The 57671-nt window shown below is 43.5% G+C and carries 58 protein-coding genes and 1 pseudogene (2 of these 59 running past the window's edge); 21 read left to right on the forward strand and 38 right to left on the reverse strand.

Annotation, left to right across the window (positions count from 1 at the left end; translation table 11 throughout):
• The 3 genes in view from GMES_RS05470 to GMES_RS05480 are tightly spaced (each overlapping or abutting the next) and all read left to right on the forward strand, a layout consistent with a single transcriptional unit that may run on beyond the window.
• Positions 1–1657, forward strand: the 3' portion of a protein-coding gene (locus GMES_RS05470) for a hypothetical protein (RefSeq protein WP_006991596.1). It extends 914 nt beyond the left edge of the window; the window shows 1657 of its 2571 coding nt (coding positions 915–2571); its start codon lies off the left edge, out of view; its stop codon occupies positions 1655–1657.
• Positions 1654–1845: a hypothetical protein gene (locus tag GMES_RS05475; protein ID WP_006991597.1), complete on the forward strand. Its 192-nt coding sequence runs from the start codon at positions 1654–1656 to the stop codon at positions 1843–1845. Before GMES_RS05470 ends, GMES_RS05475 begins: the two co-directional genes overlap by 4 nt.
• The gene (locus tag GMES_RS05480) at positions 1842–2141 is read left to right on the forward strand and encodes a hypothetical protein (RefSeq protein ID WP_006991598.1); all 300 of its coding nucleotides are present in this window, start codon (positions 1842–1844) and stop codon (positions 2139–2141) included. Before GMES_RS05475 ends, GMES_RS05480 begins: the two co-directional genes overlap by 4 nt.
• Positions 2142–2253: 112 nt before the next feature.
• On the opposite strand, the gene GMES_RS05485 is transcribed toward GMES_RS05480, so the two are convergent.
• From GMES_RS05485 to GMES_RS05510, 6 genes are all read right to left on the reverse strand, one after another.
• Positions 2254–2697 (reverse strand): PA2169 family four-helix-bundle protein, encoded by a 444-nt coding sequence (locus tag GMES_RS05485; RefSeq protein ID WP_006991599.1) that lies wholly within the window; start codon positions 2695–2697, stop codon positions 2254–2256.
• Between the two features lie 467 nt (positions 2698–3164).
• Complete coding sequence (locus tag GMES_RS05490; RefSeq protein WP_006991600.1) at positions 3165–4205, reverse strand: mechanosensitive ion channel family protein; 1041 nt, start codon at positions 4203–4205, stop codon at positions 3165–3167.
• Between the two features lie 99 nt (positions 4206–4304).
• Complete coding sequence (locus GMES_RS05495) at positions 4305–4850, reverse strand: CC0125/CC1285 family lipoprotein (protein WP_006991601.1); 546 nt, start codon at positions 4848–4850, stop codon at positions 4305–4307.
• A gap of 383 nt (positions 4851–5233) precedes the next feature.
• Entirely contained in the window at positions 5234–6856 is a 1623-nt protein-coding gene (locus GMES_RS05500) for a diacylglycerol kinase family protein (protein WP_006991602.1), read from the reverse strand.
• Between the two features lie 251 nt (positions 6857–7107).
• Positions 7108–7641 carry a peroxiredoxin-like family protein gene (locus tag GMES_RS05505; RefSeq protein ID WP_006991604.1) on the reverse strand — a complete coding sequence of 178 codons (534 nt, stop codon included), beginning with the start codon at positions 7639–7641 and terminating at the stop codon, positions 7108–7110.
• 69 nt (positions 7642–7710) lie between these two features.
• The gene (locus GMES_RS05510) at positions 7711–8151 is read right to left on the reverse strand and encodes a hemerythrin domain-containing protein (RefSeq protein ID WP_006991605.1); all 441 of its coding nucleotides are present in this window, start codon (positions 8149–8151) and stop codon (positions 7711–7713) included.
• Between the two features lie 404 nt (positions 8152–8555).
• Here GMES_RS05510 and GMES_RS05515 point away from each other — a divergent pair, with 404 nt between their 5' ends.
• Complete coding sequence (locus tag GMES_RS05515; RefSeq protein WP_006991607.1) at positions 8556–8951, forward strand: DUF2177 family protein; 396 nt, start codon at positions 8556–8558, stop codon at positions 8949–8951.
• Positions 8952–9038: 87 nt separating this feature from the next.
• On the opposite strand, the gene GMES_RS05520 is transcribed toward GMES_RS05515, so the two are convergent.
• From GMES_RS05520 to GMES_RS05530, 3 genes are all read right to left on the reverse strand, one after another.
• Positions 9039–9962, reverse strand: coding sequence for a formate/nitrite transporter family protein (locus tag GMES_RS05520; RefSeq protein WP_006991608.1), 924 nt, complete (start codon positions 9960–9962; stop codon positions 9039–9041).
• A gap of 13 nt (positions 9963–9975) precedes the next feature.
• Complete coding sequence (locus GMES_RS05525; RefSeq protein WP_006991609.1) at positions 9976–10548, reverse strand: YqaA family protein; 573 nt, start codon at positions 10546–10548, stop codon at positions 9976–9978.
• A 375-nt stretch (positions 10549–10923) separates the two neighbouring features.
• Positions 10924–11181 (reverse strand): hypothetical protein, encoded by a 258-nt coding sequence (locus GMES_RS05530; RefSeq protein ID WP_006991610.1) that lies wholly within the window; start codon positions 11179–11181, stop codon positions 10924–10926.
• A gap of 167 nt (positions 11182–11348) precedes the next feature.
• Here GMES_RS05530 and rarD point away from each other — a divergent pair, with 167 nt between their 5' ends.
• On the forward strand, positions 11349–12251 hold the full coding sequence (rarD, locus tag GMES_RS05535) for an EamA family transporter RarD (protein WP_006991611.1): 903 nt from the start codon (positions 11349–11351) through the stop codon (positions 12249–12251).
• Positions 12252–12289: 38 nt separating this feature from the next.
• Here rarD and GMES_RS05540 read toward each other — a convergent pair whose 3' ends face one another.
• Complete coding sequence (locus GMES_RS05540) at positions 12290–13546, reverse strand: GGDEF domain-containing response regulator (protein ID WP_006991612.1); 1257 nt, start codon at positions 13544–13546, stop codon at positions 12290–12292.
• An 89-nt stretch (positions 13547–13635) separates the two neighbouring features.
• Positions 13636–15810: a DNA helicase II gene (gene uvrD, locus GMES_RS05545; RefSeq protein WP_006991613.1), complete on the reverse strand. Its 2175-nt coding sequence runs from the start codon at positions 15808–15810 to the stop codon at positions 13636–13638.
• Between the two features lie 148 nt (positions 15811–15958).
• On the opposite strand from uvrD, the gene cysE reads away from it, so the two are divergent.
• Positions 15959–16738 (forward strand): serine O-acetyltransferase, encoded by a 780-nt coding sequence (gene cysE, locus GMES_RS05550; protein ID WP_006991614.1) that lies wholly within the window; start codon positions 15959–15961, stop codon positions 16736–16738.
• Positions 16739–16798: 60 nt separating this feature from the next.
• Here the strand turns inward: cysE and GMES_RS05555 are convergent, their stop codons facing one another.
• From GMES_RS05555 to GMES_RS05585, 8 genes are all read right to left on the reverse strand, one after another.
• Positions 16799–17515: an HAD-IA family hydrolase gene (locus GMES_RS05555; protein ID WP_006991615.1), complete on the reverse strand. Its 717-nt coding sequence runs from the start codon at positions 17513–17515 to the stop codon at positions 16799–16801.
• 102 nt (positions 17516–17617) lie between these two features.
• Positions 17618–18514: a tyrosine recombinase XerC gene (locus tag GMES_RS05560; protein ID WP_006991616.1), complete on the reverse strand. Its 897-nt coding sequence runs from the start codon at positions 18512–18514 to the stop codon at positions 17618–17620.
• A 15-nt stretch (positions 18515–18529) separates the two neighbouring features.
• Positions 18530–19228, reverse strand: a complete 699-nt coding sequence (locus GMES_RS05565) for a DUF484 family protein (RefSeq protein WP_006991617.1) — start codon at positions 19226–19228, stop codon at positions 18530–18532.
• Positions 19225–20055: a diaminopimelate epimerase gene (gene dapF / locus GMES_RS05570; protein WP_006991618.1), complete on the reverse strand. Its 831-nt coding sequence runs from the start codon at positions 20053–20055 to the stop codon at positions 19225–19227. Before dapF ends, GMES_RS05565 begins: the two co-directional genes overlap by 4 nt.
• 198 nt (positions 20056–20253) lie before the next feature.
• Positions 20254–21501, reverse strand: coding sequence for a diaminopimelate decarboxylase (gene lysA, locus GMES_RS05575; protein ID WP_006991619.1), 1248 nt, complete (start codon positions 21499–21501; stop codon positions 20254–20256).
• Position 21502: 1 nt separating this feature from the next.
• A complete protein-coding gene (gene lptM / locus GMES_RS22575) occupies positions 21503–21673 on the reverse strand; it encodes an LPS translocon maturation chaperone LptM (RefSeq protein WP_006991620.1) in 171 nt (56 codons plus the stop codon).
• A gap of 163 nt (positions 21674–21836) precedes the next feature.
• On the reverse strand, positions 21837–22913 hold the full coding sequence (locus tag GMES_RS05580) for an MJ1255/VC2487 family glycosyltransferase (RefSeq protein ID WP_006991621.1): 1077 nt from the start codon (positions 22911–22913) through the stop codon (positions 21837–21839).
• A 101-nt stretch (positions 22914–23014) separates the two neighbouring features.
• The gene (locus tag GMES_RS05585; RefSeq protein WP_006991622.1) at positions 23015–23524 is read right to left on the reverse strand and encodes a phosphatase PAP2 family protein; all 510 of its coding nucleotides are present in this window, start codon (positions 23522–23524) and stop codon (positions 23015–23017) included.
• Between the two features lie 206 nt (positions 23525–23730).
• Here GMES_RS05585 and rraA point away from each other — a divergent pair, with 206 nt between their 5' ends.
• The gene (gene rraA / locus GMES_RS05590) at positions 23731–24216 is read left to right on the forward strand and encodes a ribonuclease E activity regulator RraA (RefSeq protein ID WP_006991623.1); all 486 of its coding nucleotides are present in this window, start codon (positions 23731–23733) and stop codon (positions 24214–24216) included.
• 104 nt (positions 24217–24320) lie between these two features.
• Here rraA and GMES_RS05595 read toward each other — a convergent pair whose 3' ends face one another.
• From GMES_RS05595 to GMES_RS05610, 4 genes are all read right to left on the reverse strand, one after another.
• Positions 24321–24728: an ExbD/TolR family protein gene (locus GMES_RS05595; RefSeq protein ID WP_006991624.1), complete on the reverse strand. Its 408-nt coding sequence runs from the start codon at positions 24726–24728 to the stop codon at positions 24321–24323.
• Between the two features lie 396 nt (positions 24729–25124).
• Entirely contained in the window at positions 25125–25925 is an 801-nt protein-coding gene (locus GMES_RS05600) for a CLCA_X family protein (protein ID WP_006991625.1), read from the reverse strand.
• Complete coding sequence (fldB, locus tag GMES_RS05605; protein ID WP_006991626.1) at positions 25922–26470, reverse strand: flavodoxin FldB; 549 nt, start codon at positions 26468–26470, stop codon at positions 25922–25924. The genes GMES_RS05600 and fldB overlap by 4 nt, the downstream gene beginning before the upstream one ends.
• 113 nt (positions 26471–26583) lie before the next feature.
• A complete protein-coding gene (locus tag GMES_RS05610) occupies positions 26584–27045 on the reverse strand; it encodes a nuclear transport factor 2 family protein (RefSeq protein WP_006991627.1) in 462 nt (153 codons plus the stop codon).
• Between the two features lie 303 nt (positions 27046–27348).
• On the opposite strand from GMES_RS05610, the gene GMES_RS05615 reads away from it, so the two are divergent.
• Both GMES_RS05615 and GMES_RS05620 read left to right on the forward strand, forming a co-directional pair.
• Positions 27349–30504 (forward strand): beta-galactosidase, LacZ type, encoded by a 3156-nt coding sequence (locus tag GMES_RS05615; protein ID WP_006991628.1) that lies wholly within the window; start codon positions 27349–27351, stop codon positions 30502–30504.
• A gap of 125 nt (positions 30505–30629) precedes the next feature.
• Positions 30630–31802: a YjiK family protein gene (locus tag GMES_RS05620; protein WP_006991629.1), complete on the forward strand. Its 1173-nt coding sequence runs from the start codon at positions 30630–30632 to the stop codon at positions 31800–31802.
• On the opposite strand, the gene msrA is transcribed toward GMES_RS05620, so the two are convergent.
• Complete coding sequence (msrA, locus tag GMES_RS05625; protein WP_006991630.1) at positions 31799–32341, reverse strand: peptide-methionine (S)-S-oxide reductase MsrA; 543 nt, start codon at positions 32339–32341, stop codon at positions 31799–31801. The two genes, GMES_RS05620 and msrA, sit on opposite strands and share 4 nt — an antisense overlap.
• 166 nt (positions 32342–32507) lie before the next feature.
• Here msrA and GMES_RS05630 point away from each other — a divergent pair, with 166 nt between their 5' ends.
• The 3 genes from GMES_RS05630 to GMES_RS05640 all read left to right on the forward strand — a co-directional run bounded on the left by GMES_RS05630 (position 32508) and on the right by GMES_RS05640 (position 35253).
• Complete coding sequence (locus GMES_RS05630; protein WP_006991631.1) at positions 32508–32933, forward strand: thiol-disulfide oxidoreductase DCC family protein; 426 nt, start codon at positions 32508–32510, stop codon at positions 32931–32933.
• Positions 32930–33691 carry an SDR family NAD(P)-dependent oxidoreductase gene (locus GMES_RS05635; RefSeq protein WP_006991632.1) on the forward strand — a complete coding sequence of 254 codons (762 nt, stop codon included), beginning with the start codon at positions 32930–32932 and terminating at the stop codon, positions 33689–33691. The genes GMES_RS05630 and GMES_RS05635 overlap by 4 nt, the downstream gene beginning before the upstream one ends.
• Positions 33692–33831: 140 nt before the next feature.
• On the forward strand, positions 33832–35253 hold the full coding sequence (locus tag GMES_RS05640) for a sodium-dependent transporter (RefSeq protein ID WP_006991633.1): 1422 nt from the start codon (positions 33832–33834) through the stop codon (positions 35251–35253).
• A 68-nt stretch (positions 35254–35321) separates the two neighbouring features.
• Here GMES_RS05640 and GMES_RS05645 read toward each other — a convergent pair whose 3' ends face one another.
• On the reverse strand, positions 35322–36173 hold the full coding sequence (locus tag GMES_RS05645) for a sugar nucleotide-binding protein (protein WP_006991634.1): 852 nt from the start codon (positions 36171–36173) through the stop codon (positions 35322–35324).
• 87 nt (positions 36174–36260) lie between these two features.
• Positions 36261–37040, reverse strand: coding sequence for a DUF2884 family protein (locus GMES_RS05650; protein ID WP_006991635.1), 780 nt, complete (start codon positions 37038–37040; stop codon positions 36261–36263).
• A 283-nt stretch (positions 37041–37323) separates the two neighbouring features.
• Here GMES_RS05650 and GMES_RS05655 point away from each other — a divergent pair, with 283 nt between their 5' ends.
• A complete protein-coding gene (locus GMES_RS05655) occupies positions 37324–37524 on the forward strand; it encodes a hypothetical protein (RefSeq protein ID WP_006991636.1) in 201 nt (66 codons plus the stop codon).
• Positions 37525–37560: 36 nt separating this feature from the next.
• Here the strand turns inward: GMES_RS05655 and GMES_RS05660 are convergent, their stop codons facing one another.
• The 5 genes from GMES_RS05660 to GMES_RS05680 all read right to left on the reverse strand — a co-directional run bounded on the left by GMES_RS05660 (position 37561) and on the right by GMES_RS05680 (position 42052).
• Positions 37561–38805: a mechanosensitive ion channel family protein gene (locus tag GMES_RS05660; RefSeq protein WP_006991637.1), complete on the reverse strand. Its 1245-nt coding sequence runs from the start codon at positions 38803–38805 to the stop codon at positions 37561–37563.
• Positions 38806–39702, reverse strand: a complete 897-nt coding sequence (locus GMES_RS05665) for a 1-acylglycerol-3-phosphate O-acyltransferase, YihG family (RefSeq protein WP_083879582.1) — start codon at positions 39700–39702, stop codon at positions 38806–38808. It lies immediately after the preceding gene.
• Positions 39703–39705: 3 nt separating this feature from the next.
• On the reverse strand, positions 39706–40608 hold the full coding sequence (locus tag GMES_RS05670) for a 1-acylglycerol-3-phosphate O-acyltransferase, YihG family (protein ID WP_006991640.1): 903 nt from the start codon (positions 40606–40608) through the stop codon (positions 39706–39708).
• 112 nt (positions 40609–40720) lie between these two features.
• Entirely contained in the window at positions 40721–41296 is a 576-nt protein-coding gene (locus GMES_RS05675; protein WP_006991641.1) for an HNH endonuclease, read from the reverse strand.
• Positions 41297–41479: 183 nt separating this feature from the next.
• A complete protein-coding gene (locus tag GMES_RS05680; RefSeq protein ID WP_006991642.1) occupies positions 41480–42052 on the reverse strand; it encodes a pyridoxamine 5'-phosphate oxidase family protein in 573 nt (190 codons plus the stop codon).
• A gap of 288 nt (positions 42053–42340) precedes the next feature.
• Between GMES_RS05680 and GMES_RS05685 the strand changes: the two genes are divergently transcribed.
• Positions 42341–42886 carry a carboxymuconolactone decarboxylase family protein gene (locus GMES_RS05685; RefSeq protein WP_006991643.1) on the forward strand — a complete coding sequence of 182 codons (546 nt, stop codon included), beginning with the start codon at positions 42341–42343 and terminating at the stop codon, positions 42884–42886.
• 430 nt (positions 42887–43316) lie between these two features.
• Here the strand turns inward: GMES_RS05685 and GMES_RS05690 are convergent, their stop codons facing one another.
• The 4 genes from GMES_RS05690 to GMES_RS22790 all read right to left on the reverse strand — a co-directional run bounded on the left by GMES_RS05690 (position 43317) and on the right by GMES_RS22790 (position 46590).
• Complete coding sequence (locus GMES_RS05690) at positions 43317–44276, reverse strand: MBL fold metallo-hydrolase (RefSeq protein WP_006991644.1); 960 nt, start codon at positions 44274–44276, stop codon at positions 43317–43319.
• A gap of 29 nt (positions 44277–44305) precedes the next feature.
• Positions 44306–45580: a hypothetical protein gene (locus GMES_RS05695; RefSeq protein ID WP_006991645.1), complete on the reverse strand. Its 1275-nt coding sequence runs from the start codon at positions 45578–45580 to the stop codon at positions 44306–44308.
• Between the two features lie 214 nt (positions 45581–45794).
• Complete coding sequence (locus tag GMES_RS05700; RefSeq protein ID WP_006991646.1) at positions 45795–46079, reverse strand: pyocin activator PrtN family protein; 285 nt, start codon at positions 46077–46079, stop codon at positions 45795–45797.
• Positions 46080–46089: 10 nt separating this feature from the next.
• Complete coding sequence (locus GMES_RS22790; protein WP_226990254.1) at positions 46090–46590, reverse strand: pyocin activator PrtN family protein; 501 nt, start codon at positions 46588–46590, stop codon at positions 46090–46092.
• Positions 46591–46717: 127 nt separating this feature from the next.
• Here GMES_RS22790 and GMES_RS05710 point away from each other — a divergent pair, with 127 nt between their 5' ends.
• The 3 genes from GMES_RS05710 to GMES_RS05720 all read left to right on the forward strand — a co-directional run bounded on the left by GMES_RS05710 (position 46718) and on the right by GMES_RS05720 (position 48169).
• Positions 46718–47182: a hypothetical protein gene (locus GMES_RS05710; RefSeq protein ID WP_006991648.1), complete on the forward strand. Its 465-nt coding sequence runs from the start codon at positions 46718–46720 to the stop codon at positions 47180–47182.
• A 184-nt stretch (positions 47183–47366) separates the two neighbouring features.
• Positions 47367–47702, forward strand: coding sequence for a hypothetical protein (locus tag GMES_RS05715; RefSeq protein ID WP_006991649.1), 336 nt, complete (start codon positions 47367–47369; stop codon positions 47700–47702).
• A gap of 59 nt (positions 47703–47761) precedes the next feature.
• Positions 47762–48169, forward strand: a complete 408-nt coding sequence (locus GMES_RS05720; protein ID WP_006991650.1) for a hypothetical protein — start codon at positions 47762–47764, stop codon at positions 48167–48169.
• A 120-nt stretch (positions 48170–48289) separates the two neighbouring features.
• Here GMES_RS05720 and GMES_RS05725 read toward each other — a convergent pair whose 3' ends face one another.
• Complete coding sequence (locus GMES_RS05725) at positions 48290–48733, reverse strand: hypothetical protein (protein WP_006991651.1); 444 nt, start codon at positions 48731–48733, stop codon at positions 48290–48292.
• Between the two features lie 707 nt (positions 48734–49440).
• Here GMES_RS05725 and GMES_RS05730 point away from each other — a divergent pair.
• Positions 49441–49938, forward strand: coding sequence for a hypothetical protein (locus GMES_RS05730; RefSeq protein WP_226990255.1), 498 nt, complete (start codon positions 49441–49443; stop codon positions 49936–49938).
• A 155-nt stretch (positions 49939–50093) separates the two neighbouring features.
• On the opposite strand, the gene GMES_RS05735 is transcribed toward GMES_RS05730, so the two are convergent.
• Both GMES_RS05735 and GMES_RS05740 read right to left on the reverse strand, forming a co-directional pair.
• On the reverse strand, positions 50094–50621 hold the full coding sequence (locus GMES_RS05735) for a hypothetical protein (RefSeq protein WP_006991654.1): 528 nt from the start codon (positions 50619–50621) through the stop codon (positions 50094–50096).
• A gap of 289 nt (positions 50622–50910) precedes the next feature.
• Positions 50911–51789 (reverse strand): hypothetical protein, encoded by an 879-nt coding sequence (locus GMES_RS05740; RefSeq protein WP_006991655.1) that lies wholly within the window; start codon positions 51787–51789, stop codon positions 50911–50913.
• 1375 nt (positions 51790–53164) lie between these two features.
• On the opposite strand from GMES_RS05740, the pseudogene hsdR reads away from it, so the two are divergent.
• The 3 genes and pseudogenes from hsdR to GMES_RS05760 form a co-directional block, all read left to right on the forward strand.
• Positions 53165–55545: pseudogene (gene hsdR, locus GMES_RS05750) on the forward strand (EcoAI/FtnUII family type I restriction enzme subunit R).
• A 161-nt stretch (positions 55546–55706) separates the two neighbouring features.
• Positions 55707–57173, forward strand: a complete 1467-nt coding sequence (locus GMES_RS05755; protein ID WP_006991658.1) for an N-6 DNA methylase — start codon at positions 55707–55709, stop codon at positions 57171–57173.
• Positions 57173–57671, forward strand: the 5' end (the start) of a protein-coding gene (locus GMES_RS05760) for a restriction endonuclease subunit S (protein ID WP_006991659.1). 1262 nt of this gene lie beyond the right edge of the window; the window shows 499 of its 1761 coding nt (coding positions 1–499); its start codon is at positions 57173–57175; the stop codon falls past the right edge of the window. The genes GMES_RS05755 and GMES_RS05760 overlap by 1 nt, the downstream gene beginning before the upstream one ends.

Consider the following 57671-nt stretch of genomic DNA (forward strand, 5'->3'; position numbering starts at 1 on the left):
GCGCGATAAGTACCAAAGCTCCAAGTGTGACCGAGAGTGCCGCCAGTTTTATAAAGCTGAGTTTGCTAAGTATCTGACTAACTTGACGTTTGAGTCTGGTGAGCGGTTCGGGGTTTACCTTACTGCAGATGACGCGAATTTAACCAAATTGCTCAAATCTAAATATCAGTTGATGGGAATGTTCACCCGAGGTCGCCGGGCATATTTGTACCGTGCGTATGGGATTTCTGAGGAAATGGAGTACGAGCAATACACCCAATCACAGATGGCGACAAATTTAGCGATTGCCCTATTCAAAGAAAATGACGTGCATGTACCCAAAAACTGGAGCATGCAAGACATGCGTGCGCTTCGCCAAGGTATCACTCAAAAGTATCAGGGCCGAGCGCAAGCTCTGTGGGAAAAATATCAGAACAGTTCAAAGTTTGGTGGCGTACCCATGAAAGATCTCGATAGAGTCGACTTTGCCCGTTTGCACGAAATAGAAGTGATGGCCCAAATCATACTTGGCCCGTATTACATGGAAAGCTTTACCCCGAGTATCGCCGAGAGCCGCTACAAAAAGATGTGGTTGGATAGCCAAGACAATATTTCGTTTATTCAGATGGTGACATCGACCGCTGCTACGGCGGCGTTCTCACCCGGTGGCAGTATGTTTCAGCTGGGTAAAGACGCAGTAAAATTAGCGGTGATCCCGCCGGTGAGCATAGCGGCAAGTTTGCTAGCGATTTTTTTGTTGTTTATCAAGCTCGGCCTTTATTTGTGGGCGCGCAGTAAGGTGTATTTCATGCTAGCCATGGGGCTAGGCGTATTTGCATTTGGCATGCCTGTAGGTAAGTCGGTGATGGGCGAGAACTCGTATCACGGCATGATGGTCGCGTTTGCTGAAGAATTCAGCGACGTAGATACCTTTGATAAAACCTTCACCGTTGGCTTTGGCTATGTACTTGATTTAGAGAATGGCATTTTCAAAACCTATCGGGGTTTAGATGTGGTTAATGCGGTAGCGAGCGTGGTGTATCAAAAACTGCCACGTGATGAAAGTGGTCAACCGATTGCGCTACCTGAGCCAAGCGATTTCTCGCTGCGCGCTTACGACAATTTTGCCTATTCGATTTTAGATTTCACCCCTGACATGTTGGGCTTAGGTGAGGTGACTTCGCCGTTTAACAGTAATATCACCGTTTTAAAGCAAGACATGAACGTGGGAGCCTATTTAGGTGTGCGTTTAGAAGACAAAAAGGTGGCAGAAGTACGCATGCCTAACTTTATGCAAGGCACCGATATCGGCCTGCTGGCAGAGCAGCGTTTGTTCTATCAACCCGATTGGCAGGCCTTAGCGCTGGAATATATTTCAAACGTGGACGACCCATCATATTGGTTGCAGTTGGCCCAAGGTGATGTAGCGAAAGAAACCTTAATGCAGCGCTTAGAACGCAACATGGCTACGTACCTAAACAACACGCCAAGTACTTTGGCATTGCTTAATAGCTTAAACGAGAAGGGCCAGAGCAATTTAATTTTGCTAGAGCTTGAGCGCAGCAAGAAATACCGCTGCTTTGTGCTGGGCACTGTGACCGCACAAATGATCAGCGAATCAATTGAAAGCAATCATATTGCCTATGAAGAATTACCGAATTGTAAGGCCAGAATATGAAAAATAAGCTAGTGGATTTCGTAAAAGAATGGATAGCAGACAACCTGATACTGCTGGTGTTGATGGTAGCCATGTTTGCAGGCATGCAATATTTGTATTACCAAGAAAGCCAAGCCCTCGGCAAAGCCGCACAGCAGGTTGAAGTACTTAAATTGAAAATATCATTGACGATGGAACAACAAAAATGACCGAGCAAACCAAAGCCCCCTTTATCTCATTCAAGTTCGACCTAATGACGTTCATCGCTTTATGCGGCGCTATGTACTTAGCGTACACGGCGCATAGTGCGAACATGGAAAATACCGCGAAACTCAGCTCATTATTAAGTAAGTACGAGCAAACACTTGATGCCGCCATCGCCGGTGACGAAGTCACGCTCAAGCGCTATCGCAGCAACATAAAAAAGACATTGGATTCACTGTCACCCAAAGAGCGCGAACTGATGCTGGCGCTGTTAAAGGTAGATGCGCAAAGTAAAGGCTAGCTAAATTAACCAAGTAGCTACAGGCCTTAAACGGCAGCCATAAAAATACCCCAGCATCAAGAATGCTGGGGTATTTGCTTTATTGCTAACTTAAAACATCAGGGATGATGTTTTACGCGGTACTTTTCTGAAGAGCACGCATCTGATCATGGTTACGCTTCATATCAGTTAACACTTTGTTTAGGGCCATGGTGCACGCCGCAGGTTGGTCTTCTTTAAGCGCGTCACGCAATTCGGCAAGTATCTTATCTTCCACTTCTTCTAGTTGACTCACGAACGTGTGGTCACTGTTAGAGGTGAGTGAGCTGATTACCTTGGTGTACATATTTCTGATATCTACAGCGACCGCACTGTCGTCTTCGTGTTCACCTTTTTCAGCGACGGCGAAGGGTTGCAAGGTCGTAATAGCGGCTTGCTTGTCATTAATCATTTGCTGGAACACAGTTTTGATACTCTGGGATTCCACTTTCTCTGTAGCGTCTGAATAGAACTCAATACCGCCGTTTAATACTTTGATGATAGAAGAAACTTTTTCAACATGATTTGGATTAGACATAGAATGCTCCTTTGTGAATTAACGTTCTGTGACTACAAAATTAGCTCTGCGTCACTTTGTTACTCTCTTTATTTATATTGCAACCCTCGTACCACCTCGCTGTACTTTTTGGGTTAAGGTTGAAATAAAATTAATTAATATATTATTGTTTGAAATCAATTATTTATGTCTGTTTCGTGACGAGGTTTTGTTTGGTGGTACGCGAGGTTTGATACGATTTTTTGGTATTATTTTTATACTAAGTAAAGATTGCATTTAGCGTTGAATAAAGTACTCGCGTGTTTGCGTTATACCTACTCTAGCCAATCATTAAGCGCATAAGTTTTACCTACTTGAGTTTTATCGGACGTTAGGCGGGCTGAGGTCTATGGAATGGGTTTTATAGCCCTGAAATGAAAAAGGCACGTTGGGCGAAATCCCAATGTGCCTTTGGTTGATAGCGAGCCTTTAGTTGTATAGGCTAGCGCTTAATTTTGTGCGCTTTGCCCATCATTATCACTTGGAGCATCGGCTTTAGTCGAATCGTGTTTATCAAAACTCTGTTGCTTTGAATTTGCTTGTGCGCCTTCGCCATTTTCATTGCCTTCTTTAGCGGCGTTACCCTTGGTCATATTCTGTTGGCTTGCCAACATCGAATCGAGTTTTTCACCACCTTTTGCACCAAAATCCAAGGTACGAATAGGGAAGGGAATGAGGAAGTCGGCTTCTTCTAAGGTTTTTTTGATCAAAATTACCGCCTCGTGGCGTGCCACCATAAAACCGGTATCGCCTGGGTAGTCTATCCAAAACCATACCAGCATATTAATGCTGCTATCGCCAAAGCTCTCTACGTAAACCGCGGTTTCTTCTTTTTTGATGACGAAGTCACATTCGTTTATTTTATCTGTGAGCAATTTTGCCGCCGCCGCTGGGTCGTCGCCATAAGAAATGCCCACCGGGATTTCTAGCCTGCGAACACCAAGCGTGGAGTAATTAGTGAGTATGTTGCGAAACAATATTTTATTAGGAATAACTTCGATTTGGCCGAAAAAGGTTTCGACTATCGTGTTGCGCAAATTGATGGCACGTACGTTGCCAAACACGCCCTCTGCTTGTACTACATCGCCTAATTCAAATGGTTTTCTAATTCCCATTGCAATACCTGCGATCAGGTTTTCTGTCATGTCTTGGAATGCAAAGCCGATCGCCAAGCCTACAATACCCGCACCCGCTAGAAGTGAGGTCACTGTGCCAGAAAGACCTAAAAACTCAAGGGCGATAAATAAGCCCGTACACATCACAATTGCTTTAAATATGGAAGCGAGCAGGTCGGCAATTTGTCGCGATTCTAAGGCTCGATGTAAACCTTTTCTAAGCATTTTACTCAGCACTCTGGCCAGTATTGAGAACACGATTGTGATCACAATGGCGACCACGAAATTAGGCAGGTGAGCGATTGTTTGTTCTAACCAGCTTTGAAGCTTGTCATTTATCAAAGAAGAAAATTCGCCTAGCGCTTTGAATTCCATGAGTTGATCCTAGAGTGGGTTAAAAGAAAAAAGCGAGTACCATAAGGTACTCGCAAAGGGAACGCACTGTGGATGTAGGACAGTGCAGCAGCAGTAATTCTAATGAGCCGGTCGTAGGTTTTGGGCTAACTTCTGGGCGTCAAATACGGTCAATGGTGTTTTTGGCTCGCCCTTACCCATAGTGATGAGCAGCGACGACATAATGTTTTCTTTCACTTGTTTGGTGGTAACTTCGCCGCCGGCATAATTTGGTGAAGACGGTGTGGCGCAGCCTAGTAAACCGCAGGTGGTTTCACCTTGCATGGGCTTCGTTGTGCTTGGGCCTACACGTGTTACGTCTTTGGTCTCAATGTCGGTGTCACTGTCTACGATAGTGAACCAGTTGTATCCATTTGCGCTGGTTAGTTCAGCGGCGTGAAGTAGGGCGAAATTGGTGGCTTCTTCTTCATCGGTGTTTTTGTTGCCTTTAAATACCACGCGATATTGATTTTCACTCAGTTGAAAATGGCTGTAGCCTTCGTCTCCGTTTTGCATAGCTGCCTGATATTGAGTCGGGGTGACTGAACTGCAGCCAAATAAGCACAGGCAAATCATGCACAAGGTTAGGGTTGGCTTTAGTAAAATGTAATCAGGCAGTATATTCATAAGGCATACTCTTTAAGGTCTTGGCTGATGATGCGTCAGCGTTCTTAATGTTATATGTATTGCTTAATTCAATACTGATGCCAATGTTGCAGCCCTTTAAAAATAAGGGGTGTAGGCTATAGTAATATTAGTGGGTAGCAACATTTACTGGTTGAAGCGTAAAAAGTGCTCACCCTGGGGTGTGCTTTTAACGAGTGGTTGGATGGGCAATAACGAAACAGGGAAAGCATTGGCTTTCCCTGTTAACTTCCGGGTGTTGGAGTTCGCGACTGGATTACCGCGAAGGTGCTGTGCTTACGTTTCGCGTAGCGCGTTGTTAGCGCTCTAGCCGAGATATGGTGTATCACTGAACCTTTAACTAATCATAACACTTATGGCGAAGGCTAAACCTCTGGGGCGATAAGCATGGTCAGTGATGCAGGGTTTACCTCGATGAATAATTCATCGTCTTGGTAGGTTTCACCGTCAATCACGTAATTAAGGGGGCCAGCACCCTTGATATGGACTTTTGTGATGCGCTGGTGGCGCACGCTTTTCTCTTCAGCTGAGTTAAATAAGCCTGGGGCAATTAATTCAGACAAACTGAACATATGATCGCCCAAGGTGGCATCACCGGGTAGCCAGGTTAAATCCAATAAGCCGTCTCGCACATTAGGCTCGCCGCCACCTTGGGCTAAAACTGTGGTAAAGGGCGCGGCATTGGCAACCACTAAACTGCACACTGACAGCTGCTGCGTGGGCTCGTCGTCTATGGTGACGTCGAGCTGCAGAGATTCATTCACATTGACTGCTTCCCACAGGGCTTTGATATAAGCCATTTGGCCACCTTGGTTTTTTTCCTCACGATCTGCGTTTTCAATCATTTTTTGTTCAAAGCCGACTGCTGTGACCAATAACGCCAGTTTTTTGTTGCAATTGGCAGTATCAATTTTAGTCGCTATGCCATTCTCAATATGCTCACACGCGACCTCTATCGGCATGACTTTGGTTCTCGTGCCAAATAACGCATGGGCTAAAGCGTTTGCTGTTCCCATGGGGATAATGGCAAATTGGGTTTGGGTATTCACCACCGCCGATGCGACCTCGGTTAATGTGCCATCGCCGCCGCAAGCAATTACGGTCGTAGCGCCAGCGTTAATAGCCTGTTTCGCTAAGTCATAGGCGCTAACGTCTGGTGTGCTCTCTACCACTTTTAGTTGCATAGAAGCACTGAGTCTTTGTTCTATGAATTCGCGATTCTCGGTCCATTTACCGGCACCCGATACTGGGTTTGCGATTAACCATGTTGGGGCTTTGGGTGTTAGCACACCTTTATCAAAAATTTTGCAAAGCGCCCTCAGCTGATGAGGATTAAGGCGCGCAGTTTCACGCACATCTTGAATCTTTTCAATGGCTTGGCGTACGCTTAAGGTGCGATCTTTACTTAATAAATATGCAGCCATTACCAACACCGAGCGACCACGCCCTAAAGCGCAGTGAACTACCACACCGCGATTCGCGCGGCGATGATTCTCAATCCAGTTCACGGCGCTGATTAAATCCTCTTCTGAGGGGCTTTGGTGGTCAAGCACAGGCACATTTAAGTAGGCTAAGTCTTCTGAGGTGGCGGTCCAATCTAGTCCGTCAAATTCGGCGGTAACATCTAAAATGGCTTTAACATTGAGCTCTTGAAGGTGCGCTACATCGCTTGGAAATAAGCGGCAAGCCAGAAATAAATCATCATCTATTTTTTGAATGGCTGGGACTTTGTCGTTTTTGCGCGCCCAACTATTGTACAGCTGCACTCCTAGTAGAAAGGGTATAAACAACCAGCGCACGTAGAAGGGAATTGAACCGTCTTGTTTCTTTCTAAAAATAGCCGGCTTTTGCAATAAGTATGCTGCGCCTACAGCAAGTAGAGATAAGCTGATCCAAATCAGTGGCACGCTGACAAATAGAGTAGGGCTGAAGTATGCCAAGGCGAGCGCAGCCAGCGCACCTGCTAAATAATACTTAACGATAAACATGATGCTATTCCTTTCTTTCTAAGTGGCTGCGACCGACTTTTTATTGCGCAATACGCCCTGATTTTTGCAGTGACCATTCGCAATGTCGATTCGCCTTGCTATTCCCACGCTGACATTCGCTGTAGGTTATATGCGTCGTGATACAAAGATGCTACTCAATTTAAATGTGAGCTTCGCTTGGTTGAAAGCAAAGCCACCTAAAGAAAGTAGCATGGGTAGTCGGCAAGCTTGCCAGCACATGTTAAATGGCTTTATTTAAATGATTTAGTCCCTCGGATTGGGTAATCGTTTTTGCGCGTATAGCCTAAGCCAGAAACCAGCATGTTTAGGTCTGGGCGAACGAAAGGGCTATTCGCAATCTCTAATACTTGCACTTTATTGTCGCTGTTAACAACGAACAAACCTGGTTCAGGGAAGTCGTGGTCCGTTTCAGCTTCAGATGTAGGCTGTGAAAGATACAAGCCAAGTGCGCTCATGTGCTCTTTCGTTAAACCCGCATATACGGGAAACTCAACCGAGACGTCATCAAGCTTGGTGTTAAGTTGTTCAACCGAATCAGCAGATACGGCCACAATATCAACTTTGATCTCTTGAAACTGAGAGCGCATTTCTTGTAATTGCGTAAGGTACTTGCTGCAAATTGGGCAATGCACTCCACGATATACAACCACCATGGTCCAGTGATCTGCGTCAGTTGGGGAGACTAGGCTTTGGGTATTGCCTTTAGTGTCTAGCACTTGGATCTCAGGAAAAGTTGCACCTGGGGTTAATTTTTCAGAATTCATTTTCGTCCTCCTTAAGGGTTGGGTGATGTGTATGGGTTGGCCGCATTCAGTGGCAGTCCAGTCGTGAATCTAGGCGGACTGTTGCTCGCGCATTTCTTCGCGATAACTGTTAGCCAGACGATTCTTTTGCGTTTCATTCAGCACTTTACCGGCCATTTGGAAAAACTGTTGTTCTTCATCATCTAAATGGTGCAAGACCAAATGTTGCAGACTTTTCATATGCGTCAGCCATGCTGAAGAGCTCATGTCTGTGTCTTCGAGTTTCTCGATCAGTTCATCGATTTCATGATGTTCAGCGATAGCGTGGCGAGACTGATCCGCCATGTCATCTGATTTCATCAGGGGGGCATAGAAATAACGTTCTTCAGCTAAGGCGTGACTTTCGAGCGCCTCTTTTAACGCTTTAAAGGTATGAATACGTTCGTCACTTTTACCTGACGTGTTAAGTAGTTTGTCCATTAAGTCGCGTTGAACGTCGTGATCTTTACGCAATGCTTCGAAAATTTTCATTATCTTATTCCTTTTCATTTTGCTTTGTTTTTTCGTTTATCTAATGTTCTTCATTGCGAGCACCGTACCAACAGGGGTAACTTTATAATTAATTGAAATTTATAGGATTTATGTGGGTTGATTATGTATCAACGATTGTTAACGTGGTAAAAATTACACGTCAGCAGTAGTTATTTCTGTGTTTTTGGTGTGAGTTACACATGATCTTTAATGTAGTAATGAATCGATTTTGGGTGTTTTGCGTAATAGCTGTAATTGGTTAGCTATCAGTGGTTGGTTGTTAGCAGTTTATGCATATTGCAGTGAGAGTCAGTGGCTACACGGGAATCAAAGCAAGGCTTCTAAGAGCAAAGATCAAAGAACGATTAGCTCATCTTAACAATTAGCTTTAATGAGGAGGGAATATGAAAAAAGCGGTTATGGCATATATAGGTTCGTTACTGGGATTTTTGTTGTTAGATGCGATATGGCTGGGCTTGGTGGCTAAAAATAGCTACATACAAGCGATGCAAGGGCTCATGCGGGAGGACGTACACGTTTGGCCTTGGGTGGTATTTTATAGTCTGTACTGCATGGCCATAGTGTATTTGGTTGTTTTACCTCGCAAAGATAGTGCCAGTGGTCGTCCTGTACTGGCGGCTGGAGCTGTACTCGGTGCTGCGGCTTACGGGGCGTATAATATGACAAATTACGCTTTATTAGCGGGCTGGCCGTTAAGTATAAGCTTGCAAGATTGGGCTTGGGGCACGGTGGTAACAAGCTTAAGCAGTTACTGTGGCTGGCGCTTCGTTCGTCGTTGAATTTAACCGAAGGCTGATGAAAAATAGCGAGTGTAAAGTAGTGGCAGCGAAGTCTCCGCGACAGCAAATACTGTCGCGGTTTGCCAATTATTTATTTAGCTTGCGTATGTGGCTGTAGTTAAGTAATGCAACGAATACTGAGCCGCCTATTGCATTGCCCAACAGCACTACAGACAATGCTTTTAGCATCTCAAGCAACGATAATTGGTCGGACGTAAAATACCCCACGAGTAGTTCTACTGAGCCAGCGATTGAGTGGTGTAGGCCACCTAGCCCGATGATGAAAGTCACAATATAAATACATAATATTTGGCTGGTGGTGGAATGCGTTGACAGTATTGTCCATGCGCCTAAGGCCATTAACCAACCTGCAAGGGTGGCGCTGGTGAGTAAGGTTAGAGGGGAATAAGACAAAATATGTTCAGCGATAATGAAATAGCCTTCGCTGGCGTGAATCACCTCGTCGCTCATGGCGAGTAATCCCGCACTTATTACACCGCCTATTATGTTCCCCGCGATAACAATACCCCATAAACGAAACATGCGAACAATGTTGATGCGCCTGTCTAGAATCGGGTAGAAGGCCGTCGCTGTGTGTTCTGTAAAAAGCTGAGTGCGACTTAAAATACACATCACAAAACCCAGCGGGTAGACCAAGGCGACCAATACGCGGTTAAAACCAGTAGAGAGGTCGCCCACTATGGTTGTCATGACTCCTACGGCCAATACGGTAAAACAAATGATCATGCCTGCGGCCAATGCCGACATGAATAGAGACATGGCGGGCCGGGCTAATTGCTCAACTCCTTCATCAATGGCTTTTTCAAGAATGTCGTCTGGGTGGCGAAAGGTCTCATCGACACGCTTCACTATGACAGAAGCATACTCCTGGCTTTCGCGTGTGCGCTCTTTCGTTCGCTCTTTAGCGCTTTCATCAAATAAGAGCTCCCCTGAGGTGGAAACAATACGTGCTTCATGATCGTGTTCGCCGTGCTCTAAATCATCTGCCATGTGTTTATCCTTACTAGTGTTTTATCCACCAAATAACGGCTACCAATATGGTTAAGCCGATGGCTGTGGGAAGCTTATATTTTCTGAACAGTGCCTCTGCATGATTACCTGCCAACTTGACCAATAAGGCTAAGCCGAAATAGCGCAGTGAGCGCGCAATTAAGGTTGCTAACAGAAACATGCCGATGGGATATTTCACTGCGCCAGCGGCTAGCATCGCAATCTGAAATGGTACTGGAATGATACCGATGGACAGCACGTACCAAAAACCCTGCTGCTGCATCTGCGTTTTTACGTTCTCTAATTGCTGTGGATCAGAAAACCAACTGGCAATTTGCTCTGCGAATTGGTCGAAAAGAAAATAGCCTACACCGTAACCAATAACTGCGCCGAAAATGCAACCTACAGTGGCAAGCGTTGCCAACAGCCAAATTTTCTCACGTTTGGCCTGCATCAATGGAATGAGCACTGCTTCTAGCGGTATCGGAACAATAATAGATTCTAAAAAGGAAGCTATCACCAGCACTGCGTACATGTTTTTAGATTCGATGAACTGTTTTGTTTTGCTTTTGAAGTAGGCGACCATTTGCGTCCTGTCTTACACCTTGAGGTTGATGAAACCACGTGAGGAAATGAAACGAATAGACTCACTTTGCAGGATGTATACCAAAGGACGGCGGGGAATGAAGGAACAGCGGGCGCTCTGAGTAAGTCTGCACGCTAAAACCACTTTAGCCCCTATAGGGCAGGGTATTGCAGCGCAGTTCAGTGCATATGATAGTGCGCATATATTCGCAAATAAAATGCAATTAAGCTGGCCCGAACAGTAAAAATTTACCCTGCTTGAGCTGATTTAGGCGGTATTTTTGCAATATTTACTTACTCTCGCCTTAACCCATAACTCCTAACCCACAGCCGATAGCGAAAAGAGTCAAAGTACAACCGTAAACTTAACTTGGGGTTACTCTGATGTGGATTTTGTTACGTGCTGCTTTGCAAACTGGCGTAGGGTTAACATGCCGGAAATAGATGAGACAAAGTAAGGTACGATAAAGGTTAAGATTAAATTCCCCCACAAGATGGGTGTTCGACCAACTATGCCGTCATATTGGTTGATCATGTTTAATATCGCGCCAACGATCAACGCCGTGACAAGAGAGCGCTTCACCAAAGCAGGGTTAAAAAGTTGATTTAATAGTCCAATATTTCTGTTTATCAATTGCGTTACCTTGTAAATATACTGGGTATAGCTAGACCGATGTTCTGCCTTTTTATTTTCAGTGTATACAAAAATTCGCTTTCAGTAGACTTGAATCTAGCCGTGTCCGTTGCTTTTACAGGGCAGTTAATTCAAACTCCTGCGCTTAATGGATAAAGGGGCTTGAAATGAATGATAAAGCGGTGAAATCGGGCGTCTTATTTGCGATAGCGGCATACACCATGTGGGGGATTGCCCCTATGTATTTCAAGTTGCTAGGCCAAGTGCCAGCGATGGAAATATTGATGCATCGCATTATCTGGTCTGTGATTGTACTGACGCTGCTTGTGGTTGTTACCGGCAAAGCGCAAAAGGTGAAGCAGGCGATCCTTAATCCCAAGGTGATGCAGGTCCTATTGATTTCAGGGATATTACTGGCCGCCAATTGGTTTATCTTTATCTGGGCTATTAACAATAATCATCTGCTTGATGCCAGTTTGGGCTATTACATCAACCCATTATTAAACGTGTTTCTTGGGCGCTTGTTTTTGGGTGAACGCTTACGCCGTTTGCAAAAAATCGCGGTTGGGTTAGCACTATCAGGTGTGGTGTATTTTATCGTCGGTTACGGGCAGTTGCCTTGGGTTGCACTTGCACTTGCGGGCACATTTGGTATCTATGGTTTGTTACGCAAACAAGTGGCGGTAGATTCATTGCCAGGCTTGCTTATTGAAAGCGTATTTTTATTGCTTCCTGCGATTGCCTATTGGATTTGGTTCGCGGGTGAATACAGCAACATGTTGACCAATGACACGGCACTTAACATCACCTTGATTTGCGCCGGTATCGTGACCACAGCGCCTTTATTGTGTTTTACCGCAGCGGCTAAACGGATTATGTTTTCGACGTTGGGATTTTTTCAATATATTGGCCCAAGTTTGATGTTTGTTTTAGCGGCAGTGGTTTACGGTGAGCCGTTAGATGACAACAAGATAGTGATGTTTGCTTTTGTATGGTTGGCACTGGGCTTGTTTAGTTATGATTCACTGCGCCAGTATCGCAAGGTCAGAAAAGCGCTAAAGCAGCCTTAAGATCATTTCCAATAAATATCTAATCACTTAGCGAAAATTTAAACTACTTCTTTTACGGGGTCGTGTACCACTTGGTTGCGACCGCTAGCCTTGGCTTGGTAAAGGTATTCATCTGCTTTGCGCAGCATACTATTAACCCCGCCTGTAGCGATGGCTGTTAGTCCAATACTCACAGTGCAATGAAATGTTTTGCCTTCAAATTTGAAGGTGATCTGAGCTAATTCCTCACGAAACGCTTCGAAGAGATGTATAGCGCTAGGCAAATCAACATTTGGTAAAAACACACAAAACTCTTCGCCGCCAAAACGTGCAGGAATGTGCGCCGCAAATGTTGATGAAACCAGTTTGGCAATTTCCCGTAAGGTGTAGTCACCGCAATCATGGCCATAGGTATCATTCACTGATTTGAATAGGTCAATATCAATCAGTGCTAGTGTTTGGCATTTTGGTACGAGCTGGGTCGCCGCTGCGGCCCGTTCGAAGAAGTGTCGCCGATTCGGTAGGCCAGTGAGAAAATCTGAGTTGGCAGCCCTGCGTATCAGTTCAATGTTTTCGATATATTCGATGTTCTGCATGATCCGGCATAAGAACTCTTCTTGGCCATAAGGCTGAGCGAGGTAATCATTGGCCCCACTTTTTATGAACCGAGCGGAAACCCCAGTGTCACTGTGATCTGACAAGCCTATCACCGCAATATCATCTTTAGAGGCGCGCTTACGGATTTCATTGAGCAGTGCGATGCCGCTCATGTCAGGCAATTTATTAGCAACAATCACTAACTTTATAAGGCTATAGCGTGTGAGTGCGTCAAGACCTTGTTGGCCGGTGGTGGCTTCATGAGTGATAAAGTTGTGGCGCTGCAACAGAGAAATGCTGCGCTGACGGCTGACTCTTGCGCTGTCGACCACTAAAACCCCTTCACTCTTATTTTTATGCAGGCGGCTCAGTAGTACGCTTAGATACTCATACACCTGCTCGTTTTCTTTCAGAATATAGTCAATGACGTTCTTATTCAGGATTCCGGCTCGGGTTTCTGGATCTAAGAATTCAGTGGTTACTATGGTGGGTAAAAATGAGGCTAGGGTGAAGTCAATCGCTTGGCCGATAGGGGCGTCTGGCAGGCGGTAATCAACGATGGCACATAAAAAATCTTCAGGGGCGGAGTGCGAGAATATATGCTGCGCCGCTGTCAGGCTAGTCGCTTTAACTGGAGTTAACTGCGCTTTTAGTATCAAGCTGGCAATGACGTCTACGCTTTGTTCGTTATCGTCAATTATCAATACTTTTGGGCGCATAAAGCCAGTTTACCTTTTCGCTGATACTAAGGAGCACTTAAATGTATGGCTACCTTATAGCACCTCGCAGAAAGGGTAAACTTAAGGCGTTAAATTTTATCTAGTTTTGCAAATGACAGCACTAACCACTTACTGCCAACATTATCAAAATTGACCTGGACTCTGGCGTGCTCGCCGCTGCCTTCGTAATTAAGCACGGTTCCTTCACCAAATTTGCGATGGGCCACGCGCTCACCGAGTTTAAAGCCAGTAGAGTCAAACGCCGTATGACTGGCTGACGACTGGAATCGACTTTGCATCGGGCGTGACACCGTGGCTTTAGTGCGCAGACGAACTTCTTCAATAAATTCGGTGGGGATTTCTTTGATAAATCGTGAAGGCGTATGGTATTTGTCTTGGCCATATACACGACGGCTTTCAGCGTAAGTTAGATAGAGCTTTTGCATGGCGCGGGTCATACCCACGTAACAGAGGCGCCGCTCTTCTTCTATTTTTCCTGGTTCGTCATTGCTCATTTGGCTGGGGAACATGCCTTCTTCCACACCGACTAGCAATACCATAGGGAATTCTAAGCCTTTGGCTGTGTGTATAGTCATCATTTGCACGGCGTCTTGATGTTTATCAGCCTGAGCATCACCAGCTTCAAGAGAAGCGTGGGCAAGAAACGCCGACATGGGGCTCATGTTTTCAGCTTCTTCTGGGGGCGCGAACTGCTTACACGCAGTGACTAATTCTTCTAAGTTTTCAATTCGTGCTTGCGCTTTTTCGCCTTTTTCCGCTTTGTACATGGCGTACAAACCAGAATTTTTGATGACGTGATCAGCGTGTTGCTCTAAGGGTAAATCTGTGGTGTCTTTTTGCAGTTTTAATACTAAATCCACAAAGGCTTGTAGCGCGTTGGCTGCGCGGCCAGATAGGCGCTTTTCACGCAATAGCTGTAAGCTCGCTTGCCACATAGACAAATCATGCTCTTTGGCTTGCTCACGCACCTGTGACAAGGTTTTATCACCAATACCACGCGTTGGTGTGTTAACGACGCGCTCAAATGCTGCATCGTCGATTTGCTGATTAATAATGCGCAGGTAACCTAAGGCATCTCGGATTTCTTGACGCTCGAAGAATCGCAGACCACCGTATATGCGATAGGCCACGGACTCTTGCAATAAAGCTTCTTCAAGCACTCGTGATTGGGCGTTGTTGCGATACAAAATAGCGCAATCGCTGAGGGCATAACCTTGGGTCTGCCAGTCTTTTATGCGCGATACGGCAAAGCGTGCTTCGTCTAATTCGTTAAAACCGGCATACAAAGAAATAGGCTCGCCATCTACACCGTCGGTCCATAATTCTTTGCCCAAACGGCCTTGGTTATTGTCGATAACGGCATTGGCCGCTTTTAAGATATTGCCTGTTGAGCGATAGTTCTGCTCTAAGCGTATGGTTTTTGCTTGGGGGTAATCACGCAAGAAGTGCTGAATATTCTGCACGTTTGCCCCGCGCCAACCGTAAATTGACTGATCGTCATCACCAACAATAATCATATTGTTGGTGGGCGCGGCTAATAGGCGCAACCAAGCGTACTGAATGTTGTTAGTATCTTGAAATTCGTCCACAAGCACGGCGCGAAAACGGGTTTGATAATGCTTAAGTAGCTCAGGGTTTTCCACCCATAGTTGATGAGCGCGTAGCAACAACTCGGCGAAATCCACCAAGCCAGCCCGTTCGCAGGTTTGTTGGTAAACCTGATAAATCTCACATAACTTTTTCTGGTTGTAGTCACCATGAGTATCTATGTGCTCAGGTCTTAAGCCTTCGTCTTTATTGCCATTGATGTACCATTGAACGTGTTTCGGCGCCCATTGCTTTTCATCTAGGTTCATACTCTTGATGACACGGCGCACTAGGCGATATTGGTCGTCTGAGTCGAGTATTTGAAAGTTCTCGGGCAACTTAGCTTCAGCGTAATGGGTGCGCAGTAATCTGTGAGCAATACCGTGAAAGGTGCCAATCCACATATTGCTAAGAGCGCCGCCTTGCAACTCTTCGATACGCCCGCGCATTTCGCGAGCGGCTTTGTTGGTAAAGGTAACGGCGAGAATACCCCAAGGGGCAATACCTTCTACTTCCATTAACCAAGCAATGCGGTGCACCAACACGCGGGTTTTACCACTGCCTGCGCCGGCCAAAATAAGCATGTCAGCAGCAGGTGAGGCAACGGCATCGCGTTGTTTATCATTGAGTTGTTCTAAGAGTCGAGATACATCCATGGGGGAAAAAATGCTGTAGAATTATGGGCGCATTATAACAGTTATACTGTGTTTTTATACAATTAATGAATTTGTTCTTAGTCATTATTGGGCTTTGAAATAACAACTGGCTACACTGCCGACTGATGCAGACATAAGGTGGATACTCGTGAACAAAAATTTTTGGCAAACGCTTCGTAATGAAGCACAGGTAATGACTGAAAAAGAACCTTTGCTTGCCACTTATGTAAATGAATGCATTTTAAAGCAGCAAGATTTCGCAGGGGCGCTGAGTTTCATTTTATCGAACAAGCTATCAGATAAAGTCATGTCTGCGACGGCCTTGCGCACCATGCTTGACCAAGCCTACCGCGATCAGCCTTTGCTAGTTGAAGCGACTGTGTTTGATATTGAAGCAACTTTTGAGCGCGACCCCGCGGTGAAATCGTATCTAACTGTGCTGCTTTATTTCAAAGGGTTTCATGCTATTCAGGTGCATCGTTTTGCGCACATGTTGTGGTTAATGGGCCGCCATGAATTGGCATTATTTATTCAAAGTCGCAGCTCTGAAGTGCTATCAGTGGATATTCACCCCGCGGCTTATATAGGCCAAGGCGTGATGTTTGATCATGCAACAGGCATTGTTGTGGGTGAAACTGCGGTGATTGAAGATAACGTATCGATTATGCAATCTGTGACCCTTGGCGGTACAGGTAATGAAGTCGGCGATAGGCATCCTAAAGTGCGCCATGGAGTAATGATAGGCGCAGGTGCCAAAATTCTGGGTAACATTGAAATTGGCCCAGGTGCCAAAGTGGGCGCGGGCAGTGTGGTACTAGCGAACGTTCCCTCTCATGTCACTGTGGCGGGTGTGCCAGCTAAAATTGTGGGAAAGCCGAGCTGCCAGAACCCATGCCAAACTATGCGCCAAAACGTACTAGAAGATTAACCTGCAACTCGCTTGATGAGGCGTTGGCGTTATCGAGCGAGTATTCTGTTGACGCAGGATTTAGTTTAAATCACACAGCTCGCTTAAGTGCTGGAGTTGAATATCCGGTAGCACGGTGACGTCTTCGCCACTGAGCGACATCGCACGATTTTCTGCATACCACGCGCTCATGAAGCCTGCCTTCTTGGCTCCAAACACGTCTTTTTCTAGGTTATCCCCTACATGCAATATTGACTCAGCTGGCAGGCCGAGCAGCTTTTTAGCCGCATCGAACATGGCGCTGTTGGGTTTCATGGGAAACGCTAAACTAGCGTGAAAGCTCTTTTGAAAGTAATCCGCGATACCGATTTGCTCTAGGTTTACATTGCCATTAGTGATAGCGACTAACGGCCAGCGCTCCCCTAGCTTACTCAGAATGTCGGTCACTTCAGTACTGACCTGAAAATTACTGCGCTCAAAATAGAAAAAATCGAAGGCTTCATCCACTGCGCTTTTAAGGGCATGACCGCTGTGACCGAACGCTTGAATACCGCTGGTGAGCACTTCTCGGCGCAACATGCCCATATCGCTGTGAAGCTCAGGCTTTTTCTTCAATATGGCGCGTCTATGGTCGCGCCAATAACCTGGGTGGCTATGGGACGGGTCATCTGCAAAGCTACCCAAAAACTCAATCAAGGCATGTTCTGCACGGATGATGTAAGGGTAATTGTCGTAAAGGGTGTCATCGAGATCGAACGTCATGGCCTTAATCTGGCCGATATTACGGTAATAAATCATGTTCTCGGTTTTGTCCTATGGTATTTGTTAGCTATGACTCTTTCAAAAAACTCTTATAGGGCGTTTTCTACAAATCGCTGTATAAAAGCGTTTGAACAACCGTTATTTTCGGCGCTTGGCTCTGGGGTGCGCTGTATCGTATACGCTGGCCAGATGTTGAAAGTTCAAGTGGGTGTAAACTTGCGTAGTGGATAAATTCGCATGGCCGAGTAATTCTTGCACTCCGCGTAAATCACCGCTTGATTCCAAAATGTGGGTAGCAAACGAGTGGCGCAATTTGTGTGGGTTGATATCTTGATCTAAATGCTGCTGCTTAGCCCACAACTGCATCCTTTTAGCAATTTGCCTATGACTGATACGCCTTCTGTGTTTACTTAAAAACAGTGCTGGCTCATCACCGTCAGCTAAAACGCCGCGCACTTTCAACCATTCACCAAGGCATTTCAACGCCGTTTTACCAATGGGCAGTATTCGCTCTTTACTGCCTTTACCCATGACCCTTAATTGGCCGTCATCTTGTAGGCTTTTCAGGTTTAAATCAGCCAGCTCAGCTAAACGCAAGCCGCAGCTGTAGGTCAGCTCGAGCATGGCTTTATCACGAACGGCAAGTAGTGAGTCATCATCGAAATCTAGTAGTTGATGCATTTCATCTACATTGAGCTGCTTGGGTAATGGGCTGCCTTGTTTAGGGGCTTGAACCGCTTTGGCTGGATTACTGGATAACACTTCGAGCTCAACCAAATAAGCGCAATAGCCACGCAATGCGGATAGGCGAAGAGCGATACTGCGTGGGCTTAACCCTTGACGACGGGCCTGATTCAGCACTTGGCGCACATGATCAACCGTTAACTCTAACCAGTCGGTAATGGTGAGGGCTTGGCATATACTGGCAAGTTGACGCCGATAATTTTCAATGGACTTAGCGGCCAGATTACGTTCGTACTTTAGATAATCAAAGTACTTGTCTAGCAAGGGTTGCAGACTTGGCTGTTCGCTCATTAGTCAGCCTGGATGTCAGTAAGCCAGTAATTTAGGCAATAGTATGCTTAAAAACTGCTGTAACTGAGTGATAAGCAAGGTGTCCATGTCAGGGTTAAAGTGCCCAGGATCGTTGCTGCCAATGGCCAAAATACCCAGCTCGCCATTATCGCCTAAGCGCAATAAAGCAACAGATTCAGCTTGTTGGTCACTGAACAAAAGCTTTTTCTCGTGCTCGCTCAAGCGGCCAAAGAAAAAGGCCTCGTCTTTGAAGCGCTTTTCGGCAAATAACTTGCGCTGAATTTCTGGTAATGCAAAGGCACCCTTGTAGGGTTTCAGAGCGACCGATGAAAGGTTTAATTGTTCTTGCATCACGTCTTCGAGCACATATTGCACTGAGCTTATGTCGGAGCATTTCAATACGCGCAGATTCAAATCAGCGTAAATACGGTATATGGCTTCATTTTGTTTGGCGATGCTGATCAGCTGAGTCAGTTTGGAATTGAGTAAGCGTACTTTTTGGCGTAACTGTTCACTTTGGCGCTCGACCAGAGAGACACTGCCTTTTTGGGCATGGGGCAATTGCAGTTGCTCAAGTAAAGCTGGGTGTTTAACGAAGAACTCGGGGTGCTTGGCAAGATAGATAGCCACCTGCTGTTCAGTTAACCCATCCGGTTCAGCAAAGGAAGAGGTGTCGTCTAATTGACTTTTTTGCTGACCAGATGCTTCATTCATAACGTGATATTTCCATCAAAGACATGTTCCGCTGTCCCTGTCATTTTTAAGATTGACCCTGGCCCTTGCCAACGAATTTTCAAGGTACCACCTGGTAAATCGACAGTGACTTCCTTGTTTAACTTTTTCTGCATTTGCCCTACGGCGACGGCCGCACATGCGCCGCTACCACAAGCGAGGGTTTCACCCACGCCGCGCTCATAAACACGCAGTTTAATATGACCGCTGTTTAAAATCTGCATAAAACCGATGTTGGCGCCCTCAGGAAAGCGTTCGTGGGCCACTAACGTTTTACCTATGCCTTCTACATCAGCTGTTTCGACATCATCTACTAATAATACACAGTGGGGGTTACCCATGGAAACTGCGCCGCAAAAGAAGGTGTGATCGTTCTCGCGAATGATATAAATGTTCTCTTGCTTGTTCGCTTTCAGCGGTATTTTAGCCGGTTCAAAAATAGGCTCGCCCATGTTAACGGTAATTTGTCCGTCACGCTCATGGTATAGCACGATGCGACCTGCCTTGGTGCTCACCACTATTTTGTTGCGATTGGTTAGCCCTTTCATTTTTACAAAGCGAGCGAAACAACGGGCACCATTACCGCACTGGGAAACCTCAGAGCCGTCTGAGTTAAAAATACGATAATGAAAGTCTTGTTCCGGGTCGTACGGAGGCTCTACGACCAATAATTGGTCGAAGCCGATACCGAAGTTGCGATCCGCTAACTGGGAAATCTTTTCTTTACTGAAGAAAACGTTTTGAGTCACGTTGTCGATAACGACAAAGTCATTGCCCAAACCGTGCATCTTTGAAAACTGAACTTGCATGTTTGCCACTTACGTAAAAATCACTTAATCAGACGACAATCGCCCTTGTATCAAGTACCTATAATGATGGTTATATCATTTCAAAGCACGGCTGACTATGGATTTGCATCGTCTTGGCCGAGGGACGATGCAATCTATAGTGCTATCTATAGTGCTATCTATCGTGCAATAGGCAGTGCAACGGGTAACGCGATACTTTTACAGTACGCTCTCACCACGCCAAAGATCTTCAAGGGTTTCCCGCTCACGAACAACAATTACCTGGTCTTTGTCGACCATGATTTCAGCGGCCTTACAACGACTGTTGTAGTTGGACGCCATTACAAATCCATAAGCACCCGCACTTCGTACCGCAAGATAATCGCCGGCATCGATTGCCAGTTCACGCTCTTTGCCAATGAAATCGCCTGTCTCGCAAATGGGCCCAACAACATCATAAACCGCACTGTCACGCGTCAAAGACGTATCAAGTGGAATGATGCTTTGCCAAGCTGAATATAGCGCAGGACGTATTAAATCGTTCATTGCGGCATCAACGATCGCAAAGTTTTTTTCAGCACCTTGCTTTAAGAACTCAACCTTGGTCAGTAGCACACCAGCATTGGCCATAATGGCTCGGCCCGGCTCAAATATAAGCTGCAAGTCTTCACGCCCTTGCATGCGCTGCGCAATTGCTTGGGTGTATTCATCAGGGTGTGGCGGCGTTTCATCTTTATACGTTACGCCTAAGCCACCGCCTACGTCTAAATGCGCCAATGTAATGCCATTTTCGGCAAGCTCATCAATAAGAACCAACAGTTTATCAAGGGCATCAACAAAGGGGGCAATCTCAGTTAATTGCGAGCCTATGTGGCAATCTATTCCTTTGATCTCAAGATTGGGTAAGGACGCGGCGTGACGATACACTTCTACTGCTTGCTCACGTTCGATACCGAACTTATTGGCTTTCAAGCCGGTAGAAATATATGGATGGGTTTTCGCGTCAACATCTGGGTTTACGCGAATTGAAATTGGCGCGACTTTATTTTCAGCCACAGCCACTTGGCTAATGCGCTCTAGCTCCGCTGGAGATTCAACATTGAAACACTTGATGTTGTGCTGCAAGCCTAATGCAATCTCTTGAGGCGTTTTACCCACACCAGAGAAAACAACTTTGGTTGGGTCACCGCCCGCTTTGAGTACGCGTAAAAGTTCGCCACCGGATACAATATCAAAGCCAGAGCCGAGCTTAGCGAGTACGCTTAACACGCCTAAATTTGAGTTGGCTTTCACCGCGTAGCAGACCAAATGTGGGTGAGCACCAGCGGCTTTATCAAATGCTAACCAATGACGTTCTATCGTCGCCTTTGAATAAACATAACATGGGGTGCCGTGAGTTTGGGCTATGTCGTGCAGCGATACATCTTCTGCATAGAGTTTTTCATTTTTGTAGCCAAAAAAATCCATATTACTGCTTACCTTCTTGGGAATCTTGAGATGGGGTAGGGGCCGTCTGAGATGACGTATTCTGTTGTGGTTTTTCTGGCAGGGTTAAGGGTTTCTTTTGCCCACAGCCTTGCAGCGTTAACAGAGTAAACGCGCTTAACAGCGCTAACAAAAAAGTCGTTTTACGTCGCATCTCAGGCCTCAACTGATAGTGTAGCCGCGTATGATGGCACTCCCAGCGTAAAATGCAACGTGTTAACAGTGCTTTAAGCGTTATATTCTATATTCATTTTAACCTAGGCTTATCTGCCCTACCGCTATGAAACAAACCGCGGTAATGACCATGGCTAGTGAGGTTAGCGACTGGCTTTTGGCAGTTTATCTAATTGAGTAAGGACTGACTGGGGGAAGCGTACTTTACTCCAAAGTTGTTCGCACAAGGTGTTAACGGCTTGCCAGTCACGTTTGACCAACCAATCGATAAGAATATCGGGGTTCTGGGGGTAAGCGATACGCTCGATAGCGGGCTTGATTAACCATTCTTCAACAATATCACTGTCAAGGGTTGGCATACTTTGGGCTAAATCTAATTGAACTAACGTCTTTGCATTTGATAGCTGCTCAAATTGACCGCTAAGAGGTTTGATCAACAGTTTCTTGCCGAAATGTAGACATTCACTGGCCAGTTCGAAACCCGCATTAGCAATAACCCCAGAGCAGCTTTGTAAAATACGCACAAAATCGACTTTAGATGGGCGACGCCACTGAATATTCCCTAGGTGTTCGTCTTGCTCTATCTTAGGGTGAAAGCAGATAAAGTCATGTTCTGAGAAAGGGTCAAGCAAAGCATTAATGTCATCTATTTCTTCAAAGGGCAAATACACCAAATAGGTGCGCGATGGTGGTGATTGGCTGTCGTCAGCTTCAATAAAAGGCGGCATGATCGGATGACCAAAATGATACCAGTGCACACCAAGATGCAAATCGGTGGGAGCAAAGTAGCGTGTAATTAGTTTATCCAGCAAGGTACCTGGCTGTTGAGGCACTGGGTGCATGAATGCCGCCTGATGACTGATAGATATTGACGGGATCTTATTGAGCTTGGCGGCCCATGCGCTTATAGGCTCAAAATCGTTGATCACTAAGTCGTAATCCTTAGCGCAAATGCTTTTGATGTCTTGGTATAGCTCACGCAACTTAGCAGATTTAAAAGTAGCGGATTTACTGATTTTTCCGCCCTTGGTTTCAAACGTCAAGCCGCGATAACTGGCAAAGTCACCGAAGACCTCCATATCAAAGTATTTGTTTTTGTCTCGACCAGAAAATAGGTAGTCGACTTGAATGTCGCTGCGCTGATTGAAGGCTTTTGCCATAACTCGGGCGCGCGTGGTGTGCCCATTACCGGTGCCTTGTACACCGTACAATATCTTCAAAGGTGAGTACTCTTTATGGTTAAGATAAATGATTTAGTTAAGATAAGCGTCTTGGTTACGTCACGTTGTTAGTCAAAGTAAACTCTTTACCTAAGGGCCATTTAAAGTAAGGACAAACTGAAATAAGACATGCTTAGCCCTAATGCGGCGCCAGCTAAGATATCGCTGGGGTAATGAACACCTAATAACACGCGAGATAAACCGATGATGCTTGCCCAGCCGTAAACCAAAATTAGGGTGGATGGGTAAAAACTAGCGATCAACGATGCCATTAAAAATGCGGCTGCAGTATGACCTGAGGGTAAGCTGAATTTGTCTGATGGGGTGATATGGGCGCTGAAGTTTTGCAATAAGTCGCAGGGACGCTGCCTACGTAGGAATTTTTTCAATATCAAATACACTGGCAATTCGAGGCTGTAAGCGAGTAATGCGCTGTATAAAAACAATGCGCCATGCTCTGCTTCAAATAACCAAAGCAATAAGCCTAAGACGAGATACAAGTGACCATCACCCGTGCGAGACATCCAAATTATCCAGCGACAGTCACGCTTAGCGGTCAGTCCAAAAAGCCAATGAAAAAGCTGGGTATCTGTTTGAGTCAGTGATTTCATCGTGACACTCCATCAACTCGCATTCTATTCGATGCTGATGATGGTATTTTTTCTGTGTGAAGCTTAGGTGACAGATTAAAGAACAGTTTATGAAATAAATTTCCCGTACTAGGTTTCATCAAAAAACCGTGTAAAAGCTTGATTAGTGGTAGCATTGCCACTACCTAGCAGTATACTGGTGGTAATTCGTCTGAAGGGGATTAGCAATGGAATATAATACGTCTGCATTATGTGATTTATTTGCTGACAGTGTTGATGTGGTAGAACCCATGTTTGTTAGCTTTGGTGGCCGCGCTTCATTTGGTGGTGAAATTACCACCATTAAGTGTTTCGAAGACAAAGGCGTTATTCTAAAAGCGCTGGAAAAGCCCGGGCTAGGCAAAGTATTGCTGATCGACGGCGGCGGCTCTATGCGCAGAGCGTTAATCGATTCTGCTGCAGCGCAAATCGCTTTAGATAATGGCTGGGAAGGCATTATTTGTTATGGCAGTGTACGCGAAGTCGATGATTTAGAAGAGATAAACGTGGGTGTGCATGCCATTGCCTCTATTCCGGTCAGTGCTGACGACCAAGGCGTAGGTGAAGTGGATGTCGCAGTGAATTTTGGTGGCGTGACATTTTTGCCAGAAGATCATGTGTATGCTGACCGCACAGGGATTATTCTCTCCCCTGAGCCTTTAGATGTCGAATAAGCTCTGAGCGGTTTTGACTGCAAGCTTAAAAAGAAGCAGACATAAAAAAAGCCATCATCTGATGGCTTTTTTCGTATTTGATGTAGTCGTTAGTAACGAATAAGTTACTTACCTACTAAAACAGAAACATTGGCGATGCCAGCTTCTTTAGCTTGGTTAATAACTTCAGTTACAACACCGTGCTTCGCTTTAGGATGAGCTTGAACAGCAGCAGAATCTGTGTTGTTCTCAGCTAAGAAGCTTTGAATGTTCGCTACGATACGGCGGATATCCACTTCACGACTGTTCATCATGATAGTGCCATCTTCGTTAACGCGGATAGCTAGAGTTTTAACATTCGTTTTCGGCGGCGGTGAATTTGAGTCTTTTGGACGCAAAACATCTAAACCTTTTTCTTTTACGAAAGAGGTGGTAACAATGAAGAAAATCAACATGATGAACACGATGTCCAACATGGGGGTCATATCTATTGCTGCTTCGTCATCAGAAGAGCCGTGCTTCTTTCTTTTCATCTGTACTTGTCGCCAAATTGTTGAAATTGAATTCGCCTAGTATAAAGGCACTTTTAGTTGAGAGCATCCACTAATTACATAAATTTATGCAATTGTATTAACGAAATTATATTGTTTTTCACATTAGCGGTATAAAAAACACCCTTAACGATTTATCAACTGACAAATCAAAAGATGTGAATGGCGTTTTTCATACAACACACTGTTCATTCAACAAACCGTTTGCTCTCTTTATTGACATATTCCCACGACCAAAACCAAGATAAGAGTGACTCAGATCAACCTGAGGATCTCGCAGATCATTTTTCGGCACGCGCACTATTTGTATCGTAGAACGCTATGTTTTGCAAACCTAGTACATTTTTTAAACGCTTAGGTCACTTATTAGAATGACTGCTAAGTACTTTTATTCTCTAGGGCTTGGCCGAGATGCAAAAAGTAATCTAAAAAATGATTTTGTACTGTGTGTCTGTGCTGATCTTTGGGGTAAACCCCTAATATTGCCTCTGGGCTTTTCTTTGTGCCTTGCACGAGAAACGCATTGCGTAAGGGTTGATCTTGAATGATCGCTTCGAATGCGCGGGCTGCCAATTCCTGAGGGCGGGCGAAATAATACAATTTCATTTCTTTATCCACTAAGGCACTGGCCAAAACATATTGGTTCGGCTCTTCTTTATTAGGTGATAAGAAAATACTCTCGAAGCACTGGCTCAGCTTTTTGTTGAGCGGGTGGGGCTTCATCTCATGATCATCTAACCACAGTTCAGAGGCGAAATTATGCGGCTGACAAGCAACAAAAAGTTTGTCACAAATATAATGGTCAAATGCGTGAAACCATTCGTGGGCCAAGGACCCTCCGCCTGCATTTTTGGCTAAAGCGAGGCGTTTCGTTTGTGACTCATAGTGGGCGCAACTGTGTTTTCGCCCGCCCGTACCAAACGCTAATGACAAGGTGCCATTTAATGAAATAACCGACTCAGGCACCTGCAGAATATCCATTAAGTCGCAAAAGGCGTCAAAAAATAGATTCGCGGCGATTTGCTGTTCTTCAGGGGTGACCCATTTGCCAATGTTTACGGTGCGAAAACCGAAGATTTTTAAGATGTCTTGGAAGCTGACGTCGGCGCCGCCCCGATGTTCATCACCATTACGATAATACGGGCGATGCAGTCTTGATTGGCCGGCTGCGGGGATCACTGATCGTCGTTGTCCAGTTCTAGCAGTAATTGCTCTGCCCAGCTATCGATACGCTGCTCGGTTTTATCGTACTGGTTTTCATCATCTAGGGATAACCCAACAAAATGTGAGCCGTCTTCGGTTAGCCCTTTTGATTCAGTGAACTCATAACCTTCATTCGGCCAATAACCGATCATTTTACAGCCTAATATAATCAGCTCATCGTGAAGCATACCGAGGGCGTCTTGGAACCACTGGGCATAACCAAGCTGATCACCTAGGCCAAATAGAGCGACAGTTTTGTTTTCTAGGTTGAGTTGACTGATGTCTTGCCAGCAGGATTCCCAGTCTTCTTGTAGTTCCCCAAAATCCCATGTGGAAATACCGAAAATAAGCACATCGAACTGTTCTGCTTGGCTAAGGGGAACATCTTTTATATTAAAAATATCCACTACATGAGCATCAAACAAACGGTTAAACGCGGTTTGAATTTTCTCTGCGGCCATTTCGGTATAGCAAGTAGTTGAACCGTAAAATAAACCAATTTTAAACGCCGTATCTGACATGGGTACCTTTTAATGCCGCTATTTAAGTTGTGCTATTGTCCTTGTTTGCCGAGCAATGGTCTAGGCTTGATGGACTTTCTTCATGCACTTTTGCTTCTTCAACCGAGGGTGGGTTAACACTTAGCCGCTGCATAATAGGTGATACTTGCAATCAAACCATCGGCTAATTGATAAATAGACATAGCGCATTGAGATGTTGATGTTTGATTGTGCTCAGTAAATGCCTCTTCTACTACCGCCACCGTGTTACCTAATTCTATGCTGTCCTTTATGCGTGAGCGGGCATTTGGTTGTGCCTCAAAATGCGCCTGCATTGCCTGCTGCAATTGCTTTTTGTCCGCTGTCTCTACGACTAGCTGGTTGTTAGCCACGCCAAGCCATTTTACATCGTCTTTCATATTCAACAGCATGCCATCTATATCATGCTCATTGTAAGCAGCCATAAAGCTAGCGATGCGGTCAATATTAGCAGACTGTTGCTGTGCGTTGGTTTGCGCGGTAAACGTGCTGAGGCAACAAGCTAGGATAATACCGGAAACGAGTGGAGAGGTTATTGTGCGTATTCTAGATTTCATTTTGATCGCTCTTAAAGGAACTTCGCTAAATACTGAGTGGCAGTATTTCACTGTTTGGTCTAGTGGATCAATACGCGGAGCAAGACGTGGATCAAAATGATTTAATTGCGCGAATAGGTCGTTAATGTAATGTTTAATATGTAGTATTAATACGACTTTATTTTGTTGGGTGATCTCTTGTTTAGATACACTATAAGTGCTGCTTCTAGTACTGAGGCACCCCCATGAATTCGCTGATAAAACAGTTTTTTTAATTTCCCGCTATGTAACTATCTTTGAGCGTTTGATATTGGAGCCGCTTCTATGACATATCCTCAATTTTCTACCTTGCCTGATTGGCAAAACCCCGAAGTCTTCGCCATTAACAAAGAGCCAGCGCGTAGTTCCTTTTATGGCTTTTCAGATGATCCAAAGGGGTATTTAGATTCGCCGTTTATGTCACAAGACTACTTGAGTCTTAATGGTGAATGGGATTTTCATTGGGTGAAAGCCCCAAACTTGCGACCATTAGATTTTTACACTCCTGACTATGACACCAGTCAGTGGGACAAAATAGCCGTCCCGGGTAATTGGCAGTTGTTGGGTTATGGTGCGGCGAATTACATCAACATGGCGGTGGACTTCGCTAAGCACCCGACCGCAGGTGACGTGCCTGAGGACAATAACCCAGTTGGCTCTTATCGACGTCACTTTACTTTGCCTGAAAGTTGGCAAGATAAGCACGTTTTTGTCTATTTAGGGGCGGTGAAATCGGCATTTTATATTTGGGTAAATGGCCAGAAAGTAGGTTACTCCCAAGATTCTAAAACCCCTGCAGAATTTGATATTACCCATTACCTGCAAGCGGGTGAGAACGTGATTGCACTGGAGGTGTATCGCTGGTCTGATGGCACTTATCTTGAATTACAGGATATGTGGCGTTTATCAGGCATTGAGCGTGACGTATATATGTACAGTACGCCTAAAGTACGCGTACGCGACTTTCATGCTTTGAGCACCCTTGATAACCAATACCTGCATGGTGAGTTTTCATTAGCAGTCAATATTCAGTCGCATTTAGTGGGCCAAGAACATGCGGGAAAAGGTTATCAATTACAGGCGCAATTATTTGACTCTGAGTTGACTCCCGTTTTTCAAAAAACCGTTAAATTAGCGAATTGGGAGTCACAATGCGCTGACTTACTTTTGACCGCCACGATAGAAAATGTGACCAAGTGGAACGCTGAAACACCGCATTTGTATCAATTAAAACTGACTTTGCTTAACGAAAAGCACGAACCCGTGCAGTACATATACTCTCGAATTGGTTTTCGAACCAGTGAGTTAAAAAACGGCAATGTGTTGATCAATGGTCAGCCCGTGCTCTTTAAAGGGGTTAACCGCCATGATCACGACCCTGTTACGGGTCACGTGATAAGTCGCGATTCCATGCGCCGAGATATGCAGTTGCTTAAGCAGTTCAATATTAATTCGGTACGTACATCTCATTATCCGAATGATCCTTATTGGTACGCGTTGGCGGACGAATACGGAATGTATCTGGTGGATGAAGCCAATATTGAGTCTCATGGCATAGGCGCAGCGAATCAAGCGATATCGTACAAGCCTAAAGACCATATGGGTAACATGCCTAGTTGGAAAGGCGCGTATCTCGATCGAGTCTCTAATATGTACGAGCGGGACAAGAATCACCCTAGCATTGTCATTTGGTCAATCGGCAATGAAACGGGAGATGGGCCGAATATGGAAGCGTTATATGATTGGCTAAAAACCAAAACCAACATGCCCGTGATGTCAGAGCAAGCCCAACTGCGCCGCCATACAGATATGTATAGCCAAATGTATGCGCCCATCCCCGTGCTTGAGCACTACGCAGAGCTTGGAGAAACTCGTCCACTCATTTTATGCGAGTACGAGCATGCTATGGGTAACTCCATGGGCAATTTGGCTGATTATTGGCGGGTGATTGAGCAATATCCCCTGTTACAAGGAGGATTTATCTGGGATTGGGTCGACCAAACCTTTGCACTGACGTCAAAAGATGGCACGCCCTACTGGGGATATGGTGGCGACATGGAAGAGCCAGGTATGTATCACGACGGAAATTTCAGTGCCAATGGGGTAATGGCGGCAGACAGAACACCCAACCCTCATGCATTTGAAGTACAGGCGGTTTACCAGCACATGAATGTTGAAACGTTTGATTTCGAAAAGCGCACCATTGGCGTTAGAAATAAGCGCTACTTTACTGATTTGTCAGACGTTTCGCTGCACTGGCGTATCGAAGAGAATGGCCATGTTATTCAAACTGGGGTGATTGAGGAATTGGATATTCCAGCGCAATCCATTCGTGAGCTTTCTTTGAGTGTGGCTGTAAACCCAATATTGGGTGCTGAGTACTTCGCTAATTTTGAATTTGTTAGCCAGTCTGGCACCGATATGATCCCAGCAGGGTTCATTGTGGCACGTAGTCAAATTCCCCTGGTGCATTTATCTGAAACCGTGCATAAATCACAAGACATTACAAAAGGAGTTGGTACTAAACACAGCGTAATCATGGCTAGTGAAACTAATGGCCAATTGCAATGCAGCGGAGATGATTTCTCAATTCAATTTGATTTAGTAACAGGGCTGTTGTGCGCTTACCAATTGCAAAACGAATCAATGTTGTTTGAAGCAATCCGTCCTGAATTTTGGCGTGCGCCTACAGATAATGACTTCGGCGAAGGTTTCCCTGAGAAAGCCAAAGATTGGCAGTACGGCGGGCAACATATCGAATTAAGCACATTTAATTGGCAATCTTTAGAGGATGATCAAGGGCAGACTCAGGCTATTGAGGTTTCCACAGAGCATTATTTAACTGACGTACAAAGCCGATATTTAAGCAAGTACACCATTGATGTTGATGGCTGTGTCACCTTTGATATTTGGTTTTATGCTGCGCCTCATCAATTTCACAGTGCCTTACCGCGAATAGGAAACTTGCTACAAATGCCTAGCCAGTTTGACCAAGTAAGTTGGTTTGGTCGCGGCCCCCACGAAAACTATTGGGACCGCAAAACATCGGCATTTGTAGGGCGCTACGCTAAATCGGTAGATGAATTGTATTTCCCTTATGTTCGGCCCCAAGAAAATGGTTATCGCAGTGATGTGCGTAGTGTGACCTTTAGTAACGACACTGGGCTAGGTTTAACGTTTTATGGATTACCGCAAATCGGTTTTGGCGCACAGCGGTATGACGTTCACGAATATGATCAATTCGACAAGCGGGGTTTGCACCCACATGAACTTACAAAACAGGATCGCCTATTTATCAATATTGATTACAAACAGCGGGGTGTGGCAGGTACTGATTCTTGGGGAACAGCGCCATTGTTTAAATACACGTTGCCATGGCGTGATTATCACTATGGGTTTGTCATGAAGCCGTGTCGGCCCGATAGAAAGGCGTATCGTTAATAGTGTAAGACGCGCTTGGTAAAAGGATGATATTTGGTCAATATGTCGTTTTTTCTACTAGAGGTATTGACCAAGGCTGCGCATCTCCTTATAAATCATGATTAAGCCGCTTATCTGGAATATAAATGAATCGTAAATGTGTTGCCTTGGGTCTTATTATACTGTCGTTGGCAGCGTGCCAGAAGGCGCAGCAATCGTCTGATATATCGCCTGTTGTACCAGCTAACAATCCCGAAATAGCCGATGGAAACATGATTGTGAAAGGGCAATGGATCACTGAAGTTAATGGTGATGTGATGCTTGACCCGCAAACATCCGGTCTAACGGTATGGAAAGACAAGCTTATCTCGTTAAGTGATAGAAGTGCAGATGTATCACAGCGCATGCAATTGCATGTTATTTCGCCTGAAACGGCTCAGCTTGCACCCGGTACAATGGCGTTTACCCTAAGTGATAATGTGAAGGACAGTTGTTTCGCTAGTTATATTCAGGGCAACCCTGATTTAGAGGCACTGGTGGCGGTTCCTGATGAGTCAGGCGTATTTTTAACCATTACCGAAGATGCCAGCGATCATAAGGGCCTTAGCGAAAAATGCGCCGCGCAATTTGGCGAGTCAGGCTCTGTGGAATATCCCTTTGTGCTTATTCGCCTTGAAGTGCAAGACGATGACTCGGTGATGATGACCCATGCGCGGCCTTTAACGTTTGCCGCCTCGTTTAATTTGGGTAACTTCCCTAATGATGGCATTGAAGGTTTAGCACTTGGCCGCGATGGGCAGTTGTATTTTGGCCTAGAAAAAGACGCAGGGAGTCATGCACGTATTTTCACTACAAGGATTACAGCCGAAACTTGGCTGCAAGAGGGGTTTATTGCCATCGAAGATACTCAGGTTAAATTGCCTATTTTTAAACACGGTAATCACCCTATCAATGCGCTGGAGATATATGAACGCGAGGGCAAGGAATACCTTTTCGCAGCAGCGCGAAACGATGAGAAGCTTTGGCTGGTGGACTTGGCTGGTCAACAAGACACCTTGATTATAGATTTAGACTTCTATGCCCCAGTAGATGATCCTGACGAAAAATGCCCTGCTTGGGAGTTAATGGCTAACGGTTCGATCGAGGGCTTAACGATTATTGATGACACTCTGTGGATGGTGAACGACCCGTGGAAAGCAGTTTATTTAAGTAATATTCAATGTGAACAGAACCGCGCCAAATTCGAAAAAATGGCGCCTTTATTGTTTAGCTTACCCATTCAAGATGCATGGTTTACCCAAGATAGCGACGCGCGCTAAACGCTTTTTAAGCGACTGGCGAATGTTTTCTTGAATTTCGCTAGTTTGGGTGCAACCACCATGTTGCAATATTGATTCTGCGGATTATTGCTAAAGTAATCTTGGTGATAATCCTCTGCTTGATGATAATTATTTAGCTCGATGACTTCTGTCACTACTGGGTCAGGCCAGATTTTCTCGTCGCTAATCTCTTGCAATATTTTTTCTGCAGCCTGTTTTTGTTGCTCATCATGATAGAAAATCGCACTTCGATACTGAGTGCCCACATCATTACCCTGACGGTTTAGCTGTGTAGGATTGTGTAAAGCGAAGAAAATCTCTAATACTTCACGATAGCTTAATTTGTCAGCATCAAAATTTACCCGTACCACTTCAGCATGACCGGTTTCGCCGCTACAAACAGACTCATAGGTTGGATTCGGGCTTTGGCCACCGGCATAGGCACTAACTGCCAGTTCGACGCCCTCGACTGTATTAAATGCTGATTCTAAACACCAGAAACAGCCGCCGCCTAATGTGGCTTGTTGAATGTTCGCCATGACTTATCTCACTTAATTTCGTAGACCATTTTCATTAACCATTAATGTGGTTACATTGTTCTGTGTGTTCAAGGCCTATTGAGTAAACTATTTTTTTAGTGTGCACGTAATAAAACACGTATATCAAAAAAATCGCCGCAAGTACGCATTAATTATAGAGGTGAGCATGGCAATTCGGATTTTTTATGATGGCTATTGTCCTTTATGCTTAGCCGAAATGAATAAGCTAAAAGCTTATGACAAAGACCACAATATTGAGTTTGTGGACATACAACTGGCGAGTTTTACCAAGGACTACCCAAGCTTAAATTGGCACGATTTGAATGCACGCATTCATGTACAAAAAATGAATGGCGAAATGGTCACAGGGCTAGATGCGACCTATCTGGCATGGGATACGATTGGTAAAGGCTGGTTGTATGGCTGGATGCGCTGGCCGATTATTCGCTGGTTTGCAGACGGGTTTTACGCATTCTTCGCTCGTCATCGTTACACTATTTCTTATGTGCTTACCGGTAAAAAACGTTGTGATACCTGTGCTGTTTCAGCAACTACAAAAGACAGTGTGAAGAGTAAAGGCGAAGACAAATGACACAAAAAGGCAATGCATTAGTTATTGGTGCGTCAGGCGGGCTGGGCCGTGAGGTATATAGGCAATTGCTGGCGTCAGGACAATACGAAACCGTGTACGGTATTTCGCGTCAAGTAACTCAAAAGCCAAGTGCTGATATTTCATACTTTGTGAAAGGAGCCAAATTAATCGAGCTCGATTATACCAAAGAGTCCGCAGTAGCTGATTTTTGTCACGGCCTTGTACACCAAGGGCAGTTTACACGCATAATTTGTTGTAGCGGGGTTCTACATGGCGTGACTGATAACGGCGTTAAGCTTCATCCAGAAAAACGGTTGGAAGAATTATCAGCCGATACGTTGAGTGCTTATTTTGCCACGAACACCGTGCTCCCTGCGCTTTGGTTACGATACTTGTTGCCTTTAGTTAAAGGTTCGTTATCTGCTGATGTGAGCTTTTTCAGCGCTAGGGTAGGCAGTATTGAAGATAATAATTTAGGCGGCTGGTACGGTTATCGCGCGAGTAAAGCAGCGCTGAACATGTTGGTAAAAACCGCACAGGTTGAATATCAGCGGCGAGCTAAAAATGTCACTTTGGTGTGTTATCACCCTGGCACGGTCGACACCCCTTTGTCTGAGCCTTTTCAAAACAACGTTAAACCGGAAAAACTGTTCACCAGTGAATTCAGTGTGTCTCGTTTGTTGCTACATTTATCCACTGTTCAACCAGATAAAGGCCCTTATTTTATCGATTGGGACGGCAAAGAGATCCCGTGGTGAAAAGGCCAATTAACAACTTGTAAATATTTTGTGCGCCTGAGGCTTTCCGTGAATACATGTGAGCGAAGACTTTTCAATTATCTGCTGTTAACATCCGTGCATTATTATAAAAACATATAACAACAATAAAGGATGTCTTTATGGGCGCACCTCGCGAACAGTTTGGCTCTCGTTTAGGTTTTATTCTCGCGGCTGCAGGCTCTGCAGTTGGGATCGGAAATATGGTTGGATTTCCGGTTGCTGCAACAAAAAACGGTGGTGGTGCTTTTTTGCTAATGTACGCCATCTTCGTCGCATTTATCTGTTTACCTGTGATGTTAGCCGAGATGTCGGTAGGACGAGCTAGCCGCAAAGATCCGCTTGGGGCATACAATGTGTTATCCGACGGTCAGCGTCACTGGAAGATAGCAGGCTGGCTTGCCACCATTACCCCTTTCATGATTGCCATCTTCTACTTGGTACTCACGGTGTGGATTTTTGGCTACCTGGTGCAATGTATCTTGGGTAACCTTGATGTGTTGGCTGACCCTAGCACGTTCGGGGTGTTCATTAACGGCTACGAGCTGTTTTACTACATGATCGGTGTGCTGATTATTGTGTATATGATCTTGCAAGGAGGGGTGAAACAGGGCATTGAGAAAGCCGCTAAGTTAATGATGCCGACTTTATTTGTGATGTTAATTGGCTTGGTGATCTTTGTTTTAACCTTAGACAACGCATTTGAGGGGGTGAAGTACTACCTTATTCCTGACTTCAATAAAATTGATGCCGCTGTGGTAAGTGCTGCTTTATCTCAAGCATTCTTTTCGCTATCCCTGGGGATGGGAATAATGCTGACGTACGGCTCATATCTCGATAAACATGCCGACGTGCCGGGCTCTGCAAAGCTTGTTGCCTTAATGGATACTGCTGTTGCATTCATTGCTGGCCTATTGATTTTACCGGCTGTGTTTTCATTTAATCCCAATACTGATACCGAAAGTTTGAGCGATTCATCCGTGGGCATGATCTTTACTTTCTTACCAAAAATCTTCTTGGCTTTGCAAGGCACCATTGGTTACACAGGCGCGAGTATTGTCGCTAGCTTGTTTTTCTTATTAGTGTTTTTTGCTGCTATTACATCTTTGGTTTCTATTTTTGAAGTGCCGGTTTCAGCCTTGATGGAAGATAAAGGCTATAGCCGTAAAAAGTCATTGGCTATCTTAGGTGGATTACTTGTGGTGATGTCGATTGCAGCTGCCACTTCTTTCGGTATTTCTACTTTCTTCACAGAGTTTCTGACCTACGCAGGCCAGACAAAATCTGTGTTTGATGTGATCATTGATGTGTTCTACGACACGATATTGCCCTTTAACGGTCTTTTAGTGTGTTTGTTTGTTATTTACCGCTGGAAGAAAAGTAACTTGAACACTGAGCTAGATTTAGGCGCGCCAAAATTCGCCAATAGTTGGTTCGAAAAATACGTTAACTTTTCTTTGGGTACCTTTATTCCGGTTATTCTACTCTTGGTCTTTATTAATACTGTGGCGCTTAAGTATTTTGGAAGTGCGTTAATCGGTTAAGCGAGATAGTCAAAAAGGCACTTAATATTTCACTATTTGAAAGCTATAACACTCGCAGATTGCGAGTGTTATAGCATGTCGTAAGGACTAGGATAGTTAAGATGCATGGCGAGTTTGTTTAGCGTATATTCTGGGTTGAGTTGCTTTCCTGAGCATGCTTTTTGTTCTTCTGAGAACACTGGTTCCGCTAGCCCTAGCTGCTTTGCAGCCCAGCTGTAATAGTCGTTGCGGGTGGGATGTACTTGCGCTGATAGATGCAGTGTCTCTCCCCATATCCCACGGTTGATGATGTGCTCAATAGCGAGGATAACATCCTGCTGGTGGACCAGATTGACTACTTGGCTTGCTCCGCTTAAATCTAATTTACCCGCTAAAAACTTGGCAGGGTGGCGCTTTGGGCCGACTAATCCTGCTAGGCGTAATATAGTCGTGGTTTGAGGTATGTTTTGTTGTATGAATTGCTCTATCGCGCAATGGGCGCGCGCCGATTCGGTACTCGGGTTCAGTTGGCTGTTTTCCGTTATTTCCCCTTCAACATCGCCATAAACCGCACTGGTGCTAATGAAAATAAGTTTAGCGCTTTGTTCAATGCAGGTTTGGTGGATAAGGGCACACATGTCGCTGACAAACTGTTCGCTGGCCTGGGGATTGTTCGCAAGATTTCTGCGCCCAGGGGGAATATTGATCACGACTATATCATTATTGAGTAGAGGGCTATCGGCGGCTTTATCTTGCAAAGCGTCGCCTAAGATAAAGTGACGGCCCTGCAGACCTTGAGCGTGGATGGTTGCCATGGATGCTTCGCTGCGACAGGTCACCTGAATCTCAAGCGCAGCTTCGTTGGTATTCGTAGACTTTTTGCTTAGTGCAACTGCGAGAGGCTGGCCTAACCAGCCGCCTCCAAAAATAGTTATTTTCATAGTGCTCTTTGTTCTTCGTTATTGTGCTTAGCCTTTGTGACCTAGCCAGTGTGAATTCGTCTCGAAATATATATCAGCTTGGTCAATTTACATCGCGTAGCCTTTTACCTGAAGCACGTCCATGTCTGCGAGTTGGGGTACTTCATTTTGCAGTTTTTCTTCTAAGCGATCGATATTGGCTAAACTAGCACAAAGTACCTCTGCGCGAGCTTCTAATGCTTCACCGTCTTTATCAAACTTGTTTTCGATATTGTTCGCAAAGCTCTCCATACGTTGCTCGAAGTCATCCACATCGCCACCATTGAACATTAACTCACTGCCAATTGTGATCATGATTTGGCCTATTGAGTGGGCAACAATGGTTTCTATCGCTTGCTCAAACTTTTCTTCAAACCCTTCGCTTAGAAACTGGCCATCGTTAAAGTGGGCTGAATTTAAACGTACTGAGCCATCATCGGCATAAAAGCTTTGGTCGAGTTCACGCTTTAACGCGTCGAGTTGTGCGGTGATGTCCGCTACAACGGAGTTATTCTCGCCGAGTAACTGGGTGAATGTCTCGTTTAGGGCATAACTTGCTAGCTCGATAGCATCTGATGCGATATTGGCTGCCATAGGGACCGCGGATGCAATACCGTCATAAAATTCATTCAATTGTTGTTGTTGGCTGTCAGAAAGGTGGGTTTGTGTGCCATTGACATAAAGCTGCTTACTTTGATTGATCACTATTGTGTTGTCTTGCTCAGTGGTTAATGTCAGCACTTGGTTTTCTAACTGTAAACCACCGTTAAACTCGACATCGCATTGTTGCTCTGCAGCAACCACAGTGCTGCTAACCAACATCGCGCTACAAAAAATAAAATTACGCATCGCTTTATTCCTTTTATTTACATTCGGCTTTTTAATTGGATTGATCAGGATCCTTCTTGGCATGAGTACAGCAAAGGTTGCGCCAGTTTATAAATTACCAATTTAAACAATTAGTTATGTAATTCACCAAACTCTTACTTGCTTTGTATTTGTTATTTTATAAGTGAAAACACTAATAGTTAGGCAATTTCACCAGCCTATGTTTTCTCTCGTAATTTGGTATATAATTCCGCCATTATTTGTGTGGGCTTTTAGATTGATTTTATTATTTTGAGGAAGAGTAATGGGTAATTGGACTGATGCAATCTTGTTTGGTTTTGGTTTGGTGGCGTTCGTATTGGGTGTTACCAGCATTATTATGGGCTTTATTGCCCAGCCAGTTGAGCAAGGTGATGTGATGAAATCACGTGTTGAATATGGTTTTTTCGGTGTATCTGGTGTGGTGTTGTTCTTATTATTCTTATACGCATTGACTGTAGGCTAATTACCTACAGCCAATTACGTAGATATACATGAAAACTTAGTGAGGCCTATCACTTATACGCTGATAGGCTCTTAGTCCAAAGACTGGCAGCATTGCCAGTGCATGATCGAATATATCCCCTTGAATACCTTCGTAGGCTATCCAATCTTTGTTAGCGCTAAAACAATATATCTCTAATGGTAAGCCTAATTCAGTGGGCGGCAGTTGGCGCACCATTAATGTCATATCTTGGTTAACGCTAGGGTGATGGCGTAAGTAGGAAACCAAATAAGCGCGCAAGGTGCCTATATTGGTTAAACGACGGCTGTTTAATAAATCTTGAATATCAATTTTTTGCTCTTGATTATAGGCGTCTAATTCGGCACGTTTCTTTTCTATATACTGATTGATGTAACGAATTTTGCGAAAATCGTCGAGCATTTCTTGATCACAAAATTTAATGCTATTTACATCAATGTATATCGAGCGTTTGATCCTACGACCTGCAGACTCTGACATGCCGCGCCAGTTCTTCATTGAATCTGTTATCAAACTATAAGTCGGGACGGTGGAAATAGTCTTATCCCAGTTCTGAACTTTTACTGTAGTAAGGCCGACCTGTAAAACCGTTCCGTCAGCGCCATATTTAGGTAGCTCTACCCAATCTCCGGTATTCACCATGCGGTTGGCCGCAATCTGAATACCCGCTACAAAGCCTAAAATGGTGTCCTTAAATAACAGTAAAAGGATCGCAGTAACCGCACCTAAACCGGATAGCAGTAATAGCGGTGACTTATCAAGTAAGCTGGAAATGATCAGTAAACCGGCCACAATGACGACAAAAAGCTTACCTACCTGGATGAAGCCAGTAACAGGAGCGCGCTTTGCTAATTCAGAGGCGTTGTAGATGTCTTCTACCGTGTTAAGTAATGCACTGCTCGCTGCTACAGCTGCAATCAGCATATAAATGACAGCGATTTTTTGTAATGCGGAGTACAGTATTGGGTCTTCTACTAACATGCTGCTGCATAAGTAAATCACCATGGCCGGTACGATATGGGCGATACGTCTGAACACACCGTGTTCGTGAAGCTCATCGTCTATCTTATTTTTACTGTTAAACACCAAGCGCGTTAACCGACCTGTTAACGCTATACGTACTAATCTGAAACTGAGCCAAGCTAAGCACATCAACAGTGTGACTGCGGTGATCGCAAATATTGCACCGTCGTTTTTCACAGAAAGGCCAAGGTATTGATAACCTTGAATGATGTATTCACTTAATTGCGCGTTTCTCTCCACTTACTGATCTCCGGATAACAGGTTTATTTGTGTGTCTTTGTGGGTCCATCGTGCATTCAACCAGGTTTGAAAACCTTGCTTAAAATCTTCATCATTGAAGTAGTCGCCGATAATGTCTGCTTGTACAGGAGCAACGGTCACGCGAAGTATCACTCTTCCTAGGCGCCCGGTGAGCATGTTGAGCATGGGGCGTTGAGGGTTATCCGGGTACATAATCGTGACATCTAAAATACCGGTGAATAATTCCCCCATCGCTGCAAGAGTAAACGCAATTCCCCCGGCTTTGGGCGGTAACAAATGGGTGAATGGGCTCTTACGATACAGATGCTTTTGTTGAGTAAAGCGACTGCCCTCTACAAAGTTAATCACTGTGGTGGGGCAGCTTCTGAATTTTTCACATGAACGCTTAGTCGTTTGAATGTCTTTGCCTTTTAAGTGCGGTTTTTTCTCAACAAATTCGCGGCTATATCTTTGCATAAAGGGCATGTCTAACGCCCACGCGCCTAAGCCCACAAAAGGTAACCAAATCAATTCTTTCTTTAAGAAAAATTTAGGTGCAGGGATTTTGTCCGCGGCGAAGTCGACCAACAAGATAATATCTAACCAACTTAAGTGATTTGGCATCATTAAATACCAATGTTCTTTACTTAGCTCCCCGTCGATTTGAACATCGAATTGTACAGGGTTAAATAAGCGGATTAGGCGCACACTGATAACGCCAAAGGCGCATAACATGAAATCGAGCACAGGATTAAAAGCGCGTGAGATGAATGCGAATGGCAGTACAAACTTAAGCAGTCCTAAGCAGATGATCAGTATTGCCCAGAAAGACAAATTAATAAGCTGAAGGCTAAGGTGAAGCGGAAAAATAAACATTCCGCGCAGTACAGATAGCATCCTTTACTGCTCCATCGATAAATGTTCGATTCGCTTGTCTTTTTCTATCCACACACCGTTCAGCCAGCGCTGGAATATGACCCGTTGTGCGGGGTTATCAAAATAGTCTTGTGCGAACGCGTCACTTTGCAATAAGTCGCTTATAGGTGTAATAGACACGTGAACCTTGATGGTTTTAACCTTGCCGCTCACAAAATCCCAAAAAGTTGGAATGCCTTGAGGGTAGTAAATAGTGACGTCTAACAGTTTGTGTAGTTGGCTACCCATAGCGCTTAACACAAATGCCATTCCCCCCGCTTTTGGCTTCAATAAATGTTGAAACGAGGGAGACTGGCGTTGGTATTTTTGTGGGGTGAAGCGCGTGCCTTCAACAAAATTCATGATACTGACAGGCTTGGTGCGGAATTTTTCACAGGCTTTTTGCGTGGTTTCTAGATCTTTCCCTTTAAGGTGAGGGTTTTTTGCCAAAAATGATTTGGTGTAGCGGCGCATAAAGGGGAAATCGAGCGCCCACCAAGCAATCCCTAAAAAGGGTACCCAGATTAACTCTTGTTTCAAAAAGAATTTAAGAAACGGGATTTTGCGGTTGAATACCCTTTGCAGAATGAGAATATCCACCCATGACTGATGGTTCGCTATGACGAGGTACCAATCATCTCGCGTAAGGGTTTCAACACCGGACACTTCGACTTTGGTACGACTGAATATATTTTGGTTAACATTGTTGATGGTGATCCACGATGTGGCACAGCCATCAAGCAGATATGAGAGCCCAGTGCGCCATATTTTAATTGGGATCAGCTTTAGAAATGACAGTAATACGATAGGAATAACCCAAAATACTGTGTTGATAAAATACAAGATAACCGACAGAACACCCATCAAATTGCCAAACAACAACGTCACAACCTTTACTCCAACCCAGCGCAATATCAAACAAAGGGGTAGTGTAAACTAAAGTAGAAGTAACCTAATAGTGAAGTATCACTATTTTGCCTAATTTGTGCCTTAAGTCGGGCTAAATAAGCGCTATATCGCTGTTATCTGCAGTTTGCCAGGCACGATTTTTTGAAAAGTGACTGCCTAAAAAAGCCATTTGGTCGGTCAAGATACGTCGATTCATCAGGTAGAATCGCTCATATATATTCGGTGTGAAGGGGACGGCGATAAGAGAAAGCCCCGCTTCTTCTGGGGTACGATCCGCTTTGAAACAATTACAGCGATTACAGGCTGAAGCGCAATTGGTCCAAATGTCACGACCGCCTTTTGAGCGCGGGATAATGTGGTCACGGGTGAGTTCAGGTATACGAAATTTTTGCCCGCAGTACATGCATAAGTTATTGTCTCGGCGAAATAAGTAGCGATTATTCAGGGGCACCTTACCAGAGGGAGGTGTGACTTTTCCGTCGCAGCCGATAATGGACGATAAGGTTAAACGGCTCTGCAGGCCATGCTTATTCCAACCACCGCGCAGCACTCGCTTACTATCACCTAACTCAAATAAAACGCGGTCTTGGGTGTAGTACTTAGCCGCTTCTTCTAAAGTGATCCATGCCTGAGGTAGGCCAGATTTGTTCAATCTTAATACCAACATACACTTGCCTCGCTAAAGGTAGAGATAATAGATTTAACTGGGTAACCCTATATGAGCAGCGTTAACCCATAACAATCTATCCTACTGCTCTACTGTGTACTTATTTTGACCAACTGTCATTAATTGTTGATTTTTTGACTGATTCTCGTGAAATATGCTTGCTTAACGTTGGCTGGGCGCTTTTTATGGTACAGCTGATTTTGCTTGCCAATTCTCGCTAGCGTCAAGGTGATAACTAACACGTAAGTGAGGCAGGGGGGCAAGGCGCAAATAATCCACTCGGGTGATGTGCAGGATCAGCAAGACAAAGTTTTCATCAGGCTTGGCAATATCATAGTTTTGCCCATAGCTTTCCCGTAGTGCGTCACTCAAGTTTTGCCAATGCGTGAGACGTAATCGTTGGGCTTCTGGCGAACAGTTCGTCGTTTTTGATTGTTCACTTTGGCCGATGCTCTTTTTATCGCTGATGCTCTCAACGTGACCGCTGAAGCGAAATTGTTCTCGGGTTTCGCTAAAGTACCAACACGCTTCTGCACGATTGTGTATCTCTAGTTGCGACATTTTCTCGCTTCGATTATCTGTGTGTAGATACATCTGATTTTTATCTTGGTTGAAGCCTCTAAAAACTAATGTTCGGCAATGTGGGTGGCCGTGATTATCAACGGTGGCAAGCTGTAAGTAGCGACTGGCTGGTATTTTTTCATGGGCTGCAAGCGATCGATAAAATATCGTTTGCCAGGGTGAATGATGCTGCATTAATGCTCCTCATGTATTAAGTGATGTGAATTAGGTTCGAACAGAGTAACCCGACCATAACACAACTGAATACGCGCAATTTGATTGAATATTAACGGCCCAAATGCCCTAGGAGAAGAACACTGGCAGCAACCAAGTATGACAAATATTCCATAATGCAATTTCGCAATCAAATTATTTTTGAACAGTCGTTCATATTCATCTTGAACGATCGTTCATGTTGATGTATATTGCCTTCACTGACTTAAAGAAGTCATAAAATTAACTTTAATAGCTGGAGAATATACGATGACAGATTTTACCTTTCACACAGTAGAAACAGCGCCAGAAAAAAGTAAACCAATTTTAGAAAAATCGCTAAAGACCAATGGCATGATCCCCAACTTGCATGCAGTGATGGCCGAAGCACCAGGATTGCTTGAAGGTTACCAAGTGCTTCATAAGTTATTCATGGACTCTTCGTTCGATGCAGAAGAGCTAACGGTTGTATGGCAAACGATTAACGTTGAGCACAACTGCACTTATTGTGTACCCGCCCACACCGCAATAGCCAATTCAATGAAAGTATCAGCTGAGCTAACAGAAGCACTGCGTAACAGAGAAGCCATGCCAACTGAAAAGCTGCAAGTGTTACACGATACGACATTAGCTATGGTACGTGAGCGCGGTGCAGTGTCTGATGATGTAATACAAAAATTCTTTGCAGCTGGTTATGGGCAAAGACAACTGCTCGAAATTATTTTAGGTTTATCGCAAAAAGTGATGAGTAACTACACTAACCATGTAGCGAATACACCCGTTGATGAGCCGTTCAAAAAGTTTGCTTGGAAGTAAATAAAAGCATTCACTCTGACTCCGTTCACGTAATCAAAGGCCGCTAAATAAGCGGCCTTTTCACGATCATCAACCCGGCGTTTATCGACGCGCACTCTAATGCTATAATTCGCCGCTTATTTATGCTCTCAGTCTTAAAGGGGCATATTGATAATTACCAGTGACTGGTTGTTATTAAAAAATTCTAACTACCAAAGGTTTTCAGTGAATAATCCGTCTGCACCCCTCAACCGCACCATTTCAGTCGCGCCAATGCTGGATTGGAATGACTGAAAATATATCCTTTTGATTTATATATGAGTTTCAGTAAAAAGTGACAGTTCTTGTATTCCTATTGTCTTCCTGAGTTTACTAAAAATGGCGGATATTAGCACCAATTTTTGCGATGAACATTCTTCTTTATTTCGGTCAGTTTAAAATTTTACTTAAGTTAAAACTCAATGGAAAAGGGGTCTTTTAACGGCGGAAGTGATATAGAAATAGGCCGCCCATCCTCATCTCCTTTCTCTGCTAGTGTTTTTAACTTACCAATTGCTTTCTGGATATTATCGAGTATCGCAGGAGGAGGGCTTAACTCTTTTGCTGATATACCTTGTAGATTATCCCAATGTATTAAATAGACTTTTTTTGCTCCTGTGTTGAGTACCGCCCATCGCCAATATTCTTCGATATAATTTCCTTCGTCCCCATTTACGATTACTGATTCATTCATTCGATTGCTTAATAGTCCTACACTGAGAAAAACTATATCGGCGTCGATTTTTACAGTGAAGTTTTTGGGAAAATTAGCGCTTGGAACTACAAGAATATTAGCTTGTGGATGTTTTATCAGAAAACTATAGCCTTGCTCATTTGTGAGGTACTGCGGTCCACGACTTAAAGACATATATAATTTTTCAAGATAGCTCAGAGGCAGGCTTTTTTTGATATGTGGTGTGGGTATGGGAATAATCTGAAAATCGTCTATGCCTATTGAATTAAAGGGGGTTAGCTCTTCGAATCTGTGCTGATCAAAAGCAGGATATAGTTCTTTAACTTCTAAAGATGCTATCAAACGAGATTCTTTAGCTTTGGCAACATTCGCTGAGTCAAGAGCATGATCGTAATGCCCATGAGCAACTATGACGGCATTTAGCTTTTCAATTTTTGTTTCTTTTAAAACTTGCTCTATGAGCGTGTAGTCACTTTCAATGCCCCCTAGTAAATTTGTTTTAATGCTGGGTCTTGTAATGAATCCATCAATGAAAAAGCTTGTTAAACCATCGTTGAAATACAGAGTTGAAGCGCCAAAATACTGCGCATACATTGCATCAGAACGCAGATATCTAGACTCACTTTCAAACGCATCATTTGGCTCAAAAGAGGCACAAGAAGCAAGTATAAATATCATACAGAAGATACCTAGATAGCATCTCATGATCATTTATTTATTAACTCGAGAGTCTGATATATAAAAAATTTGATTTTTTCATTCCAAATATCATTGTGCCCATCCATGACGGAAGCATCAGTTGTTATATTCATATATGGCGAATGGACGTCAGTTATTTTCTTATGCTCTAAGCTAAAGCCTCCAAATCTGATTGAACTTTGCCCTGACTGTAAATCCCATGTTCTTTTATCTATCATTGTATTGGCATTAAATAGCCTTTTAGTCCCGTTCTGCGCGGTGGCCTCGAGAGCATGTGAGAGCAAGAGACTATTGTGTCCGATAGCATATCTATCAGTGAATTTAGTATCTAGAAGAGGCGAAGGAGCAACAGCCTTACCATTCGCACAGTGCGTTAGCGGTGCACTTCTATAGGACTCTGCTAACGTATTTAAACGTCTCCCTGTTGGAAATAACCAACCTACTGGAAAGTCAGCGCTAGTGCTTAATGAAATGAACCTCGGTTTCTGTTGCTCGACATAGCTTTTGCAATCGTTTTGAGATAATTCAAACAAACTTGCATACTTCAACCCTTCAAATGCTGGATTTAAAAGTAGCACTAGGTCGCCGAATCCAATAACTCCATTAGAGTCATCTCTAGTTCGAATGAGCCTTTCTGCGAGAACAGGTTTGATAGCGGAGAAGAGTGCCGCAGCGCCAAAACTATGGCCTATGCTTAGCATTGTATGGTCACTATTTGTCGTTGGTTTAACAATCTCTTCCAGTTCTAACATTAAGCTTGTTAAACCTTGAGTCCCAATTTCATGAGCGGTGTTTTTACGATCCCAAAATGTTGCCCAATTAATGAAGTTTATTTCATCAAGTACGGGAACATCAACAGACTCTCCTCTCCATCCAATGTAGACCCCTAATACTTTTTTATCTGTATGTTCAGAGGCATGTGAGAGTACATCTCTGAAGTCAACGACATTACTATCTTCTGGGTTGCTGTTAGCGGTGTGATGCCAACCATGAATAAATACCATTAGTAAAATATCTTGAGTATTAGCAATACTTTTATATTCGTTAATGATGGTGGCTTTGTTGTTCCTATTGTGAAGGAAGCCTTGGTCGTCAAATTCAAAGAAACTTAACTGGTAATCTTTATTACTAGTAGACTTCGCTGAAGTTCGTGCTTGCTTAATACATCGTTGTTCGTTTGTTATTTCACAGAGTGAGTCGGCGTGTGGCCTAAAGGCGTTTTTTGGTACGCAACCACTGGTAAATATGATAGATATCATAAGAATAAATAGATTCTTAGTCATTTGTTATCCCTTTCAAATTACTATTAGTAATTAGAGATATATGTCATAGATCGTAGTTTGTCTATTTTATAGCTTCAGGTTCATAGGACCCCTATAGCTAACAAGAGCAACACTTAGGACAGGCATATCGAGTGATTCCTCTTCCCTTCAATATGAGGGAGAGGAGTTAGAAATAAGTAAAATCAAAGAGCGCTTTGGGATGATTTTTGAGCTGCTAGACGCCACCACGCGCAGAAATTAGAGCTTTACCGTATTTCTTCGTTTTGTTTTGTGCAGCTAGACGTCTATTTTCAATCAATTGGCTAAGATCATCGATGTGCACGAGATATGGCGCTTTTTGTCGAGAAGTAATTCTAAAAATTTTGAGGGGTAAATCACCTGATTTAACTTGCTTTAAAGCATTATCGTAAGTAATCCCTAAATATTTGTCGACAATATCTCTAAACGGAATGATCGCGCTTCCAAAGGTTGCAAATAAGCTGAGAGTTGTATTATTCATCGTAAAATCCTTAGAGTGTGGAAGTTAATTCATATAAATTATCAGACGCTTCTTGACGTTTGCTTTGGAGTAGCTGACTAAGGTCATCAACGTGAACAAGATATGGCGCTTTTTGCCGGTTAGTTAACCGAAAAATGTCGAGGGAGATATACCCCGCTTTTGCTTGACTAACTGCTGTGTCGAAAGAAATATTGAAGTATTTATCGACAATATCTTTAAATGGGATGATCACGCTCCCGAAATTGGCAAGTAAACTAAGAGTAATATTTTCCATTGGAGGCTCCGCCCGATCTTGTTGGAAGCTTCTTTTTTTATCTATTAACTCCGCCAATCCAAAAATACTAACTTTATCGGCCATTGCAGAACGCAGTTGGATATACGAACAATCCTTACGCAAGCGCGACTGAAATTGAGCTTTATTTGTCTCTCCTAGCCAATATTTCAAAGCTTCATTGTCAATAGAGATATCATTAGCCCCAAATTGATTTCCTAACAGCAATAGTGTTTTCAAAAGTGCATCCACTGGTCAAATCAGTTAATTGACAAACATTATCTACCATAAAGAAGCAAGTTCACTTGAAACGGTTAGACGGAATTTGAGCGTTTAAATAACTCTAACGACACGAAATGGACGGAACTTGCAGCATTTTGCCCTTAAAATAAAAATTTCTATGAAATGGCAAACAATAAAAATTACTGTTAAAGAGGGTAGTCAGCTGAAAGAAGAACACAAACTTGAAAATGGTAGGCGTCGCGCGATAGCTAAAAATGATGGAGAAGAAACTTATCTCTCAGCTTATCAATGCACAAAATGTATTGCTCGGCAAAAGTACAGGATTACTGACCCAGTATTAATACAAGTCGACATTAATCCTCCAAAACGTCAAGGATGGATTCGTAATACAGCTAACAGCGGATGTACTGATTGTAAAATTCATAATCGAAATATTAAAAAGGTGCCAGATTATGCTGAAATTTTTAATGAAGGTTTGCTGACTGAGCAGAGTGAGAATCCCTTTGCCCACTTCTTTCAGGACCCTAACCCTAGTGAAGGGCATAAGTTTGTTCGCATGATGAAGGATATGTTTCCCGTAGAGAAATAGGACCCCTTATCCCCTATGTCAAACAATTTTGATAATGCCTAAAATATTAATACAGCTCCCTTATTTCGGGTTGCGTTAATTTTGAGATCTACAACTTTATCTAACGAACGTCACCAGTTCCCATAGGGCATGACTAGGTATTCTTGAAGTATTTAATAGTTAAATACAACAAGAAGGAGTCATTATGACTAATGAGTTTGAAACGGAATTGGAATTGGCTAGGTTTTATAATGCAGAAGAATCAATGCTTAAATCGATTGCGATGCTGGACAACGTGCTAAAGTACCGAGTCTATACACTCAGCGACTGTAATTACACATTTGAAGACGAAAAGCACTGGTATTTAGAGCAGGTATTCACGGAGCTGCGTAAGGATATTCATAACATTAACCACATCATGATTTTAACTAATTGCATTGGCATGTTGCTTGAGCATGATGACGTTTTGTTCGAATCTCCTATAAACACTGACTTACTAGATGATTATTTTGATGAAGAAATAAATCCCACCAAGAGGTAGATAGAAAATCACCATTGATTGGCCCTAATTATTATCGAGGACCAACCAATGGAGTCACTATGAGAAACACTAATAAAGCACCAAGTCAATTTACTAAAGTGTACAAACGAGAGAGTAAGTCACCGTTCGACGACCATTGCACTATGCTTTGGTTAGCATCAGCAACTTGCTCAGCAGAGAACAATTTGGATTTGGGTTATGAGCGATACATCTATGTCCATAAAGACAATGCAGGTAAAGTTGTAGGGATATCTATCAGTAAGCAGTTACTGGCGGAACACCCTGAATTTGAAAGCAGGTATCTAGATGACATCACTATGTATGCTTTTCTTCTGTTATACGTGGAGGAGATAGCCGCATTCTGTGAATTCTTTAAAGAAGAGTTCACAGATATGTTTTTGATCCCACCTGGCGATTATTTTGCGATATCTGAACAGTATTGGTTTGAAAAAATCAGTAACGCCTAAGCACAACATTTAGCGAACCTTTTGGTTCGCTTTTCTGTGCTCTAAATTTCTAGAAGTGTGCGCTATTTTAATTACAAGTTTATCTGCTCAGAAACCGCCTTTTTTGAGAAAATTACGCAATCAAAAACAGCTAACAGTGCATACTAGGTTTTGTTTGTGCTCAGCCCTCGCTTCGACTATCCAAGTACCGTTTTCTCGAACCTTTGTGACGCATATCTTATTTCCTCCCGTCCCTCCGAAATTAAACTCGAGTCCAGAAACGGCACAAAAAGAGTGATTAGTAGTGAAGAGGTTCTTTGTCTGATTATCTGACGTAGAAATTTTGTAGTCCTTCAGAGAGATTTGGCTAAAATCTTTTCCGTCCAAGCCATCTTTTCCTTTGAATGAGCCATCTGCTTTAAAATCTGAAAGTATTATTTTTCTAAAGTTTTTGTCTTTAATAATTTTTGAAGAGAGAGCTGACATCTGAGTCTCGATAAGCTTTTCTTCTGATTGGGTTGCCATCCAAGTGATTAACGAACCTGCGGCGAAAATGGTAACTCCCACAGTGATTTCCTTTATCATATTTCCTCCGTTTTTATAGCATAATTCGACTAACTCTAAATTATCCCTTACTAGAATAAAGGATAAAAAATAATATAGGTGATAAACGCTATTTATGCTGTATTTAAAAGAATTAAACTCAAACCAAAACGCAATCACCTTGGCGCTTAATCAATTGTATCTGCAAAGTTAGACGAGTGTTCTATTTGCTACACACCCAAAAAAATAAGTGTTCTAACGTATCGTTCTTGGCTCAAAAAGTGTCATCTATTTATTGGGTTCTGAAAATGGTTCTACTCTTAGAGAAAATACTTTTCTGCTATGCTAGAGTGAACCAAAACCATCAGTGATGTCAGTTTTAGGACTTGAAGTGCTCATATTTAAAGTTAGATGTAGTAAATAATTCACAAATGATAGGTAACTAACACATGTTAATCCAAGACGTTGAAGCCGTTCGTGCTTTATTGAATAATTCCTCACATTTAAAAACCGACGAAACTTTCAAGAACAAGTATGGTTCTAAAGTTGACTGGTTTCTATAGATGCAAGAGCATTGTAAAATTAAGAGTTCAAATAACTCCTTGAGATATATGCGGCCTATTATTTCCGAAGTGTGCAATATATTGATTGAATGTTATAACCAAAGCAATCTGATCCCTGATACTTGCTTACCGAATTCTAGTAGGGAAATTTCGCTTACGCCTACTCTATATGCTGCCGCTTATCGAATGCGAGATTCGCAACACCGAAAGTATTGGCCTGCGGCGGAACTGCCGGTTACACGCAAAGACGGTATGGGCCGACTTGATTTAGCTCTATTTAGCTCTAAAAGAACTGTATTAGTTGAGTGCAAGCAACTTAGGATGGCAATTAGAGGAAAATCTTTCAGCAGAGTCCAGACACGTTTAGATAATGCATCCAATCAACTGAGAGACATTTATGAACTAGAATCCATAGTCGGCTCTACGTTCATAAAAAAAATAGACAAAGTAGCTATGGTGTCAATCGCGGGGGTTATGCCAATTGAAAAGGCTGAACTGCTTAACGACTCAGAAAAAGAAGAGATGTTTTGGGATAAATTTGAAGCTTTGAGAGCTGAGTTTAAAAAGCACATGATCTCAGGTGTATATCTGGGGCAACATCATATTAATGGTAAGATTGATCTTAATACAAATTGCAGTAAGCAGGTATCTATTGGTCAATTTTTTGTTTTGATGAAATTATGAAGTAAATAGTATACTAGTGTGTGGTCTATCAAACGACCGCAAAGAAGTATTAACAGTCTTATGTAAATCTTACCGGTGTCTGCTTTTTGAAAATCTTAGCTGTAAGCATCTTAGACAATGTTTAAGTTGTACTTAACTAATATTTCATCCATTTCTCAATCACCACAACCCATTGGATTTCCTTCGATATCTACTGAACCTATCATCGGTAACCCGTTGCTAGGATTTACAGTAGGGTCGCTGCTATCAAAAATATTATTAATTTCTGCACCTTCGGCTTCATAATCATCTGATAATGACTGAAAAGACTGACTGCTCGCTGCCCCTTTTGATTGGCTGATTCTACGCTGCCGATTTTGCTGTTTTACTATTGTCGCTTGTACGGATTGAGCTGCATTCCACGAGCTTCCACTTCTGTATGCATAAGGTGTGACGACTTCCGGCTGAGTAATGAAGCAACCATATACAAAATAGCCATAAGTAAACATCGATAGAAGAGAGCCGAAGAGAAATGTTCCCTTATAAAAAAGTAAAGCAGAAATACCAATGAGCACCAGCGTGATGCCAAGCGTACTAAGGACTTGCTCAGTCTTAGACAAAGAATTTGGATTCTTTCTACCATTTAAACTAACGGCCTCTTGATAACTTTTCAGAAGTGCGGCTTCATGATCTTCCTTGTCCATCTTTATGCCCTTTTCATTGAATGAATACATCAATTTAATAATAAAAAAACCAAAGTCAAAGGTTTGTGAAACGGGTATTTTTGCCTAGCGTGGGACTACTTATTATTTGTAGTGTTGAGGAAATTATTTATGCTCGTGTGCTCTCGTTTGATTTTCTATCTACTTAATCAACATACTTTGTTGTGTAAATATTGGGAGTTCGATTGGCGTCGAAGACGACAGGTGTAGCGAAAACTTTATCTCGAAAGCGTAGATTGAGTGATGGCCGCACGAGCATTTTTTTAGTTCTTTATTCGTAAAACAACTGCCGTAGTTCATCGCAGTATTTGGTGCGATACACAATGGCTCCCTCAAGCAAGTCTGCGTCCCGTGAGGTCATTAAGGGTTGCTTGGTTTGCTGACTTCTCACTTGGGTTAACTCTGTATACAACTGGCTATGCAAGCGCCGTATATCGTCTAAAATTTCATACGACTGTGAAATCATAAACACCTTGCCATAAATATTCGCTTTCAGTGCTGATAAGTAGCGCAACAAGATACTGCTGCGCTGGGCCTTTGTTTTAAAGGAGTTCTCAATCTCAATTGCGACAATGCAATTTCCTTCCTGTATTTGCTCCAGTATTAATCCATCCACAGTGCGAGTATCCGTTTGTGTCATAAGCTTTTTAAATTCACGCTCAGTCATCAAGCCCCCGTATACATAATGCTCAGGAGTTGCTCTGGATACCTCATGCGCCATTTTCAGCAAAATGTACGTGTTCATTAAATCATGCATGATGGTGTTTTGGTTTACACCGCGCTCAGGTGGGCTGAACCTGCGAAATGGCACCGGCATAGCCATTAGTTCTTGTGCAAATTTAGCACCTGAAAAATCCACTATGTAAATGCGGCCGTCCATCGAGCGATGGGTTTCAACCAGTATTAACAATTTTCGTTTTACTAGTTTATTTAAATGCTCTAATGCTTGTCGTTTAGAGATTTGATAAAGCGCTGAAATGATAGTGGGAGAAGTCAAACCAAACCGAGCGGTTAACAGCACGGTTATATTCAGTCTAGCCTTTCCTATTTGATTATTGTTTACCCCACCCTCATAGCGTATGGCTATATCAAAGTATCGTTGAAATTGTGTATTCCAATTGGTATTGCTGAAAGTAATGCTGCTGGTCATCTTGATATTCCTTGAGTTTGACAGTAAATGACTTATCAAACGTAAGGCCAGCCTGCGCGAAAAAAGCGGCTTTTGTGAAAACAGAGTCTCGTTGAAGGTCTCGTTTAGCTATGTATTCACGCTCGGTACGCAGCCCTATAGATAATCAAAGAGCCAAAAAGCGTAAGATGATTACTTCGTAATTCTCTTATTGGCTTGAAAGGCCCGCCCCCTCTGCTATCACATTCGTGATGAGGGGACTTTACGAGGCTGTGCCTCTAACCTTTCAAGCCATACTGGCACGTACATGCTTCGCCCGTACTCCCGCCAAATATGCCATTCGACACCGACGTTTTGCAAACTGTCTGTTTCAGCTCTCGCTGACGAATAATTTTCTGTCGAAAATATCTGGTTTGCAGTGAAGTTGTACCAACTTCTCAGCAAATTTTTGCTCACGCAAAAACAATTTTGACGGGAGTACGAGCAAGTCGTACGTGCCAGGCTTCGCCGCATAAAAATTTCATTTTTCAGCGGCTACGCGTTTTATGAGTTTGTTCCACAAACGCCTTTCCTTAGCAGCTTGTCATACTGACAAGTACCATTAGCTTCGCTACAAAAGCGGTTAAAACAAGCTTCAAAGCGTCTTTGCCCACCCAGTAAAAAGAGATTGCACTTCTGCTTTCAATCATTAATGTAAAAGGTCATTTCAAGAAAAGGATAGCGGAAATGACGGAAGACCGTGGGTTGTATCTAATGCTGTTTATACTAACGTTGATTAGTATCTATTGCTCAACAATGTACCTTATAGAAGTGGCCGCAGACCAAACAGATAGAGGCTGCTTATTCATAATATTAAACGTCGCTGCTTACCAAAAAATGCTATTTGGGATCACCAAATACGAAAAACTCACACACAAAGGAGCGCTTAAACCCTCAGGATATAAATTACTCGAATACAGTTTGTTTAGATTCTTTTAATAAAGGAGAAATACAATGGATCAATTTTGGTTTTTAGTACCCGTTTTAGTCTTCGTTATCGGTGCAATATTTTTACTCAAAAAAGTTAAGGCTAAATCAAAATGAAGCATTCTGCGGTTTAGACTAATTTTCCCCCTACTTTATAATCGCTCAAAGCTGATGCTCCAGCGACCAATACAGTGTTGTGAAGCTCAGTATTTTACGTATTGATTTAAGGCCCTAAGCAACCTTTATTTCCTCAGTGGTAATTTTATTCTTAAAGAGTAATATGTTGATGTTTAATCAATTAATCTAGTTTTCTCAAACTGTTTGTTGATAAAACTGTGTAGTTGCACTGTTTTAACATAGAAGGATCTGTGCTGTGCCTATTATCAACAAAAAAGCGCTAAGCGAAACTGACATCATTTCTAAGTTCATCATGCCAGCCATCAAGAATTCAGGCTGGGATGACATGTTCCAAATCCGTCAAGAAGTGAAACTTCGTGATGGTAAAGTCGTAGTGCGTGGCATGGCAGCTGCCCGTAAAACGGTTAAGTCAGCCGACATTGTGTTATATCACAAAGTGTCTATGCCTCTTGCTGTAGTTGAAGCCAAAGCGAACAAACATGAAATGGGCAAAGGTATTCAACAAGGATTGGATTACGCCCGCTTACTTGACGTACCTTTTGTGTTTGCCTCTAACGGCGACGGTTTTATCTTTCATGACAAAACCAATCCGGCAGCGTTAGAGCGAGAAATAACCTTAGATGAATTCCCTAGCCCTCAAGAGCTTTGGGCCAAATATTGTCAATTCAAAGGCTACACAGCGCAACAACTCCCCATAATCACCCAAGACTATTACGATGATGGCAGCGGGAAAGCGCCGCGTTATTATCAGTTGCAAGCAGTCAACAAAACGATTGAAGCCGTTTCTAACGGGCAAAACAGAGTCTTGCTAGTCATGGCAACTGGCACAGGTAAAACCTATACCGCGTTTCAGATCATCTGGCGTTTATGGAAGGCGCGGGCCAAAAAACGCATTTTATTTTTGGCCGACCGCAATGTATTAGTCGATCAAACCAAATCCGGTGACTTTCAGCCATTCGGTCAGGCGATGACTAAGATTTCAGGGCGCAAAGTAGACCCCGCATACGAAATTCATTTAGCGCTTTATCAAGCGCTCACCGGCCCCGAAGAATCACAAAAAGCATACAAGCAAGTAGACCCTGACTTCTTTGACCTTATCGTTATAGACGAGTGCCATCGTGGCAGTGCCGCAGATGACAGCGCTTGGCGTGAAATTCTTGAATACTTTAAAGGCGCTACTCAAATTGGCTTAACAGCAACACCAAAAGAAACAGAAGAAGTATCTAACAGTGATTACTTCGGTGATCCAGCTTATATGTACTCCCTCAAAGAAGGTATTGAAGACGGTTTCTTAGCGCCTTACAAAGTTGTGCGTGTCGACATAGACATAGATTTACAAGGCTGGCGGCCCATCAAAGGCCAGGTCGATAAAAAAGGAATGTCATCGATGATCGAATCTACAACCTAAAAGACTTTGACCGCACTATGGTCATAGACGAGCGCACACAACTCGTCGCAGAGACCATAACCAATTACCTAAAGCGAACAAACCCAATGGACAAAACCATCGTGTTTTGTAACGACATTGACCATGCTGATCGTATGCGCAGAGCCTTGGTTAATCTCAACCCAGAACAGGTCGCGAAAAACGAAAAATACGTGATGAAAATCACCGGTGACGATACGCTGGGCAAAGCGCAGCTCGACAACTTTATTAATCCCAAAAAAGCATATCCGGTGATCGCTACCACATCAGAATTAATGACCACAGGTGTGGATGCCAAAACCTGCAAACTGGTCGTGCTTGACCAGTCTATTCAATCAACGACCAAGTTTAAACAAATCATTGGGCGCGGCACGCGAATCGACGACAAGTACAATAAACTTTGGTTTACTATTCTCGATTTTAAAAAAGACACAGAAAAGTTTGCAGATAAAGATTTCGATGGTATTCCAGAAAAAGTCATTGTCACTAAACCAAATGATATCAACGACCCTGATTCTGATTTTGACGACATCATCGAAGGTGAAGGCAACACAGATGACGAGCACGAAAACACTGGCACGCCTGATTTTCCTGACGCTGCAAACAATGAAGACAATGGCTTCCCAGAGGGCGAAATGGGTGGGGATTGGCAAGACGAAGAAAAGGTCAACAAATACCACGTTAACGGAGTCAAAGTGCTTAAAGTCGCTGAGCGTGTGCAGTATTACGACACTGACGGAAAGCTAGTAACCGAGTCATTTAAAGATTACACCCGTAAAACGCTTACCCAGCAATATGCCACTCTCGACGAGTTTGTTAAAAAATGGAACAGCGCAGAGCGCAAGCAAACCATAATCGACGAGTTATCTGCGGAAGGCATCATTTGGGATGGCCTAGAGCAAGAAGTCGGAAAAGATCTCGACCCATTTGATATGATATGCCATGTAGTGTTTGACCAACCCGCACTTACCCGTAAAGAGCGTGTGAACAACGTCAAAAAACGTAACTACTTCACTCAATATTCCGAACAAGCACAAAATGTTTTAAACCGATTACTCGAGAAATACACCGATGCCGGAGTGGGTGAATTAGAAAACGTGCAAACCATTAAAGTGTTCCCGTTTACCGAAATAGGCTCATTCAGTGAGATCCTTAAAAAGGGGTTTGGTGGCCGCGCCCAATATGATCAAGCCATCACCGAGTTAGAGCAAGCCATCTACGCCGCTGAGCAAGACCGTTCGGCATAACTATTAGATAAGTTAAAGCGCTTATGTTTTAGCGCGTAGGACGAAGCGCTTAAATCGTAGAAAGTAACGATACTGCTTCGCTAACATCGCGAAATAATAAACAATTGAATTAACCGCCTAAGAACAGGCAGTACAACCCAAAGCATTAAGAGAAGTATTCCATGTCAGTCAGTTCAGTAATCAAATCCATTCAAGACATTATGCGTAAAGATGCCGGTGTAGACGGTGACGCCCAACGACTAGGTCAAATGTCATGGTTGTTATTCTTAAAAATATTCGATGCACAAGAAGAAGACCTAGAGCTAGAACTTGACGACTACCGCGCCCCAATCCCTGAAACGTTTTTATGGCGGAATTGGGCAACAGATGCCCAAGGTATTACCGGTGATGAATTACTCGAATTTATCAATGACGAGCTATTTGTACAATTAAAAACACTTATCGCCCCTATCGATAAAAACCCACGTGGTTTTGTAGTACGTGAAGCCTTTAGTGACGCCTTCAACTACATGAAAAACGGCACACTACTGCGCCAGGTGATCAACAAACTTAATGAAGTAGACTTCACCGATTCAAAAGAGCGCCACTTATTCGGTGACATTTACGAACAAATCCTCCGTGACTTACAAAGCGCCGGTAATGCCGGTGAGTTCTACACCCCCAGAGCCGTCACCAAATTCATGGTTAATCGTATTGACCCAAAACTAGGTGAGCAAATATTTGATCCAGCTTGTGGTACGGGTGGCTTTCTAGCTTGCTCGGTCGACCACATTAAAAACCAATATGTAAAAACCGGTAGCGACCACCAAACCTTGCAAAAACAAATTCACGGAGTTGAGAAAAAGCAACTACCCCACTTACTGTGTACTACCAATATGATGCTGCACGGTATCGAAGTACCCGTGCAAATTAAGCACGGTAACACCTTAAGTGATCCACTTTCCTCATGGGACAGCATTTACGATGTAATCGTCACCAACCCACCCTTTGGTGGCACCGAAGAAGACGGCATCGAGAAAAACTTCCCCTCAGATATGCAAACCCGTGAAACGGCTGACTTGTTTTTGCAATTAATCATTGAGGTATTAAAAGATGGTGGCCGCGCCGCAGTAGTATTACCCGATGGCACCTTATTTGGCGAAGGTGTAAAAACCAAAATCAAAAAACTGCTAACCGAAGAATGTAATTTGCACACTATAGTGCGACTGCCAAATGGTGTGTTTGCACCATACACCAGCATCAAAACCAATATCCTATTTTTCACCAAAGGCGCCCCTACCAAAAACATCTGGTTTTACGAACACCCTTACCCAGAAGGCGTAAAAAACTACAACAAAACCAAGCCCATGAAGTTTGAAGAATTCAAAACCGAAAATGACTGGTGGGGTAATGAGCAAGACGGTTTTGCTAGCCGAACAGAATCCGAACAAGCCTGGCAGGTCAGCATTGACGACATCATTGCCCGAAACTTTAATCTCGATATTAAAAACCCTCACGTAGGCGAGCAAATCAGTCACGATCCACAAGAGTTACTAAGCCAATATGCAGAGCAGCAGCAAGACATCCAGCAACTGCGCGATCAGCTAAAAGGCATACTTGTTGATGCACTAAGTACAGGTGCCAAGTAATGGCAGTTGAAAACTTAATCACTGAGCATTTGGATATCTGGACTTCATCAGTCAAAACCAAATCCACCGCAGGCCGTGGTAGATCCAACAAGTTAGAACTGGTTGGAGTTAAAAAACTCCGTGAGTTAATTCTAGAGTTGGCCGTGCGTGGTAAATTAGTCCCGCAAGATCCAAATGATGAACCTGCCAGTGAGTTGCTTAAAAAGATAGAAGCTGAAAAAGCCAGATTGATAAAAGAAGGCAAAATCAAAAAGCAAAAGCCATTACCGCTCATTAGTGATGAAGAAAAACCTTTTAAGTTGCCCGATGGTTGGGAGTGGGTAATCCTTCAAGATATTACTTCAAAAATAACTGACGGTGACCATAAAACTCCACCAAGAATAACCTCAGGTTTCAAGCTACTTTCAGCGAAAAATGTTCGTGATGGCTATGTTGATATGGATATTTGTGACTTCATTGCAGAAGAGAGCTATATAAAATCTAGAGAAAGGTGTCTAC

Source organism: Paraglaciecola mesophila KMM 241 (assembly GCF_000315015.1).
Classification (GTDB): domain Bacteria; phylum Pseudomonadota; class Gammaproteobacteria; order Enterobacterales; family Alteromonadaceae; genus Paraglaciecola; species Paraglaciecola mesophila.

What these genes read in the sequence shown, in the direction of transcription:
- GMES_RS05525 (WP_006991609.1), bottom strand. Translation starts at nt 10,548, where the DNA reads ATGGTCGCCTACTTCAAAAGCAAAACAAAACAGTTCATCGAATCTAAA.
- GMES_RS05540 (WP_006991612.1), bottom strand. Translation starts at nt 13,546, where the DNA reads ATGCGCCCAAAAGTATTGATAATTGACGATAACGAACAAAGCGTAGAC.
- GMES_RS05680 (WP_006991642.1), bottom strand. Translation starts at nt 42,052, where the DNA reads ATGCAGCATCATTCACCCTGGCAAACGATATTTTATCGATCGCTTGCA.
- GMES_RS05485 (WP_006991599.1), bottom strand. Translation starts at nt 2,697, where the DNA reads ATGTCTAATCCAAATCATGTTGAAAAAGTTTCTTCTATCATCAAAGTA.
- GMES_RS05730 (WP_226990255.1), top strand. Translation starts at nt 49,441, where the DNA reads ATGCGAGATTCGCAACACCGAAAGTATTGGCCTGCGGCGGAACTGCCG.
- GMES_RS05655 (WP_006991636.1), top strand. Translation starts at nt 37,324, where the DNA reads ATGGGTAATTGGACTGATGCAATCTTGTTTGGTTTTGGTTTGGTGGCG.
- GMES_RS05490 (WP_006991600.1), bottom strand. Translation starts at nt 4,205, where the DNA reads ATGGAATTCAAAGCGCTAGGCGAATTTTCTTCTTTGATAAATGACAAG.
- GMES_RS05700 (WP_006991646.1), bottom strand. Translation starts at nt 46,079, where the DNA reads ATGAATAATACAACTCTCAGCTTATTTGCAACCTTTGGAAGCGCGATC.
- GMES_RS05620 (WP_006991629.1), top strand. Translation starts at nt 30,630, where the DNA reads ATGAATCGTAAATGTGTTGCCTTGGGTCTTATTATACTGTCGTTGGCA.
- GMES_RS05715 (WP_006991649.1), top strand. Translation starts at nt 47,367, where the DNA reads ATGACTAATGAGTTTGAAACGGAATTGGAATTGGCTAGGTTTTATAAT.
- GMES_RS05480 (WP_006991598.1), top strand. Translation starts at nt 1,842, where the DNA reads ATGACCGAGCAAACCAAAGCCCCCTTTATCTCATTCAAGTTCGACCTA.
- GMES_RS05610 (WP_006991627.1), bottom strand. Translation starts at nt 27,045, where the DNA reads ATGAAATCTAGAATACGCACAATAACCTCTCCACTCGTTTCCGGTATT.
- GMES_RS05645 (WP_006991634.1), bottom strand. Translation starts at nt 36,173, where the DNA reads ATGAAAATAACTATTTTTGGAGGCGGCTGGTTAGGCCAGCCTCTCGCA.
- GMES_RS05735 (WP_006991654.1), bottom strand. Translation starts at nt 50,621, where the DNA reads ATGGACAAGGAAGATCATGAAGCCGCACTTCTGAAAAGTTATCAAGAG.
- GMES_RS05720 (WP_006991650.1), top strand. Translation starts at nt 47,762, where the DNA reads ATGAGAAACACTAATAAAGCACCAAGTCAATTTACTAAAGTGTACAAA.
- GMES_RS05755 (WP_006991658.1), top strand. Translation starts at nt 55,707, where the DNA reads ATGTCAGTCAGTTCAGTAATCAAATCCATTCAAGACATTATGCGTAAA.
- GMES_RS05560 (WP_006991616.1), bottom strand. Translation starts at nt 18,514, where the DNA reads ATGAGCGAACAGCCAAGTCTGCAACCCTTGCTAGACAAGTACTTTGAT.
- GMES_RS05555 (WP_006991615.1), bottom strand. Translation starts at nt 17,515, where the DNA reads ATGATTTATTACCGTAATATCGGCCAGATTAAGGCCATGACGTTCGAT.
- GMES_RS05520 (WP_006991608.1), bottom strand. Translation starts at nt 9,962, where the DNA reads ATGGCAGATGATTTAGAGCACGGCGAACACGATCATGAAGCACGTATT.
- GMES_RS05585 (WP_006991622.1), bottom strand. Translation starts at nt 23,524, where the DNA reads ATGAAATCACTGACTCAAACAGATACCCAGCTTTTTCATTGGCTTTTT.
- uvrD (WP_006991613.1), bottom strand. Translation starts at nt 15,810, where the DNA reads ATGGATGTATCTCGACTCTTAGAACAACTCAATGATAAACAACGCGAT.
- GMES_RS05650 (WP_006991635.1), bottom strand. Translation starts at nt 37,040, where the DNA reads ATGCGTAATTTTATTTTTTGTAGCGCGATGTTGGTTAGCAGCACTGTG.
- GMES_RS05635 (WP_006991632.1), top strand. Translation starts at nt 32,930, where the DNA reads ATGACACAAAAAGGCAATGCATTAGTTATTGGTGCGTCAGGCGGGCTG.
- dapF (WP_006991618.1), bottom strand. Translation starts at nt 20,055, where the DNA reads ATGCAAGTTCAGTTTTCAAAGATGCACGGTTTGGGCAATGACTTTGTC.
- msrA (WP_006991630.1), bottom strand. Translation starts at nt 32,341, where the DNA reads ATGGCGAACATTCAACAAGCCACATTAGGCGGCGGCTGTTTCTGGTGT.
- GMES_RS05640 (WP_006991633.1), top strand. Translation starts at nt 33,832, where the DNA reads ATGGGCGCACCTCGCGAACAGTTTGGCTCTCGTTTAGGTTTTATTCTC.
- GMES_RS05495 (WP_006991601.1), bottom strand. Translation starts at nt 4,850, where the DNA reads ATGAATATACTGCCTGATTACATTTTACTAAAGCCAACCCTAACCTTG.
- GMES_RS05740 (WP_006991655.1), bottom strand. Translation starts at nt 51,789, where the DNA reads ATGACCAGCAGCATTACTTTCAGCAATACCAATTGGAATACACAATTT.
- GMES_RS05510 (WP_006991605.1), bottom strand. Translation starts at nt 8,151, where the DNA reads ATGAAAATTTTCGAAGCATTGCGTAAAGATCACGACGTTCAACGCGAC.
- GMES_RS05675 (WP_006991641.1), bottom strand. Translation starts at nt 41,296, where the DNA reads ATGTTGGTATTAAGATTGAACAAATCTGGCCTACCTCAGGCATGGATC.
- lptM (WP_006991620.1), bottom strand. Translation starts at nt 21,673, where the DNA reads ATGCGACGTAAAACGACTTTTTTGTTAGCGCTGTTAAGCGCGTTTACT.
- GMES_RS05505 (WP_006991604.1), bottom strand. Translation starts at nt 7,641, where the DNA reads ATGAATTCTGAAAAATTAACCCCAGGTGCAACTTTTCCTGAGATCCAA.
- GMES_RS05685 (WP_006991643.1), top strand. Translation starts at nt 42,341, where the DNA reads ATGACAGATTTTACCTTTCACACAGTAGAAACAGCGCCAGAAAAAAGT.
- rraA (WP_006991623.1), top strand. Translation starts at nt 23,731, where the DNA reads ATGGAATATAATACGTCTGCATTATGTGATTTATTTGCTGACAGTGTT.
- GMES_RS05630 (WP_006991631.1), top strand. Translation starts at nt 32,508, where the DNA reads ATGGCAATTCGGATTTTTTATGATGGCTATTGTCCTTTATGCTTAGCC.
- GMES_RS05565 (WP_006991617.1), bottom strand. Translation starts at nt 19,228, where the DNA reads ATGAATGAAGCATCTGGTCAGCAAAAAAGTCAATTAGACGACACCTCT.
- GMES_RS05690 (WP_006991644.1), bottom strand. Translation starts at nt 44,276, where the DNA reads ATGATATTTATACTTGCTTCTTGTGCCTCTTTTGAGCCAAATGATGCG.
- rarD (WP_006991611.1), top strand. Translation starts at nt 11,349, where the DNA reads ATGAATGATAAAGCGGTGAAATCGGGCGTCTTATTTGCGATAGCGGCA.
- fldB (WP_006991626.1), bottom strand. Translation starts at nt 26,470, where the DNA reads ATGTCAGATACGGCGTTTAAAATTGGTTTATTTTACGGTTCAACTACT.
- lysA (WP_006991619.1), bottom strand. Translation starts at nt 21,501, where the DNA reads ATGGATTTTTTTGGCTACAAAAATGAAAAACTCTATGCAGAAGATGTA.
- GMES_RS05615 (WP_006991628.1), top strand. Translation starts at nt 27,349, where the DNA reads ATGACATATCCTCAATTTTCTACCTTGCCTGATTGGCAAAACCCCGAA.
- GMES_RS05515 (WP_006991607.1), top strand. Translation starts at nt 8,556, where the DNA reads ATGAAAAAAGCGGTTATGGCATATATAGGTTCGTTACTGGGATTTTTG.
- GMES_RS05725 (WP_006991651.1), bottom strand. Translation starts at nt 48,733, where the DNA reads ATGATAAAGGAAATCACTGTGGGAGTTACCATTTTCGCCGCAGGTTCG.
- GMES_RS05475 (WP_006991597.1), top strand. Translation starts at nt 1,654, where the DNA reads ATGAAAAATAAGCTAGTGGATTTCGTAAAAGAATGGATAGCAGACAAC.
- GMES_RS05500 (WP_006991602.1), bottom strand. Translation starts at nt 6,856, where the DNA reads ATGTTTATCGTTAAGTATTATTTAGCAGGTGCGCTGGCTGCGCTCGCC.
- GMES_RS05595 (WP_006991624.1), bottom strand. Translation starts at nt 24,728, where the DNA reads ATGAAAAGAAAGAAGCACGGCTCTTCTGATGACGAAGCAGCAATAGAT.
- GMES_RS05695 (WP_006991645.1), bottom strand. Translation starts at nt 45,580, where the DNA reads ATGACTAAGAATCTATTTATTCTTATGATATCTATCATATTTACCAGT.
- GMES_RS05665 (WP_083879582.1), bottom strand. Translation starts at nt 39,702, where the DNA reads ATGCTATCTGTACTGCGCGGAATGTTTATTTTTCCGCTTCACCTTAGC.